Genomic DNA, 57,671 nt, shown 5'->3' on the forward strand with positions numbered 1-57,671 from the left:
CCTATCAAGGTCCTTCAGTTTCACAACTTCAAAAATTATTTTGGATCTTAGAAATAGCCCAACAATACAGCTGTAAAATTTAAAAAATAGACCTAATTCCTTTATCTTGCCGGCCTGTCAAAAATTAAAGCTATGAAAGAGAATAAAGTGCTGAATTATATTGAAAATGTCTTAGAAAATATGCCTACTGACTGGTTGAGGCTAACAACCCATCGATTGGACATTTATGATGAAAAGCTGGCAAAAACTCAATTTTTAGACCGGTTTGAATATTTGTATAGTTCCAATAATTCTGAAACATCAGCACTAAGTGAGTTACCAACCGCCTTTGATTATATCCGGTTGGGTCATCCGTTATCTTCAATTCTCGAATGGACAATTGCAGAATTAAATGGCCTAAAGCCGGAAAATGTCATTAGTATCTCATCAAGGACGGTTCCCGTTCTGGCGGTCCTTAGAAAGAACCTGTTGGAAAACAAGAATACCCAGATATGTTATACAGGAGAATTACCCGAATTTTTTGATCCTGAAGCCCTAAAGCGTGTTTACGGTTATAATTTTGAATTAAAGAAAGTTGAGAACCTGGAAGAAATATCGGGATATGACGGAAGTACTATTTACATCTCCCCGCAGGATGAAATAGGTAAAGTTGAGCTTAATTCACATGTCGACTTTTTTATTAGTGTCCACTCTCACCTGGGAAGCATTTTACTGGTAAATGGCGAGCAAAATGAGAGCTATATTTCAGAAATACAGCATGTAAGGAGAAGAGAAACTATTGCAATGACCCCTGCCGATTCATTTTCTGCCTTGCAGCAGTTAGTAGGAAAATCTACTGCTAACCGGCAGGAAAATACTATTGAGGCAAATAAGGTTAAGGTTATAGAGTCAATTAAAAAGATCACCGGCACCAACACAAAGGCTTTACTTGCTTCTAGTGGATTATCTATCCAGTATGCTATCATGATGGGCCTTATTGATGATGCACTTGAAAAGCATAAAGGCAAAGACATCAAATTTATTGTTCCCCCAAATTGTTACGGTGGAACGAACGACCAGGCAAGACGGGTTGCTGCATGTATTGATAATGTTGAAGTAGTGGACCTGCCTGTTGATGGTGACAATGATATGGTTCAAAGTATTGACACTGTATTGGACAGGATCGCTAAAGAAAATGCTGTCCCTTATATCATCGCCGAAATTCCAACAAATCCAAGAGTCGAAGTTCCAGATCTGGAAAAATTGAAAGATGTTTTAAGTAAAGCACGTAAAAGTGCAACAGGTGAAGTTGCCATTGATCCGGTTTTCATTTTAGATCAAACCTTTTGTCCCAACGTTCAATTTCTGGCTAAAGATGGAATACTCTCCAACATAAGAACAATTTCCTATGTTAGTGGATCAAAATTTCCAAGTGGAGGAAAATGTACTGCCGGTTATTGTGTAGTTAATGATAAGGCCGAAGCCTTATTGGAGAAGATCGAAAAGCACCTGGTACTTTGTGATAACGAGGCTACAGGGCTTCAGGTTCAATTATTAGCAGAGCAATTGCCTTCAATGAATCAAAGGATTAAAGATGCTTACAGAAATACCCGTGAATTTGTAAACTTCATCAGGGAGACCTTACCAACGGCGAAGATCAATTTTGTTTCGGAAGAATTGGCTCAGGCAGGATTTACTCCCTCTGTATTTTCATTGGATCTTCCAACAAAAGGAGAAACAGATGAAGAAAGAGAAGCTTATAAAAGGAAATTGAATCAAAAATTGATCGATATGATGATCAATGAAATCCCGAATGAGAGCAAGTATTGTGTGAGCTATGGACAGTTAAAAGGATGTTACTGGACTATTCCTGCGACATCAACACAGGGAACGACCAAAGAAGACGATAAAGATTATATCGCCAGGGTATCATTGTCTCCCAATTTGGATCTTGAACATCATAAAAAAGTCTTTAAAGATTTTGTTGAACAAATTTGATTAAGGACGAGGAAATTACGGGAGTAATTTAGATGCTAAAATTCAAAAAGACTCAGACCTTAAGCGAGATATTGTTTAGGTTACAAGGGGAAATAAATAGAAATTGACAAGCTCAATATAAACCAGATGCATACAAGACGATTAACAACGATCTTAGTCGGGCTAATCCTAATAATTTCCAATATTAGCTGTGATCAAATCACAAAAAAAGAAGTTCGGGAAAATATAAATCCTCACGAAAGAATTGAAGTAGTTAAGGATAATTTCATTTTAACAAAAGTTGAAAATACAGGGGCTGCATTAAGCTTCGGATCAAATTTTCATCCTACTGTCAAGCTATTCATTTTTCAGCTAATGCCAGTTCTCGTGTTGATTTACTTATGTTATTATTTGTACAAAAGTGAAAATATTTCAAAGCTTAATTTCGTTGCATTTACATTTTTCATTGGAGGAGGAATAGGGAATATTATTGATCGTGTCCTGTATAATTCGGTAACAGATTTTATGTTTCTAAAATTAGGACCTCTTCATACCGGTGTTTTTAATATGGCAGATGTTTCGGTTACAATTGCGGCCTTTCTGTTAATAATTGGTTCTTTTAAAAAGGAAAATAAAAAGGAATGCCTCAGCTTATAAGCGCCCGCACTTAGTGCTGTAAACTTTCTTTTCAGGAAAAATTTACTGCTATAGAAGAAGCTGATAATCCCATCCTTAAAAGATTTCCCGCTGCCGCCAATTTCCTTCAGAATTCACTACTTTTGAAGCAAATTTCTTTTGGTGAAGTACGTCCAGATCTTATGCCTTTTCGCAGTCCTTTTTACATTGGGACCAAATAGTTATGCCCAGGAGGGTAAGAAGATTAGGTACGAGAGTGAGCGCACCTTAAAGAATGAGGAAAAATATCCAGGGGCTTTTATCCTTAGCAAAGTGAACGAACAGGTGCATTTCATCCACCAGGGAATCGAGGTCTGGGCAGACCAGGCGATTCATTATGCCGAAGAGAACTTCTTTAAGGCCTATGGAAATGTACGTATGGAGCAGGGGGATACCATCACCATGACCAGCCAGTATGCAGAATACAACGGAAATACACGTTTTGCATTTGCCAGCGGAAATGTTTTCATGCGCAACCCGCAAACGAGCCTGGAAACAGATACGCTTTTCTTTGATCGGGAAAAACAACAGGCTTATTACCGCAGTGGAGGAACAATACGTGATACTGCCAGTGTTCTAAAAAGCCGAATTGGAAGGTACTATCTGGAAGATGAAAAATACACCTTCGCATCTGAAGTAGTAATCACCAATCCCGATTATGTGCTCACTTCAAACCACCTCGACTTTTATTCTGAAACCGGAGGTGCTTATTTCTATGGCCCCACTACCATCAAGAGTGACCAGTCCACAATTTATGCTGAAAGAGGTTACTATGACACCCGCGGGGACACAGGCTATTTTGTAAAGAATTCCAGAATTGACTATGAAAACCGCATTTTAGAGGGGGATAGCCTGTACTTTAACCGAAACACAAATTTTGCTTCGGCTACCAATAATATCAAAGTTACAGACACCATAAATGAAAGTGTAATTCGCGGACATTATGCCGAAGTTTTCCGGGAGAAAGATTCGGTATTCATAACCAAACGCGCCGTAGCCGTAAGCGCACAGGAACAGGATTCGATCTACATCCACGCCGATACTTTGATGGTCACAGGAAAAGCAGAGGACAGGGTGATACGGGGATTTTATGATGTTCGTATGTTTAAAAGCAACATGAGCGGCAAGAGTGATTCCATTCATGTGCGGGAAAGAACCGGGCTTACACAAATGCTAGGGCAACCGGTGATCTGGTCAGAGAACAACCAGCTCACGGGAGACACCATTCATTTGCTCACCAATGTAGAGACCGAAGAAATGGATTCGCTCAAGGTTTTCGACAATGCTTTTATGATTCAAAAGGACAGCATTAGTGGTTACAATCAGCTGAAGGGATTACAGATGTACGGCAAATTCAATGACAACAGTTTGGAGCAGGTGGATTTGGTCAAGAATACCGAGACGCTCTATTACATGAGGGATGATCCCGGAGAGTTGATTGGGATCAATAAAACCCTTTCCAGCTCGATTTCAGTTTTCCTTGAAGAGCAGCAGGTAACAGATGTTTTTTATTATAATCAAATCGATGGAATTCTCTACCCCGAAAGTGAATTGCCCGAGAGGGACCGCACCCTCAAAGGTTTTAACTGGCGGGGTGAAGAACGCCCCCTTTCTGTAGAGGATCTCTTCGCTGACGATCCCCATTATGAGGCGGTGAAAATTGAAGGAATTCCGCTGCCCGAAGAAGAAGAGAACTTTTTCGACAACGAACCCGAAAACGGGCCGCTGCTCAACGAGAAAAGTCGTTTAAAAGAAACAGATCTTCAGGAAAGACCTTCTGACACAATTTCCGGCACCAACAAAAAAGCTGCTCAACCAGAACCACTTTTAAGGCAGGAGGAAATCGACAGTCTTCCCGTTCAGGACACTGTGCAACCGGGTTCGGGCCAAATGCCACGCATGATAAAAAAGCAGGATACCATCTCCCCTGCCGCAGGAAAATTTCCCAAAAAAGAATAAAGATTTGAAACAGGATTTTTTGAAATATCAGGCGCAAACATCGCCTTTTCCGTTGGCGCTGGAGGTTTCCCATGCTTCCGGTTCTTACATTTATGATCCCGCTGGAAAAAGTTACCTGGACTTTGTGGCAGGCGTTTCAGCCTGCACTCTTGGTCACTGCCATCCCAGGGTTGTAAATGCAATAAAGCAGCAGGCAGAAAAATACCTTCACGTAATGGTGTATGGGGAATATGCACAAGGCCCGGCAGTTGACCTATGTAAGTTGCTGGCCTCTCAACTCCCTGCACCATTGGAAAAAACATACCTTACAAATTCGGGTACCGAAGCTATTGAAGGCGCCTTAAAACTGGCCCGCCGTTATACGGGAAGAACCGGAATAATTGCGGCAAAAAGCGCCTATCATGGAAATACCATGGGATCTTTAAGTCTAATGACCTTTGAGGAGCGCCAAAAACCATTTCGCCCGTTAATTGGAGACGTTTCGTGGATAGAGTTCAACAGTGAGGAAGACCTGCAGAATATCACAGAACATACCGCGGGAGTGATCCTGGAAAGTATTCAGGGTGGGGCGGGATTTATTCAGCCGCAAAATGATTACCTCAAAAAAGTAAAAGCCAGGTGTGAAGAAGTAGGCGCTCTGCTTATTCTGGATGAAATTCAGCCGGGTTTTGGCCGTACCGGCAAACTCTTTGGATTTGAGAATTTTGATATGGTGCCCGATATTGTTGTGATGGGAAAAGGTATGGGTGGCGGAATGCCGATAGGAGCCTTTACATCCTCTTCAGCAATAATGGATACTTTGAGTGACAATCCCAAAATGGGCCATATTACTACTTTTGGAGGGAACCCCGTTATAGCAGCAGCAGCATTGGCGACGCTTCAGGAATTGACAGAAAGTGATCTTATTGAACAAACCCTTCAAAAAGAGCAATTATTCAGGAAATTATTGGTGCACCCTTTGATTTCAGAAATTCGGGGTCGCGGATTAATGCTGGCACCAATCTTGACTTCAGAAGAAATAGTGAACGAATTGGTGATTAAGGCTCAGAATAAAGGCCTAATTTTGTTCTGGTTACTTTTCGAAGGAAGGGCCGTAAGGATCACTCCACCGCTAACAATCACAATGGAAGAGATAAAAAAAGGTTGCGGCATAATTATTGAAACATTAGACTCTTTATTGCAGTAAACCTGTGGTGTTAATTACTTTGTTAACAACAAATTTGTACTTTACCACAGTCGCTGTAGAACATTTATAACTTTAATACTGTAGAAATCAGTAAAAACTGCTTATGCTATTAAGCCATAACGAAGAAAACAATTTCTCCCTTACTCGTTTTGAATCGATGCTGAAGACAAATGATGTCTTATTTTTTGACTCCGAGGAGTTTGAAAGTATAATTCATTTCTATTTAGAGAATGGAAAAATTGCCCTTGCCAAGAAAGCTGTTAGACTGGGACTTTCACAACACCCTACCTCGGTAAACCTTAAATTACTCAGGGTAGAGATCCTTGTATTTGAAGACAAGCTTGACCAGGCCGAAGAAATACTGAATGAAATCTATGATCTGGAACCCTCCAACGAGGAAGTCTATATCCAAAAGGCCAATATACTATCCAAAAAGGACCAGCACCAGGAAGCTATTCACATGCTTGAGGTCGCTCTCGAAATGACGTATGATGAAGCCGATGTCTATTCCCTGCTGGGAATGGAGTACCTGTTCCTGGAAGATTTTGAAAATGCAAAACAGAACTTCATGAAGTGCCTGGAAGCCGATGAGGAAGATTACTCGGCCCTGTACAACATCATGTATTGTTTTGATTTTCTTGAACAGAAACAGGGAGCCATAGATTATCTTACCAACTTCCTGGACGGGAACCCATACTCTGAAGTGGGTTGGCACCAGCTGGGAAAACAATATTTCGATCTTAAAAATTATGTAAAGGCATTATCTGCCTATGAATTTGCGATCATTAGTGACGATACTTTTATAGGCGCATACCTTGAAAAAGGAAAGGTGCTGGAAAAACTGGGGAGGTATAATGAAGCCATTGAGAACTATACCATTACAATGGATCTCGATGACCCAACCTCCTTTGCTTATTTAAGGATTGGAAAATGCTACGAAAAACTGGGACTGGATGAATTGGCGTTAAAGAATTACCGCCAAACGGTTCATGAAGATCCCTTGTTGGATAAAGGATGGATTGCCATCACCGACTTCTTTTACAAAAAAGGAAACCATCGTAAAGCCCTTTACTATATCAATAAAGCTATCAACATTGACAGCGAAAATGTATTGTACTGGAAAAGGTATGCCCGCATCAATAACAAATTAGAGCAACTTGAGGAGGCCGAAAGAGGTTACCGCAGGACTCTTGAACTGGGAAACTACGAATTGGAAACCTGGGTCAAACGATGCGATGTTCTTATTAACCTTGGAGAGTTTGAAGCTGCAGTACAAAACCTGTTACAGGCTGTAGAATTCTATCCTGAAACAGCCGAGATAGAATACCGTCTTGCCGGCCTGTATTTTATGCTACACGAACCTGAAAAGGGTAATACACACCTCAATAATGCACTCAAGATGGATTCTGAATATTATATCATCATTGAGGAGCTTTTCCCTTCAATTTTCGCGAGAAAATCGGTGAAGGAGAAAATAAAAATGCACCTTAAATCTTGCAGTTAATTCTTTAACTTTGCGCACTTCAAAATTAGACAATGCGTAGAAGTTTTAAAGATTACCTTATTCTTACGGCAAAAGGAATGGCTATGGGAGCCGCAGATGTGGTTCCCGGAGTTTCCGGTGGTACCATAGCTTTTATTTCGGGCATATATGAAGAGCTCATTTCTACCATTAGCGGTGTAAAGATCGGGCTTTTGCAGACCTGGAAGAAGGACGGCTTCAAAGCCATGTGGACAGAGCTCAACGGGAACTTCATTGTAGCTCTGTTAGGCGGTATTCTGTTCAGCATCTTTACGGTGATGCGCCTTACCAATTATTTGCTTGAAGAACATCCAATCCTCATCTGGTCTTTCTTTTTTGGATTGGTCCTGGCAAGTGTGTACTATGTGGCCAAACAGATCAAGAAATGGACTTTTAATGTCTTTCTCTTTCTGGTCATTGGTGCCGGGGTGGCTCTTTACATTACTTCCCTGCCTCCGCTAACCGCAGCCGCAAGTGATCTCTATCTATTCTTTGCCGGGGCAATCGCAATTTGCGCCATGATACTGCCGGGAATTTCGGGAGCGTTTATTTTGGTGCTATTAGGCGCATATAAAACTGTTAGTGAAGCCGCTCACGAATTTGACCTGAAGATCCTGGGCATTGTAGGACTTGGAGCTATTTTTGGACTGCTTTCCTTTTCCCGACTGCTCAAATGGCTTTTCGCGAATTACAGCACCCTTACCCTCGCTACGTTGACAGGTTTTATTGCCGGTTCTTTAAACAAGATCTGGCCATGGAAGCTGCAACTGGAAACAGTAAGAATTGGGGATAAGATAATTACCCTTAGAGACGAATCTGTAATGCCGTGGAATTTTGAAGCAGAACCTCATACCCTACCGGCAATGGTTCTTATGCTTGCAGGGTTTGCCCTTATTCTTATCTTAGAGGGCCTCGCAGAAAAAAAGCCGGTGCAGGAAAATGCAGCAAACCCGAACGTATAGCGATAAAGTATTTCTGGTCATCAAAGGCATCTTGATGGGTGCCGCAAATAAAGTCCCCGGAGTTTCCGGAGGAATGGTCGCATTTGTTGGAGGTTTTTACGAGGAATTCATTTTTTCCCTGCGGCGCTTCAATATAAATTCCCTCAAACTTATTGTAAACGGAAGGTTTCGCAGCCTGTGGTATTACACAAACGGTCGCTTTCTTTCCCTGCTCATCCTGGGGATGGTGATAAGTTATTTTTCTGTATCCCTTTTGCTGGATTACTTAATCACACACTATGAACTCTACGTCTGGGCCTCCTTTTTTGGGATGATCCTGGGCTCGATCTACTACATAAGCAAGGATTTCGAGGAGTGGAACCAACGTAATATAGGTTTTATGCTACTCGGTATCATTGCCGGGGTGAGCATTAGTTTTCTTGAACCTGCCGCGCAAAATGACAACCTGTGGTTTGTATTTTTCTGCGGAATTGTCGGGGTCTCGGGGATGACGTTACCCGGTCTATCAGGTTCCTTTATTCTTATTCTTTTGGGCAATTACGTACTGCTCCTGGTAGATTCTGTAAACGCTCTTTACCTCACTTTATCTGAAATTTTTCAGCTGGATTTTTCGTTTCTCAATAATGAAGACAGGTTGCGCCTGCTTGAGGTGTTGCTCGTATTTACAGCCGGGTCAATTACGGGGCTCGTCTCTCTATCCCATATCTTAGGCTACCTGCTGAAGCACTATAAAAACGCCACATTTGCAGTTATCATTGGCTTTATCACGGGTTCCCTGGGAGTTGTGTGGCCCTGGAAAGAAGCTGAATTCCGTAGGGATACCGAAGGTGTTTTTCTACTTGACCAAAAAGGTAACAAGATCATAGATAATTACGACAGGTATATTCCGCAACTCGATGAGCTTAGTACCTGGATTGCAATTTTCTTTATAATAGCGGGAACTCTCCTGGTTCTTTGGCTGGCCATTGCCGAACTTAAAAACAGAAAATCTTATGCATAAATTTGGGCTGGTAGGTCGCAACATTTCTTATTCTTTCTCGCGGAAGTTTTTTTCTGAAAAATTTGATCGGGAAGGTATTGCCGCTGTTTATGAAAATTTCGATCTGCAGGACATCAAGGAATTTCCAGAAGTTGTTACCAACAACCCCGAACTCAAAGGCCTTAATGTAACCATTCCATACAAGGAGGTCATTTTCCCATTTTTGGATGCTCTGGACCCGGTGGCCCGGGAAATAGGTGCTGTAAACACTATTAAGATCAACGAAGATGGCAGGTTAACTGGCTACAACACCGATTATTTCGGCTTTACTGAAGCCCTTAAACCTCACCTGAAGCCACATCATCAAAATGCACTTATCCTCGGTACCGGCGGTGCTTCCAAAGCAATTGATTACGCCCTGAAGTCTTTGAACATAAACACAAGATTTGTTTCCCGGTCACCTTCCAAAAATGCCATTTCTTATGAAAATCTTTCTAAAGAAATTCTTGCAACATATACGGTGATCGTCAATACTACGCCACTGGGCACCCATCCAAAAATCGAAGAATTTCCGGCCCTTCCTGTGCAGCATATAGGTTCGCGGCACCTGCTTTTCGACCTAATCTACAACCCTTCAAAAACCGCATTGATGCAGCTGGCCGAATCTCGTGGGGCCACCGTGCTTAACGGGCAGAAAATGCTGGAACTTCAGGCTTTGAAAGCCTGGGAAATATGGAACAGGAGATAGCTGCTTCAGCTCATTTTTCCATTTATAAATAGCCGCAATCCCTTGTTAGGTACGCGGGGAGTTGTTATCTTTCACGTTTATTACTGAATAGTGAACCCTAACATTGAAAGATATGTCTGAGAAAGATAAACTGTTTAAACAGGAGCAGCCGGAGAAAGAGAATAATGACTTGAATTCGCAAGCCGAAAATCCTGTGAAAAAGACAGAAGAAACAGCTGAAAAACCTTCCGAAGAAAAGGAAGATAAAGACCACATTGCCGATGCTATGGTAGATGAAGGAAAATCTGCCGAAGAAAAGAGAAATGCCGAACCCGGCACCTCTGCAGAAGCGGCTATGGATAGTGATGATGAGGAGGAGGAAGGACAAACGGCTTCTCAGAAAAAAGAAACTACAGCATCTCCTTCAAAAAAACCTGTTTCGGAAGTGAAAACTTCAGACAAAACAAAAGATAAAGATTCTATTGAAGAAGCTATGGTAGATGAAGCACAGTCGACCGAAGATAAGAAATCGGCCGAACCTGCCACTTCTCCCGAAGCAGCTTTGGAGACAGATGATGAGGACGCAGAGAAAGCAGCTTCAGCTTCTAAGGAGAAAGAAAATGAGGAGAAGACATCGGGTGAAAAATCTGAGGCCAAAAATCCATTTTTTGACTCCTCCAGTCCGGGTACTTCAGACGAAAAGGTAGAGAAGGAATCTTCCGAAGAAAGTGAAGAGGAAGAAAGTCCTGCGCCAAAGAAAGCCCGCGATGCACAAAGCGAAATGGAAGAATCTGTAGCCGAAGAAAGGGAAGACGAGACTGCAGGAGAACGCCACGGGATCGAGAAGAAGGATTACCATGCGATGAGCAAGGAAGCCCTGGCCGATGAGCTGGAAAAACTTCTTAAGAATGAAAAGGTACAGGCTATCAAAGAGCACGTGGAAGAGATACGTGCCGAGTTCAATGCTAAGCTAGATGAGGAGATAGAAGAAAAAAAGGAAGAATTTCTTGCTGATGGCGGAAATATCATTGACTTCCACTACTCCACCCCTCTAAAAAAGAGATTTAATTCCCTGTATTTTGATTACAAGGAAAAACGAAATAAATATTACCAGCAACTCAAGCAGGACCTCAACAAGAACCTCGAGAGAAGACTGGAAATAATTGAGGAGTTAAAAGGCTTGATCGATGTGGAAGAGAACATCAATACTACCTACAAGCACTTCAAGGATTTGCAGGATCGCTGGAAAACGGCAGGTCCCATCCCAAGAGACAAGTACAACACTGTTTGGAATACTTATCACCATCACGTAGAGAATTTTTATGATTTTCTGCACCTCAACAGGGAGTTTCGGGATTTGGATTTCAAGCACAACCTGGAGCAGAAATTAAAGATCATTACCCGCGCAGAGGAACTTACACAGGAAGCCGATACTAACCGTGCTTTCCGGGAGTTACAAATGCTCCACAAGATGTGGAAGGAAGATCTGGGACCGGTAGAGAAAGAATACCGGGATGACATTTGGCAAAAGTTTAGTGATGCCACTAAACAGATCCATGACAAAAGGCAGGAATTTTTTGCGCAGATGGAAAAGGATTTTGAGAAAAATCTTGAAAAAAAGCAGCAGATCATTGAGCAAATAAAAGAAATAGCTTCAGAAAGTTATAAGTCTCACAGGCAGTGGCAACAAAAGATCACCGAAGTTGAAGCCTTACGGGAAGCCTTTTTCAATGCGGGAAAAGTGCCACGTCATGTGAATGACGAGACCTGGAAGAAATTCAAGGAGACCGTACGTAGCTTTAATCGCAATAAAAATGCTTTTTATAAGAACCAGAAAAAAGAGCAATACGAGAACCTGGAGAAAAAACAGGAACTCGTTAAGTTAGCCGAAGAGCATAAGGATAGCGACGATTTTAAGGCCACTACGCCGCTTATGAAAAAGATCCAGAACGACTGGAAAAACATTGGACATGTTCCCCGGAAGGACAGCGACAAGATCTGGAAAAAATTCAAGGCCGCCTGTAATCATTATTTCGACAGGCTTCATGCTTCGAGAAACGAAGAGAACCAGGAAGAAAATGAAGCCTTTGATCAAAAGAAGGAGCTCCTGGAAAAACTGAAAAATGTAGAACTATCCGGCGATCGTAAACAAGATCTTCCTACCATTAAGAACTTTATTGAAGAGTGGAAAAAACTTGGACGTGTCCCGCACACCAAGCGTTATATAGAAGGAAAGTTCAACAAAGCCCTTGATCAGGCTTTTGATAAGCTCGACCTGGATAAGAAACAAAGTGAGATGCTTAAGTACGAGAATAAAGTACAGGCTCTTGAAAATTCTGATGATTCCAGAAAACTGAATAATGAGCATTATTTCCTTACCAAAAAAATTGAGGAAACAAAGGCAGAAATAAGGCAGCTGGAGAACAACCTGCAGTTCTTCTCAAATGTAGATGACAAGAATCCACTGGTACAGGATGTTCACAAGAACATTCAAAACCAGAAGGATCAATTAAAGATCTGGAAAGAGAAGCTGGAAAAAGTAAAATCCCTTTACGATCAATAAGATCTAAACGGACATTAGTAAAAGAAAAACACCTCTTGAAAAATGACATTTTTGAGAGGTGTTTTTTTATGTTCGTTACTTAAACCTGCTTATCTCTGCTTGGCTTCTTCCCAGTAGACATCCATTTCGGCCAGGGTCATATCTTTAAGGCTCTTATTTTGCTCCTTAGCTTTACTTTCCAGGTACTGGAACCGTTTAATAAATTTCTTGTTCGTACGCTCCAGGGCATCTTCGGGATTTACTTTTAGGAATCGGGCGTAATTGATCATACTGAACATCACATCCCCAAACTCCTCCTCTATCTTTTGTTGATTTTCTGAGTTGATCTCATGTTGGAGTTCTTCCAGCTCCTCCTGTAGCTTTTCGAATACCTGTTGTGGCTCCTCCCAGTCAAATCCAACCCCTGCAACTTTATCCTGGATCCTGCTGGCTTTCACTAGGGCCGGCAAAGATGCAGGTACGCCTTCCAGGACACTCTTTTTGCCTTCTTTTAGTTTTAGCTGTTCCCAGTTTCTCTTCACATCTTCCTCATCGTTCACTTTTGTGTCGCTGTAGATGTGGGGATGGCGGCTAATTAATTTTTCAGAGATACTATTTGCAACGTCTGCGATATCAAAATCCTTAGTCTCGCTCCCAATTTTTGAATAGAAGACGATGTGCAGTAAAAGATCTCCCAGCTCCTTTTTCACCTCCTGCAAGTCATTGTCGAGAATGGCATCTCCCAATTCATAAGTTTCTTCGATGGTAAGGTGCCGCAGACTTTCCAGAGTTTGCTTGCGATCCCAGGGACATTGCTCCCGCAATTCATCCATTATTGTGAGTAGCCTGTCAAATGCTTTGAGCTGTTCTTGTCGTGAATTCATTTTCATGATCTTTAAGAAAGGAAAGGTAAGTTTTACTCAAATAAAAAACCAACTGAGAACAGTTGGTTTTTTATTTATAATTCCTGCAAGGCTATTATTCTTCGCCACCGGAGTCTTTTGTAGCTTTTTCGGTTTCGGCTGTTTCTTCCGAAGCTTTTTCATCTGGCTTACTAAAGTCGGTATAACCTTTACTCACCAAAAGATTGTACCACTGGATGATCTTTTTGATGTCGCTTACATATACACGATCCTCATCATAATCGGGCAGTACTTCACTAAAGTACTCCTCCAGTTTTGCCTTGGATTCCTTGTGGCTTATTGCCTCTCCCCCGTTCTCCTTATCATAGATCTTCTGGAAAACCTCACGCAACGGGATTTCTTCAGTATAGGTATATATGGCGATCTCACTCAACAAGCTTACATTGTGACGCATGTTTACAGAGATCTTTTTTCCGTCTAACATAGATTCAGCTACAAAACCTCCGCGGGTTTGTGCTTTAAGTTCATACAATCCCGGTTTGCCGGAAATTGACAACACTTTATCTAACTTCATATTTTTTATTTTTTGGAAGGCAAATATCTTACCTCCTGCCTAGAAAACAAAACTAATTAACGGCCTTTTTTAAGTTCGGGGAATTTCATGCGGTAATCAACCTGAATCTTTCCCTTAGAAATGTTGGAAAGTTTGCCTTTAATAAGTCTCTTTTTAAGACTACTTAGCTTATCTGTAAATAAAATACCTTCTATATGGTCGTATTCATGCTGGATCACACGCGCCGCGATGCCTTTATACTCCTCCACGTGTTTATTAAAATCTTCGTCAAAATATTCAATTTTGATCTCGGGTTTCCTAAAAACGTCTTCTCTCACTTCAGGAATGCTTAAACAGCCTTCATTAAAAGCCCATTCGTCCCCAGTCTCCTCCACAATTTTTGCATTGATAAACACCTTTTTTAAAGACGCCAATTCCTTTTGTTCTTCTTCAGAAAGCTCTACGTCTTCAGCAAAAGGAGAGGTGTCTACAAGAAATATTCTAATTGGCAGCCCTACCTGTGGAGCTGCGAGCCCAACTCCATATGCGCCATACATGGTCTCCCACATATTATCCAAAAGCTCTTTCAACTTGGGGTAATCCTCCGGAATATCTTTGGCTTTCTTTCTTAATACCGGATCTCCGTATGCTGTAATTGGTAATACCATTCTTTAATAAATATTGTATATTTTATATTGAATAATTTATAATCTATATTTTTTTAAAAACTACTTCAGGTTCTTCAGAGCCGTAATTCGGGAAGCAATAAAAATTGAAGTCAATTCTTTAGCTTCCTTTAGCGCCTCATTAAAATCAACATGTTTTGCCATACCCTCATCTCTCAAAAATTCAAGCCAGAAAATACACTCATCTGCTTCCTCAATTACTATTCCTAACTTGGAAATAAATGCTCTTTTTGACTGACCAAGACATGCTGCCCTGTAATTGGCCGCAACAGAGGTAGAACCTCCTAATTAATTGTCCTTCAATATGAATTCCCAGCTTATTCTTTGGCAACTCAACTGCCAGTTTAACACATTTGTGAGCAAAAAGATTTGATCTTTTCTTGATTTCTTCCTTCATCATCTTTTTATATTGAATTCAATATACCATATTCAATATAAAATCACTTATAAAGGTATGACTGCAGTATAATAGTTGCGCTTATCTCATCTACAAGGGCTTTATTTTGTCGCTGCTTTTTTTTGAGTCCGCTGTCGATCATGGACTGGAATGCCATTTTAGAGGTGAAACGTTCATCTACTCTTTCGAGTTTCATTTCGGGAAAATTTTCTATGAACTTCTTCAGGAATTCCTGAATGCTCACTTCACTGTGAGACGCAGTATTGTCCATTTGTTTAGGCTCTCCCAAGAGGACAAGTTCAACATTTTCATCAGAAAAATATTTTTTTAAAAAAGGCAGCAGTTCGGCCGTAGGAACTGTAGTTAATCCCGAAGCTATGATCTGTAGCTCATCGGTAACTGCAATTCCGGTGCGTTTTGTGCCGTAATCTATTGCCAGTATTCTGCCCATAATTCGGCGGCAAAGATACGGGTTAATTCGTGAACCTAAAAATGGGTTACATCCGCCGCGATACTCAAGCCTTCAGCTAATCTGAGTTAAATGTATTACCTTCGCACAACAGGCAGCCTGCATAAAAAACCTCTGTAAAAGGTCATTTTCAGCAGGTTTTTCTGCTTAAATTTCACTTCTTAAGTGGAAGGATATTTAATTAAAAGAAATAAAATTTTCAAAATGGAACATCTTAAAGGGATCATAGAAAAAGCGTGGGACGACAGGGATCTTCTCAATAAAACTGAAACTACAAATGCCATTAGGGAAGTAATTGATTTGCTCGACGAAGGAAAACTACGGGTTGCCGAACCTGTAACCGATGGCTGGCAGGTGAATGAATGGGTGAAAAAGGCTGTAGTACTATATTTCCCTATTCAGAAAATGGAAACCCTGGAAGCAGGAATTTTTGAGTATCATGATAAAATTCCACTAAAAAGAGGTTATAAAGAAAAAGGAATAAGAGTAGTTCCCAATGCAGTAGCAAGACATGGGGCTTATATTTCCAGCGGAGTCATTATGATGCCAAGTTACGTGAACATTGGAGCTTATGTTGATGAAGGTACGATGGTAGACACCTGGGCAACTGTTGGAAGCTGCGCCCAAATTGGCAAAAATGTGCATTTGAGCGGCGGCGTTGGTATTGGCGGCGTATTGGAACCCTTACAGGCGGCGCCGGTAATTATTGAAGATAATGCCTTTTTAGGATCCAGAAGTATCGTTGTTGAAGGTGTAAAAGTGGAAAAAGAAGCAGTTCTTGGAGCTAATGTAGTTCTAACTGCATCCACCAAGATTATAGACGTTACTGGAGATGAGCCGGTTGAGATGAAAGGAATTGTGCCTGCGCGTTCTGTAGTGATACCCGGAAGCTACACCAAGAAATTTCCGGCGGGAGAATACCAGGTGCCATGCGCTTTGATCATTGGAAAGCGAAAGGAGAGCACCAATAAGAAAACTTCTCTAAATGATGCTTTGAGAGAACACAATGTAGCAGTTTAGATTGTTGATACCTTATAATACAATAGAAAGACTGTTTGAAAGTGCGGTTTAATCTCAACCTGAAATTTTTCAGGCTCTAACCGGCTTAGGTAATAAGATTCTGAAATAAATTCAGAATTACGATTATTTAGATGCTCAAACAACCTCCAACAGGAGCTATGAAGATACTTGTGATTCAGCAGAAAATGATAGGGGATGTACTTACGTCCTCTATCCTGTTTGAAGCCCTTCGGAAGAAATATCCTGAAGCAGAACTGCATTATCTTATTCAGCCTCACACCCGGCCGGTCGTTCAAAATAATCCTTATATCAATAAACTGGTTATTTATGATCCAGCTCTTAATAAAAATCCGGTCAAGTTTCTGTTTTTTGGAAAGCAGATCAGGAAAGAAGGCTACACTCATGTGATCGATATCTACTCCAAAATAAGCACGGGAATCATATCGCTGTTTACAGGAGCCAGCTGTAGGCTGGGTTATCATAAGAAATACACAAGTTATTTCTACACTAAAACCTTTACACCTGTTAACGAGCCGGCTACATCTGCAGGATTGGCTATAGAAGACCGGATGCAGTTTCTACAGGGACTTCAAAAAGATTTTCCGAAACATTCGCGACCAAAGATATACCTGGACAACCTGCAGAAGCAAAAAGCCGCAGTAAAATTAAAAGCAGGAGGAATTTCTTTTGAAAAACCTTTGATCATGTGCGGCGTGCTTGGAAGCTCAAAAAATAAAAGTTACCCGTCTTCTTATATGGCCGCTTTATTAGATAAGGTGGTGGCGCAGGTAGAAAATTGTCAAATTTTATTCAATTACTCCCCCTGCCAGGAAAAAGATGCTCTTGAAATTTACAATCTTTGTAATCCTGTCACCAGATCCAGAATATTTTTAAAGCTTTATGCCCTGGAACTGCAGGATTTCATTGCCAATTGTGCCACCTGTGATCTTTTTATGGGGAACGAAGGCGGTGCAGCCAACATTGCCAAAGCCTTAAAGATTCCCTCGTTTTCCATACATTCTCCTTCTGTAAAAAAAAATTACTGGGGAATTTACGAAGATGGAGACAGGAATGTTTCGGTACATTTGAAAGACTTTCGAAAAGAAGCATTTAAAGGCTTGTCAACCAAGGAGATCACAAAAAATGCTGCAGGTTTTTATGAACTGCTGGAGCCAAACCTTATCTTCGCCAAACTGAATCCTTTTTTACAGAAGGTGATTTTGAAAAAATCTGAAGAAAAGTACTTATGAAAATTGTCATTTTAGCCGCAGGTATAGGTTCAAGATTAGGAAATCCTTTCCCGAAGCCCCTCACACCTTTAAAAGGAGGAAAAAGCATCATGGAAAAACAGGTTGAGAACTTTTCTGAATATTTCAATGAACATGATATTTCTGTTGTTGTAGGCTTTAAAAAAGACCTCATCATGGAACGTTTTCCCGACCTCACTTATATCTACAACCAGTTCTTCGATGCCACCAACACCTCAAAGAGCCTTTTAAAGGCACTTAAAAAGTATAGAAATGAAGATGTTCTTTGGATCAATGGAGATGTTATCTTTGATTCCGAACTCTTTTCTGTATTGAACAGGGAAATAGAAGCCAGCCATTCTTTTGTTGCTGTCAACACTTCTCGTGTTGCCGAGGAAGAAGTCAAATACACCCTGAAAAATGGCAAAATTGATGAACTTTCCAAGCAAGTAAAAAATGGTCTTGGGGAAGCTGTGGGTATTAATTTTGTAACAAAACAAGATATGCCGGTACTGCTGGAGCAACTTGAGAACTGCGATGACAACGACTATTTTGAGCGCGGAATTGAAAAGGCTATTGCAGAAAATAACATGCAGGTGAACGCCGTTGATATTTCAGATTTCCGGTGCATGGAAGTAGATTTTAAAGAAGATCTTGAAGCTGCAAATAACCTCTTTTAAAAATGAAAGTTGTCCTCTTTTGTCAATATCCTTACGCCTTTGGAATCCTTGAACCAATAATGAAGGTGCTTAAACAGAGGAATTGCGATTACCTCTGGTTTCTAACAGAAAATCTTAAAGAAAGCTTTCCCTTTAAAGATGAACCGCACACCTTTGATCTTGAAAAGTTGGTATCCTATGAAAGTGACGCCATCTTCTGTCCTGGAAATGAAGTGCCACATTACGTGCGGGGTGTAAAAACGCAAATCTTCCATGGGCTGGCAGGAGAAAAAAAAGGTCATTTTAAAATTCGCCATTATTTCGATCTTTACCTTACCCAAGGGCCATTCTTCACGCGCCGTTTTAATAGAATGAAGAGAAGGCACCGCAACTTTGAAGTAGTTGAAACAGGTTGGCCAAAACTTGATATTTACGGAAAGAAACATGATAAGTACAACTCTGATAAGGCCACTCTACTTGAAAAACATAAAGCGTCAAAAATGATACTTTATGCTCCAACCTTTTCCCCATCGCTCACCTCAGCTTCGTTTTTATTGAAGGAGCTTGAAAAACTGGCTCAAGAAAAAGACTACCTCATCCTGATAAAGTTCCACGATAAGATGGCCGCCGAATTGATACAGCAATTCCGGAAGCTGGCAGCCGACAATAAGAATATCATTTTTGAAGAGGAACCAAATATTGTGAAATTCCTGCTGATGGCAGATTTGCTTATAAGCGATACTTCGTCTGTAGTTTACGAATTTCTGTTACTCGACAAGCCAGTAGTCACCTTTAAGAATAACTCTGAAAACATTTTGTGGAGCGACATTAAAGATGCTTCCCAACTGCAGCAGGCAGTAGAAAAAAATCTGCAACAAGATCCTTATCGGGAAGAGCGAAAAGAGATCATTTCAAGCTATCATCCTTACAGTGATGGCAAATCTGCCGAAAGAATGGTTGATGCCGTGGAACAGTATATTGCCGAACATGGTGTACCGGAAAGACGTCGTCTCCCCTTCCTTAGAAGGAGGAAAATGAACAGGATGTTTAGAAGGAAATTATGATTTCTTTCTAAATTAAAATCTGAATACTTGGATTAAAATCATATCACATGACAGAACCTCTAGAAAATATTCAGGTTGATGCCGTTATAACCTGGGTGGATGGAAATGATAAAAACTGGCAGGAAAAAATAAATGTTTATTCTGAATCTAAAATAAATTTCTCTTCTGAAAATCATCTGAAACGGTACAATTCGATTGGAGAAATTGACATTGCAATTAAATCTATAATCAAGTTTGCTCCATTTATTAAAAATATTTTTTTAGTAACCGATGATCAATCGCCTGAATCTTTTGATTCCTTAAAATCATTAGCTCAAAAAAATGGTATAAACCTGGAACTGGTTGATCATAAAATTATTTTTAGCGGATTTGAGGAATATCTACCCTCCTTCAACTCGTGCTCTATTATATCGATGTTATTCAAAATACCCAACTTATCTGAGCATTTCATTATTTTTAATGATGATACTTTTATAATGAAAGAAGTATCGGTAAGTGATTTCTTCATTAATGGAGAACCAATTATACGAGGTAAATGGCAACATTTTAATGAAAATAAAACATTAAGAAAATCCTACCGTGAAGTTTTGTCTTTTTTAAATATTCCGCAAAAAAAAGATAAGATCAGTTTCAAGACATTACAACAAAACAGCGCCAAACTGGCTCAAATGAATAAATACGTTAGACGTTTCCACACGCCGGTTAGCGTGAGAAGGTCAACACTTACAAACTTCTTTAAAGAAGATACCCTACTTAGAAAGAATATACAATACAGGTTTAGAAATCAAGATCAATTTCTTTTATCTTCTTTATCTGAGCATTTGGAGATCAAAAATGGTACTTATCATTTTCGGAATTTTTCACAATTAACATACTTTCGATCGTATAAAAAGCTATGGCTAACCAAGTTAAAATTGAAGTGGTATAGAAAAAACCAGAGTAAACTCTTCATCACATTCCAAAGTTTGGATATGGCAAATGATAAAATATTGAATTATATTTTGAATTGGATAGAAGAACGACTAGATAAAAACTAAGATGTTCTTTTAAAATGTTATTTGCTACCTCTCGATTTTCAATGGTAGGAAACCCTGGTATTTAGGAAACCGGAATCTTTAGTTGAATTTATGGATTGGGTTTCGCATTTAAATGTTGCTGAAACAGACTTTGAAAAAAAGGCTTTTTCTAATTCTTCAGGTAAAACGGTGACTTTGATTTTTAGGCCCGGATTTAATTCTTTAAGCTCTTTATTCCTTTTTAAATTTTTTCTTTATCATTTCTTTTTTATCACGTTTTGTAAAAAAGCTTTGATTAAAATGCCACATTTGATCAAAAACTTCAGATGAAGATCGCTCTGATTGTTTGGCATATTCATCTGCCATAATCTCGTAAATCGCTCTTTCCCTTGTTAAACGTTTAAAATTCTGCATTCTTTCAGTGAAACTTAACCTTTTAAAATTCATCCTGTTGAGATCAACCAGGTAAAATTTAAAAGTATTTTCATGGATCTGGATTAAGGTATTTCCGGGGGAATGATCTAAGAATTCTATTCTTTTTTCATGCAGCTCAAATGTGAAACGGGTAAAAGCCCGCAGGATTTCTTCATGCCCTTTCTTTTCCAAATTTAAATCTCTGAAAGTAAGATCATAATCGAGTTGCTCACTTACATAAAAACTTTTTAGAAAGGCCACAGAAGTCACTTCTTCTGCATAAGCAACGGGAGCCGGGGTGTTGATTCCTCTCTTTAAAAGTTCCTGAGCATATATAAAAGATCTTTCTGCTTTTGATTTTCTGAAGAAACGATAGGCTATTTTATTTACAGCATTGGGAACTTTGAAAGCCTTGATATTCAGCTCCTTTTCATTTAGTGATATTGCCTTTACAATATTTCTTTTGCCCGGGCCAATTTTACGTCCCTCGTTGTCAAAATTGTCAAGAGCCTGAAAAATTTCTTCTTTATAAGAAGAATATGCTTCATCTATGATTACTTTCATATTATTTCCCGAACTTTTAAGCAAAGTTAGCTTTTTGAGTTTGCATTAACTTTAAACTTCAGAGAATATAGGCTTCTTTCTATCACTTTAAAATTTGAGGGTAATTATTTTTCGATACATCTTTATAACTAAAATATACACTTCCTAAAATAAAGATTGAGAATCAAAGCTTCATACCTGCCAAAAATAGCAACGTAACTACCTATTTTGCATCCATCTCTACTTGACTAGATTTATTTTACCTTCGCAATTATAGCCATTGAAAAGACGAGTACAGAAAAAGTTTTATGAGAATCCTTCATTTATCGGCAGTAAGAAATTGGGGCGGCGGTGAAAAACATATTGAAAACCTTTGCCTGGAGATGGCTGAAAACCATCCCGAAGTTTTCAATATTATTCTGTGCAGGAAAGGAAGCCTTTTTGAGCAGAGTCTTATAAAGCGAAATCTCAAGCATTATACCTCTCCTGTCTTTACAAATTTCGATTTTAGATATGCGTTAAAAATAATTTTTATCTGCAAGAAAGAGAATATTGATCTTATTCATATTCACGACCCCAAAGCTCTTGCATTGGCTGTGGCTATAGATAAATTTAAAGATCTCCCTCCTTTTATCTTCAGTAAAAAAACCTCTTTTCCAATCCGTTCCCGACGGCAAACCCTGTACAAATACAATTATCCGAAAATTAAAAAGATCCTTTGTGTTTCTCAAGCTACCAGGGAAATAAGTTTAGAGGTCCTTGACTGCCATGAACGCCTGGAGGTAATTTATCACGGGACCCGATTGAAAAACAAGGACAAAAATCCGCCTTTTTGGATAGCGAAAAAATATAATCTTCCCCATGATGCAGTTATAATTGGAAGCATCGCAAACCATATAGAAGCCAAAAACCTGGAAACTCTTGTAAGAACTGCCGACTACCTGGTTAACCAAAAGAAGCAGAAAAATCTATTTTTTTTCCAGGTGGGTAACTTCAGTCATAATACTATAGCACTTAAAAAATTGGTTCGGGATCTGGAATTGGAAGAGCATATATTTTTTACAGGATATGTTCCTGAAGCTTCAGCATTTATTCCACAGTTTGGCATGATGCTGCTCACTTCAGAAAGTGAAGGAATTCCGCAGGTGATCTATGAATCTTTTTATTACAATGTGCCGGTAGTGAGCACAAATGTTGGAGGAATACCAGAAGTCATTGAAAATAAAATTAATGGTCTTTTGAATGATCCATACGATCATAAAGGATTAGGTGAAAACCTGTTGTTTTTGCTTGAAAATCCACAGGTAATCCCGAACTTTGCAAAAATTTCCAGGGAAAAACTGTTTAAGCACTTTACCAGCCGCATCATGGCCGGAAAAACTCTGGAAGCCTATAAAAATGCTTTAAATGGTAGACTACACTGAAGAACTCAACAATGCCTTAGCCGTCCTTAAGAGAGGTGGAATCATTTTATATCCTACAGATACGGTTTGGGGGATAGGCTGTGATGCCACCAACGCAGACGCAATAGACAAAATTTTCGCCCTTAAGAAAAGAAGCGAGGAAAAAGCGTTGATTTGCCTGGTTTCAGATTTTAAAATGCTCAACCAGTTCGTGGAGGAAGTTCCTGAGGTAGCTTATGATATCCTCAAATATGCCGCTAAACCCACCACGATTATCTACGACAAACCCATTAGAGTTGCCGAAAATCTTGTTGGAAAAGATAACACCCTTGGGATAAGAGTAACCAAAGATGAATTTTGTCAAAAACTGATAAAAAAATTAAAACGACCATTGGTTTCTACTTCGGCAAACATTAGCGGTGATCCTACCCCTGAAGTGTTTGGACAGATTAATGCAGGAATTTTAAAAGGTGTGGACTATGTGGTAAATTTGCAACAGTCTATTAAGACCCCTAAACCTTCGGCTATAATTAAGCTTAGCAACGACGGAAAAGTTAAAGTGATTCGTAAATAAAGTAGTAAAAAAAGTCAAAAGGGCCACGAATACACGAATAATTAGTAGCTCTCACTGGGATGTGTAAAACTGAATCGTAAAATATATGGCCAATATTTTATATAAAGATGAGAGTTATGCTGTTGTAGGTGCGCTGTTCGAAATATACAACAATCTTGGGAGTGGTTTTTCGGAAATAGTTTACAAGGATGCTTTAGAGTATGAACTCAAAAACAGAAAAATTCATTTTACACGAGAAAAAGAGTTTTCCGTTTCTTATAAAGATATCATTCTCCCACATAAGTTCTATGCTGATTTTGTGGTGGACGAAAAAATAATATTAGAGATTAAAGCGGTGGAAACTTTGCATGATAAATTTTTTGCTCAGTGTATTAACTATCTGAAAGTTTCGAATTGCCGATTGGCAATTTTAGCCAATTTTCATAAAGATTTGCTTGACCATCGACGTATTATTTTATAGAAATTATTCGTGAATTCGTGGCCAAAAAAAGAAAAGAAAAGAAAAGAAAAAGAAAAGAAAAGAAAAAGAAAAGAGAAGTGAACAACTATAAACAGGCATTAACCAACAACATCTTTAAAGTAATTTCTCTGGCAGCAAAAGAACTGGAGCTTGAGAGCTATGTGATTGGCGGATTTGTAAGAGATTACATTCTGCAACGGGGAGAGCACAAGGATATAGATATTGTGACGGTTGGCAGTGGGATTGAACTTGCCCAAAAAGTCTCTTCACTTCTTCCGCATAAACCCAAGGTGCAGGTTTTTAAAACCTATGGGACGGCTATGCTTCGGGCTTATGATATGGAGATAGAATTTGTTGGGGCCCGTAAGGAAAGTTATAGTGAAGAAAGTAGAAATCCAAATGTGCAGCAAGGTACTCTTGAAGATGACCAGAACCGAAGGGATTTTACAATAAATGCTCTTGCATTAAGCCTTAATGAGGAAACCTACGGAAGTCTCCTTGACCCATTCAACGGATTGCAGGACCTCAATGCCGGCCTTATTCGCACTCCGCTGGATCCCGACATTACTTATTCTGATGATCCTTTGAGAATGCTGAGAGCTGTGCGATTTGCTTCTCAACTACAATTCAGGATTGAGAAGGATTCCCTGCAGGCTATTATTCGCAACAGGAGCCGACTGAAAATCATTTCCCGTGAAAGAATAGTAGAGGAAATAAACAAGATCTTATTATCGAAGAAACCTTCGGTAGGTTTTAGTCATCTTCATAAAACGGGCCTTTTGAGATTGATCCTGCCAGAGCTTACAGCGTTGGAAGGCATAGATGAAATTGAAGGTCAGCGGCACAAAGATAACTTTTGGCACACGCTGGAGGTGGTAGATAATATATCAGAAAATACAGACGACCTTTGGTTGCGTTGGGCTGCATTACTCCACGATATAGGAAAAGCTCCCACCAAGAAATTTGACGAAAAACTGGGATGGACCTTCCATGGCCATGAGTTTGTAGGCTCTAAAATGGTTTACAGGCTTTTCAAGAGACTAAGGATGCCATTGAATGAAAAGATGAAGTTCGTGCAGAAGATGGTGTATATGAGTTCACGGCCTATAGTTCTTTCACAGGATGTGACAGATTCGGCCGTTCGCAGGCTCATATTCGACGCAGGAGAAGACATTGAAGATCTAATGACACTGTGCGAAGCCGATATAACTACCAAGAATCCCCGTAGGTACCGCAAATATCACAACAACTTTAAAGTCGTTAGACAAAAGATAAAAGAAGTTGAGGAACGCGACCACGTTCGAAATTTTCAACCCCCGGTATCGGGAGAAGAGATCATGGAAACTTTTGATCTTAAACCTTCCCGGGAAATTGGAATAATAAAAGATGCCATCAAAGAAGCTATTTTAGAGGGGGTGATCCCTAATGAATATGATGCTGCCAAAGAATATATGCTTCAAAAAGGCAAAGAAATAGGTTTATCTCCCAATTAGTTTATGCTATACTTTCACATGCACCCCTATGAAAGACAATAAAAAGGTAGTTTACTGGCTGTTTACCGGCTGTTTCTTGATTTTTGTAATGGTTGTAGTTGGAGGGATCACACGTCTTACCAACTCCGGACTTTCCATTTCGGATTATAAATTGATCACTGGCACTATTCCTCCCCTCACAGAGGAGCAATGGGTCGCCGAATTTGAATTTTACAAGCAGTTCCCCGAATATCAAAAACTGCATTACCACTTTACCCTTGAGGATTTTAAGGGCATTTACTTCTGGGAATGGTTACACAGGCTCATTGGTCGTCTTATTGGCCTGGTTTTTATTATTCCATTTCTTTATTTTCTCTTCACAAAACAGCTTACTAAGCCTACGATCTACAAATCTTTAGTGCTATTATTTTTGGGAGGTTTCCAGGGATTTCTGGGTTGGTATATGGTAAAAAGCGGCCTGGTAGATATGCCTTCTGTTAGTCACTATAGACTAGCAGCACATTTGACCACTGCCTTTGTCACTTTTGCATACTGCTTCTGGGTGGCTATGGACCTGATCTATCCAAAGAAAAAACAAATTAACACGAGCTTCAGGAACCTCGTATGGGTGGGAATGATCATTTTACTACTTCAAATAATATGGGGAGCTTTTGTAGCCGGTTTAGATGCCGGTTGGATCCATAATTTCTGGCCCTGGATGACCGGCGGGGAATGGGTACATGAAACAGTTTATATAGAACAGAATCCTCTCTGGAGGAATTTTATTGAAGGAAAAAGTGGCGTGCAGTTCGTACACCGTTACCTGGCGTATGTTGTGGTTGCAATAATCCTTTATATCTGGTACAGATCGCGAAATTTGCAACTCACCCTTCCGCAGCAAAGAGGAGTGCAATGGCTTGTGGGACTGGTCTTTCTACAGTTCCTTCTCGGCGTGCTCACGCTCATTTATGCTGTTCCTTTGTGGCTTGGAGTCGCTCACCAGGTAGGAGCTTTTTTCCTGCTCACTGCAATGACTTTTACCCTGCATAGATTTAGTCGTTAGCTAAAATTTCTCATCTAAAAATGTATCTTTGCAATCCAATTTTTTTGACTTATGCTGTATAGATTTAGAATTATCCTTGATGCCGAAGAAGATGTATTCCGTGACATAGAAATTATGTCGGAAAACACCCTCGAAGATTTACACAATACCATACTGCAATCCTTTGGATTTGACGGCACCGAGATGGCTTCTTTCTACATAAGTGATGACGAATGGAACCAGGGGGAAGAAATTTCACAGTTCGATGTGACCGAAGGCACAGGCTCTGTAAGGTTAATGAACGAAACGACCCTTGACAGCGTGGTTTCTGAAACCCAAACTAAGCTTATTTACGTATACGATTTCTTTAGCATGTGGACTTTCCTTGTGGAACTTGCAGAGATCGCAGAACCCGATCCTCAAATGGATTACCCAAACCTGCTGTTTGTCCATGGGCAGCTACCTACCGCCGCTCCAGAGAAAGAATTCCAGGCCGAAGAAGACGATCTTAGTCTTGACTATGATGATGATTTTGATGTAGACGATTACGACGATCTTTCTTTCGACGAGAATTGGAACTAGCTTAAATTTTTCTATTTTTCCGCCTTTATTAATCCGGTAACTTAACCGCACCTTTTCAATATGATCAATTTATATAACGCTCACATTGACTCTCTTTCTATTCACAGAGTTGGCAACAAAAGCCGGAACGAGAACATTTTCCTTTCCGCACAACCCTTTCACCTTAATGATGAGATCACTCCCCTTGTAAAAGAGTATTTTCTCAAGCCGTTTCGTGATAAAGAGGAGAATTATTTTCAGTTTTCTAATGACGTGGATGTGGAATTCAACCCATTGTTCGAGATTGCCGGAAAGATATTTGATAACCCGCAGGCAATCCACGAACAGTCAAAAAAGATCACAACACTGCTTTTTGAACAGTCGGCCCACCCGCACATCAAAAGCGGCGAGGTGTATGTTGTATTTTTCGACAACATGATGCTCGACAATGAAAAAACTACTGCAATTGGGATTTTTAAATCTGAATTAAAGCATGATTTCCTTCAGTTCCAGGAAAAAGAGAGCATACTGGAAATGATCATTCAGCAGGGGATCAACCTGAACAAGCTGGATAAAGGAGCTCTTATCTTCAACAAAAACCGTGAAGAAGGTTTTAAAATTCTTTCGGTCGATTCCAACAGGTATGATACCAAATACTGGCTGGAGAATTTCCTCGGAGTTGATGTCATGGCCGATGATAATTTTCACACCAAAAAATACCTGAAATTCTGCCAGAATTTTGCCAAAGATGTAGTTCTTCCCGCCGAAGATAAAAAGGAAGAAGTGATGTTCATGAACCGAAGTGTGGATTATTTCGCAAAAAATGATGACTTTGAAGAAACTGCATTTCTGAATTCAGTTATTGACAACCCTGCCCTTTTGCCCGAATTTCAGAATTATAAGACCGAAAAAGCACCAAAATACAAGATCGAGGATCTTACCAGTTTTCCTATTTCAAACACGGCGGTAACTTCTGCCCGTAAGTCGATCAAGAACGTCATCAACCTCGACACAAACATCCAGATCAAAATGGACTTCATCAATCCTGAGTCGGCTGAAAAGTTCGTGGAAAAAGGCTGGGACGAGGAAAGGCAGATGTATTACTACCTGGTTTACTTTAATAAGGAACAGAAAAGCTAGAAAAAGAGCCAAGAGCCAAGACTAAAAAAGGAAGGGTCTCAAAAATGTCATTTTTGAGACCCTTCCTTTTTTATTATTCCTTAATAATTAAACCTTAATCATTTAAATAAGTCTTTTCATATTCACATCTTCATAATTCCTTTTTACGAAATCAAGAGCTGTTCTTATGATTTGCCCCATGGAGCGTGCCCTTTTGAATTTCATATCGCTGGAGAAATCATAGAGCTCTTTGCGCAGTTGTTTCACGTTGGACTCATTTGATATCTGGTCGTTAAGGATACAGCGCATTAATTCTTTGTAACGGGATTGTGCGTTGATGATCCTTTTGGCCAGCAGAGAACGTTCTTCCCTCCTATATTGCTCTATAGAGGATTCCTGCAGCTTCTCCTGCACCAGTTGTACCATCTTTAAGTTTTCCTTAAAGAATTGCGGCCTGTATACTTTTAAACTTCCTTCAAAGCATTGCTGATCAAAATCGATAGCTCTTATTTGATACTCCACGTGATCAAAATCGTGGGTGGGAATGATCACGTAATTGTAGGATCGCATATCTCCCAAAAGCCGGATCGTACAGCGCTCATTGAATTTCACGAATTGTTTCGCAATTTGCGTTTTCGCCCGGTCATCACACATTGGCAGTTCATCTTCAATAAAGACATCGCCCGGGATCCCTGCAATATGCTCCTCAATTAAGGTATCCCGGTACACCAGGAAATTAATCCTGTGCGGGGAAAGTATATGCTCAAATTCAAGTCCGTAAATACGAGAGGCATCTGCTTTTTTAACGTAAAAATAGGTGAAACTGTCGTTGAGAATATTTCTGATCTTTACACGAAAAGGTTTTGAATTTCCAAAGGTGCAGTAGTCAATTGCATCCACATTAAGAAATTCGAGCGAATCGTCACTCCCATCGGAATGCAGGATGGTATATACCTGTTTGAGGCTGTTGTCAATATCATCCCTTTCATAATCGGGATAATAGCAACGCACCCAAAAGGTATCTTCATCATGTTGATCATAAACTACAATCGAACCCGAAAACCTCAGCAGATCATCGTAAAAGACGGGAATTTTAGTATTTCGGTTATATTTTGCGAGGTATTTATGGAACCGGTCATTTACCGGAAAGGATGGTTTTTTCTTTGACATTAATTTTTCCTGCATACCCTGAATTTCCTCAAAAATAAGACTTCTTTTTCTTTCGGCCTGTAACAAAACGTTAACTTAGGCGTCAAATGTTAAAACCGGTTTATTTTGAGTACAATTCTTCGTCTTAACAATCTCACCAAAAGATTTGGTCCCGTTACTGCGGTCAAGGATCTTTCTTTCTCCATTGAAAAAGGTAACGTTTATGGCATCCTTGGTCCTAACGGAAGTGGAAAATCTACTACCCTTGGTATCGTTTTAAACGTAGTGAATAAAACCAGCGGCGACTTCCAGTGGTTCGATGGCACACAAAGCACCCACCAGGCCCTTAAGAAGGTAGGAGCTATCATTGAACGTCCTAATTTTTATCCTTACATGACGGCCGCCCAAAACCTGGAGCTCGTATGTAAGATCAAAAATGTGGCTCCAAATAATATTGATGAAAAACTTGAATTAGTTGGCCTATTAGACAGAAGGTACAGCAAATTTCGCACTTTTTCTTTGGGTATGAAACAACGGCTCGCCATTGCCTCTGCTCTACTCAATGATCCCGAAATTCTTATTCTGGATGAACCCACCAACGGCCTCGATCCCCAGGGAATACATCAAATAAGGGAGATCATAACCAGGATCGCATCTACAGGAACTACCATTTTACTTGCCTCTCACTTGCTGGACGAGGTAGAAAAAGTTTGTACTCATGTAGTGATCATTCGCAAAGGTGAGAAATTGTACAGCGGACCTGTAGACCAAATGAATGCAAGTTTTGGCTTTTTCGAACTAAAGGCATCAAATGAAGAGAAACTACTGGCACTTCTAGATTCCCATCCCGCATTTGGGAAGGTGATCCAAAAAGGAGAGCTTATCACTGCCTTCCTGGAAGAACCTTTAGAACCTGAAGCTCTCAACACCTACCTTTTTGAAAACGGATTAATCCTTTCACAACTCGTGAAACGTAAGGAAAGCCTCGAGGAACAATTCCTACTGTTAACTAACCAAATTTCTGCCTAATGCTACGATTACTTAACATAGAATATCACAAACTACGCTATAGTAAATCTTCGCGGGTTTTGGTCACTACCTACTTTATCCTTATTACTTTTATTGCGCTCATAGCATCTATAGAATTTAACTTTGGAAATGTCAACTTCAGGCTGGCAGACCAGGGAATCTTTAATTTCCCTTACATATGGCATTTCAACAGCTATATTGCTGCTACTCTTAAGTTATTCCTGGCCATTGTGATCGTTTCTATGATGTCCAACGAATACAGTAACCGTACAATAAAGCAAAATCTTATCGACGGCTTAAGTAAAAAGGAGTTCATCCTTTCAAAATTCCTTACTGTTGTTTCTTTCGCACTGTTATCGACTCTTTTCCTGTTCATAGTTTCTTTGATACTTGGCCTGTCTTTTTCAGATTATACAGAGATGAACATCATCTTTTCTGATATGGAATACCTGCTGGCCTATTTTATTAAGCTAACAGGGTTCTTTGCTTTTTGTATGTTCCTGGGAATTTTCGTGAAAAGATCGGCTTTTGCGCTGGGCTTCCTGTTCATTTGGTGGATCCTTGAGAGCATCTTAAGGGGAGTTATGGAGTATAAGATCTTCAGGGATTCTAATATTGCCGAAAATATTGCACAATTTTTTCCGCTGGAATCTATGGCTTTGCTTGTTAAGGAGCCTTTTACCAGGCTTAACGCAGTACAGTCTGCAGCCACTCAATTGGGATCGGAGATCACGAAGGACTATTCCATTCACTGGTATCAACTTTTAATTGTGATCCTGTGGATAGTTATCATCGTTTACCTCTCTTATTTACTGCTGAAGAAGAGGGATCTTTAACCGGCCTGATATTAAACTTCTTAGGAGCAGGCAATATTTGTTGGTAGCTTTAAAATTGGTTATTTTTGCAAGTCAGCAAAAAATCCTATGAAATTTAAAGTAAAGTCAGATTTTAAGCCCACGGGAGATCAGCCGCAGGCTATAAAGCAACTGGTTAGCGGAATTGAAAACAATGAACGATACCAGACACTTCTTGGAGTAACAGGATCGGGGAAAACCTTTACAGTCGCCAACGTAATCGAAGAGGTTCAAAAACCTACTCTTGTACTTGCACATAACAAGACCCTGGCCGCCCAGCTTTATTCTGAATTTAAGCAGTTCTTCCCTGATAATGCGGTAGAATATTTCGTAAGTTACTACGACTACTATCAGCCGGAAGCTTTTATACCCTCCTCGGGAACTTATATTGAAAAGGATCTTTCGATAAACGAAGAAATTGAGAAAATGCGTCTCAGCACCACCTCTTCCCTCCTCTCCGGAAGGAGAGATGTGATAGTGGTAGCTTCGGTTTCCTGTCTTTACGGTATTGGGAACCCGGTTGAGTTCAAGAAGAACGTTGTTTCCATTGAAAAAGATATGGTGATCTCACGAACACAGCTGCTTCATAAGCTTGTGCAAAGTCTTTATTCAAGGACCGAAGCTGAATTCAACCACGGGAACTTCCGAATTAAAGGAGATACTGTAGATGTCTATCCAAGTTATGCAGATAATGCCTTCAGAATTCACTTTTTTGGAGATGAGATAGAAGAGATTGAAGCTTTTGACCCGGCTACAAACGAGGTTATAGAGAAATATGAACGTCTTAATATCTATCCTGCGAACATGTTCGTGACTTCGCCCGATGTACTCCAGGGAGCTATACGGCAGATCCAGGATGATTTGGTAAAACAAGTAGATTACTTCCAGGACATAGGAAAACATTTGGAGGCAAAACGTCTTGACGAGCGCACAAATTTCGATCTTGAAATGATAAGGGAATTGGGCTACTGTTCTGGAATTGAGAACTACTCGAGGTACCTGGATGGTCGTCTACCGGGCACAAGACCTTTCTGTTTACTGGATTATTTCCCCGACGATTTCCTTATGGTAGTGGATGAAAGTCACGTTACTATCCCGCAGGTACATGCGATGTACGGAGGGGACAGATCCAGAAAAGAAACTCTGGTCGATTACGGTTTCCGGCTTCCGGCAGCAATGGATAACCGTCCGCTTAAATTTGAGGAGTTTGAAATACTTCAGAATCAGGTGATTTACGTAAGTGCTACTCCGGCAGATTATGAACTTCAGAAGACAGAGGGAATGTATATTGAACAGGTAATTAGACCTACCGGTTTACTGGATCCTGTAATTGAAGTGCGACCCAGTCTCAACCAGATAGACGATCTCATTGAGGAAATGCAGGTGAGGATCGACAAAGACCAGAGGATTTTAGTTACGACCCTTACAAAACGAATGGCCGAAGAGCTAACGAAATACCTTACCAGAATTGATATTCGCTGTCGCTACATACATAGCGATGTCGATACATTAGAGCGGGTGGAAATTATGCAGGACCTTCGAAAAGGGCTTTTTGACGTGCTGGTTGGAGTAAACTTGTTACGGGAAGGACTTGACCTTCCGGAAGTTTCCCTGGTGGCAATTCTCGATGCCGATAAAGAAGGTTTCTTAAGGAGCAACCGTTCCCTTACGCAGACAATTGGCCGGGCTGCACGCCACCTGGAAGGAAAAGCCATTTTGTATGCTGATAAAATTACAGATAGTATGCAAAAGACTATTGACCAGACGGAGTACAGGCGTGAGAAACAGCTGAAGTACAACGAAGTCAACAACATCACTCCCACCGCGCTTAAAAAGTCTTTTGAGAATATGCTGGTGCGTAAAAAACCAGAGCCCTATGTGTATGAGGTTGCTCCCGATCTAAAAGCCGCAGAGGCTGAAACAGAATTCTTTAGTAAACCACAACTTGAAAAAAGGATCAGGGAAAAAAGAAAGGCCATGGAATCGGCGGCTAAAGAGCTGGATTTTATGACAGCGGCAAAATTGCGTGATGAAATCAAGATGCTGCAGGAAAAAGTACAGGAAACCTCTTAATGTGTTAAAATTTTTATAGAGTGCTGTAAAACAGGAAGATATTTAAGTATATTGATTTTTATTGGTGTCTCCCCGAGAAAAAAAATGCACTCGTGTACAAACTTTTGTTATTGGGGATCGTACTCCTCTTGATTTCTTTTAAAACAAATGCGCAGGTAGGGATCAATACCCATGACCCAAAAGCCCAACTGGATATAAGCATTGAAGATCCGGCTTCGCCGGAAAATACAGATGGCATTCTTATCCCGCGAATGTCAAATTTTCCAGCCACTAATCCAACGGAAGCTCAACACGGGATGCTGATCTTCCTCACCTCTCAAAAATTGGAATTCCCAACAGGATTTTATTGGTGGAATTCCTCCCTGGTAGCCTGGGAAAGTGTGGGAAGAAAAGCTACATCAGATTTTTACAAAATTGGAACAACATCTCCCTCCACCAGTCCAGAGGATGCGGTCTTTAGAAAAGGTAATGTTAGCATTGGCGGCTCTTCCCAAAATGTTAAACTGAAGGTGATAATTGATGATAAGGAAGATCATTTAATACGTACCGGCCTTGAAGTTGACAACGCAAGTTCGACAGCAAAAAATGTTACTTACGGCATTGTAACCAGTAATAATACTGCAACAGCCGATAAAAAGTATGGAATAAAAAGCTCTGTTAGTGCCAATGGAATTGGTATTCACTACGGCATTTTTAATGAGGTGAATCAGAATACAAATGAAGAGATCTACGGGATCTATAATGATGTAGGTAAGACATTTGGGTCCACAAAAAACCACTATGGAATCTACAACGAAATTGGAACAGTACAGGGGAATGGCTTTGTCTATGGCATATACAGCACGGCCTATGGGAATGATCCAAAAAAGGTATATGCAGGCTACTTTTCGGGGAGAGTAGGCATAGGAACAACAGGAAATGATTACGTGTTGCCGGATGTGAGAGGTTCCCATGACCAGGTTTTAATGACAGATGCAAGTGGCATTGTGAGCTGGAAATATCCATACTCCGGCACCTATTCCTCCACTGCCTCTAATACCGGAGCTTTTATAATTCCCGAAGAAACTTACTCCCTTCGCATCAATAACCAGGTGAGCAGCGTTGTAATTCCCGACGCCGCTACTAATAAAGGCCGACTAATTTACCTTATCAACTGGCCCGGAAACTCAAAAAAGATTCTGGATTTTATAGGCAGTAACGACCTGTTTGATATTACCACAAATTCAACAGTGACTAGTATTGATCCGGGAACAAAGTACCTCATTCAGAGTGCCGGCAACCGGTGGATCCTTTTGGATAAATAGATTAAAGAAAAGGATTGGGCTAAAGCCCTAATGACATTTTAATTCTAAATCCTCCGGATAAATTCGGAGGCAATTCATGGATAGACCAGGATTTCTTGTGAATGGATGAGAGCCTGTAGACATGAATTACCTCCCCTTCAAAAAGAGGCATAAAAAGTTCTCTTCAATAGCCTTTAAACAAAAAAAGGACACCAAAAAATGGCATTTTTGAGAGGTGTGGGGCTAAAGCCCTTTTTGATACAGGATCCTCTTACCTTCAGATAAATCCGGAGGAAATCATGGACAGACCAGGAGTTCTTGTGAATGGATGAGAGCCTGTAGATATGAATTACCTCCGCCTTCAGGCGGAAGCTCAAGGTGTAATCAATCCTGGGCTTTAGCCCAATAAAAAACTCAAAAATGGAGGGTTATTATAATTTTGATACATCAGCTTATGCGATCTCATTTATTTGATTAGGCTGTAGCTTCTTAACCGATCTTTCTAAACGAATTCTTACATCCACAGCAGTTAAATCATTCTGAGTAGCCATAAGAGGATTGAGGTCCAATTCTGCAATTTCGGGCACAAGAGTCAGGAGATCTGAAATTTTTACAATGGTGTCAGCAAACAATTTGATGTTGATACCGGCCTGACCTCTAATTCCTTTTAAAATGGGTGCTGCTTTTAGATCTGTTATCATTTGTAAAGCCTCTTCGTCTGAAACAGGAGTCATTGCAGCACTAATATCCTTTAAAACCTCAACAAAGATGCCTCCCAATCCGCATAAAATGACATGAGGATAATTTGTTTCTTTTTTCGCTCCTATGAACAATTCCATTCCCTTGATCATAGGCTGGATCATGACAGAAGTTGCTCCTTCGATTTGCATCAACTTGTGGAAATTATCATGTAATTCGACTTCGTTTGAAACATTCAGGATAACTCCGCCAACATCAGATTTATGCAACGGCCCTTCAACTTTTAGAACTACTGGGTAAGTAACAGAATTTGAAATATTGTTTAGCTCTGCTTGATTCCTTGCCTGAAGTGGAACGGCAAATTTCACTCCTGCAGTTTCCAACAAACTAATTGCAACTTCTGTAGGCAAGTACCCGTCAGGAAGTGCATTTATTAACTTTCGGATTTTTGTAGAAAATTGTAGGACAGGATTTTTAGTTTTTTTACGCACCGGTGTTTGATTATAAACTTTGGATAAGGCCTGTCCAAATAATACCTCATCATGGAATGCGATATTTCCTTTTTTAATAAATTCCCTGATCTCATTCTTCACATTCACTACTGAAGGCAATACGGCGTAAATCGGCTTTTTAGAAGTGTTGATTTTTTTATCCAGTACTGCATATACATCATCCACAGCGGTTAAACCGGGACTCCCGAAGATCACAGTTATCGCATCAATTTGGGTCGAGTTCTCACAGTACTCAATAATGGCATCTAACTGCCCAGCATTACCGGTCGCTAGAAAATCAATAGGATTGGATACAGTTGATCCATCAAATAATTTATCCAATAAGGCTTTGCTTTCTTTACCTTCTAAATGTGGGATCTTTAATCCATTCTTTGATAATACATCTGTCAGCATTACAGCAGGCCCGCCGGCATGGGTAATAATGGCTATATTCTTTCCTTCAGATTCCTTTTGCTGAAGTATTCCGGCAACAGTAATGAGTTCGTTCCTGCCGTAGCAACGTAAAATACCGGCTTTTTTAAACAATGTATCTACAAAAACATCTGAATTGGCTATAGCTCCTGTATGTGAAGAAGCCGCCCTGTTTCCTTCCTCCGAACTTCCGGCCTTAATTGCCGCAATTTTACAACCCTTACCTATAAGGGAGGCTGTATGTTCCAGGAATTTAAGCGGGTTCTTGATGCTTTCAATGTAAAGCAGTTTTACTCTTGAACTTGTTTCTTTGTCAAAAGAGCGGTCCAAATATTCCAGAATCTCCTCCACTCCTATTTGAGCACTGTTTCCAACGGTATACAAGCTAGAAAATGTTAGCCCCATGCTCTTTGCTGCTTCAATAATAAAAACTGCCGTCGCACCGGAACCTGATATAAAGTCAACACCATTCTCATCCAGTTTTGGGATGGGCGTTGTAAAAACTCCTGTGTAATGCTTGTTTATTAATCCAATATTGTTAGGACCCAATAAACTCCCGCCCGCTTCATTGATCAACCCGACAATTTCCCTTTCCAGCTTTGCACCGGCTTCATCTTTTTCACTGAAGCCTGCCGAGAAGATAATAAAGCCCTTTGTGTTCTTCTTTTGAGTAAGAACTTTAACGGCTTCAACAACATATTTTGCAGCAATGGCGATTATCGCCAAATCTACTTCAGGCAAATCATTGATGTCATTATAAGATCTCACCCCCTGCACCACGTCCTGTTTGGGATTGACCACAAATAAGTTCCCTTCGAATTGATGGTCGAGCAGGTTTTTCAAAACTCGGCCACCAGGACTATGAATATTATCAGACCCCCCAACAACAACGATGCTTTTAGGATGAATTAATTTGGGATGAAGCATAAAAAAAATAATATAATATTAGTAAAGAAAGAGAATTGAAAGAAGATTTTAACTGATATTCATCAGCATCTGTTTGATTAGATATTAGTTAATTTGATAGAACAGTCAAAACTTTTTAGGCTATGTATGCATTTTCGAAAGCAGTCAATTCCATGCATTCAGAGGACGTTAAACAATTGATGAAACAAGCTTCCGGCAAAAACCTGATCTCCTTTGCAGGTGGTATGCCCAACAATGATCTTTTTCCGGTAAAGCAAATTGATGAGATCTATAATTCTTTACCTGAGGATGTCAAAAAGTTGTGTTTTCAATATGGTCCCACTTCCGGTTATCCTCCTTTGATCAGGTCCCTGGAAAGCTATTTAAAAAACAAGGGATTGGCAGTTGATGATAATAAAATTTTGATCACTACAGGTTCCCTGCAAGCGATATCGATAATCACTCAGGAATTTGTCAATGAAGGAGATATTATACTTACAGAAAATCCTTGTTTCGTTGGAGCTTTAACGGTCTTTGAAACTTTTGGAGCCGAGATACACAGCATACCTATCGACGTGAATGGCATCAACATCGAAGCCTTAAAAAGTAAGATCGAATCCTTGGACCGGAAGCCGAAGTTCCTATATGTAACACCCAATTATCATAACCCGGCAGGCATTATTTACACACCTGAAAAGAAAAGAGAACTCCTGGAAGTTTTATCGGGTACAGGAATTATTCTTGTTGAAGACGATGCTTACAGTGATCTCTATTTCAACGGGGAAGAGAAATCTCTGACTAGAGCCATGAAATCTTATGGCGTTAAAGATGTAGAAATCATCTATACGGGATCATTTTCAAAAATACTGGGTCCGGGTTTTAGGTTGGGTTACATGCTTTCTTCTGAAGAGATCTTCGAAAAAGCTGAAACGGTTAAACAGGCTCTAGATGCCTGTACTTCCAGTTTTATGCAGATACTGGCCAATGAATTTCTAGCACAAAATAAACTGGAACCTTATTTGACATTTTTGAGGAGTGAGTATCTGGAACGAAAGAATATGCTTCAAAAATATTTAAAAACTTACATGCCTGAAGAAGTCACCTGGAATGAACCCAAAGGTGGTTTTTACGTCTGGCTAAAATTACCCCCACACATTAGATCAACAGACATATTTAAAGAAAGTGTTGCCAAAGGAGTAGTATTTGTAACCGGAAGAACCTTTGATCCTGCCAGTCAAAAGGATGACAGGTTGCGACTTTCCTTTTCTAATATGCCCAAAGATCAAATTGAAAAAGGAGTCATTATCTTATCCAAAGCAATAAAAAAAGTGCTCCAGAATTCTAAAATGCAAATCTCCTGATCGTTTTTTTAGGTGCTAAGCGAAAAAAGTATCGGGAATAAAACCAAGCCTTTTTCCCGATACTTTTTTTATAAAGAACTATTATATCTACTCTAAGAATTAGCCAGATTGGTTATTCCTTCAGCTACTTTTTTTCCTTCAGCAAAAGCTTCAAGGTTTAGCTTGATGATCTTTTCACTTTTATTCTGAAACAACTTTTTAATGGCTTCGATCATGCTGTTTTCTGATAATGGAATTATCGCTGATGCAGCTCCCAATAAAACGATATTGGCCACTTTTGAATTACCAATGGCTTTGGCAATTTCTGTAGCGTTTATAATGACGTGATTGGGATGCTTCTTTATCTGGTCAAAAAGATCTTTTTTTTCAGGGTAATTGGAAGTATTAATAAAAGCCTCCGAATCTGTAACCAGCCAGCCATCCTTCTTCAAAAAAGGCATATATCTCAAAGCTTCCATGGGTTCTACCGATAAGATCAAATCAGCTTTTCCTTCAGGAATGAGATCAGAAAATATTTGCTTGTCCGATATTCTTACATGGGATTGTACAGCACCGCCACGTTGGCTCATCCCGTGAACTTCAGATTGTTTAATGAACAAGTTCTCGCTTAAAGCAGCAGTATCCAAAACCGCAGCGATGGTAAGGATCCCCTGACCACCAACACCCGATAATATTATATTTGTTTTCATCTGTTTAATTTGTTCTAAGTGAGATACTTTAGTTGAGTGACGCAATTCTGGCCTTAATTTGCTCTTTTTGATCCCTTGATAATCTAACGCAGGGCCTTTCAGAAATAATGACCGAAACACCTTTGTATTTTAATTCCTTTCGCAAGACTTCCACGTTTTCTTCGTGGTTCTTTTTTAAGGGTACTATAGTTTTAAGATGATCGGGATGAACCCCAATACCTAAACAAATTTTGTGCAATCGGCCTACTGCAGAAGATTCCTGAGCTCCTGTCATAGCAACAGCCGAGTTATCTGAAATGATGATCGTAACTGGTGTATTTTCATAAACCGCATCCAGAAGTCCCGTCATGCCCGAATGTGTGAAGGTGGAATCTCCTATAACTGCAAGAGCATTCTCCAAACCCGCATCTGCGGCGCCTTTTGCCATTGTAATAGAGGCTCCCATATCTATAAGTGTGTTTATAGTACCTAAAGGCGGTAAAGCTCCCAATGCATAACATCCAATGTCTCCAAAAACGTTTTTATTCCCTATTTCTGGTATTAATTCATTAATAGCGTTAAAGAGGTCTGTATGACCACAACCTTCACAAAGTTGTGGAGGTCTTGGAGTTACCACCGAAGGGATAGGGGCTATCTCGTTTTGAAAAAGCCCCAGGGATTTCCCCACTAGCTTAGGGTTCAGTTCTCCCGTTCGCGGCAGATCGCCCGATAATTTTCCTTTTATTTTATCGTTATCATCAAAATAGTTGTGAAGCAATTCTTCCACTATGGGGTATCCGTCTTCCACAACCAGGATTTTTTCACAGTGGTTGTATAATGCTTTTACTTTTTCTTTGGGTAAAGGGTATTGCGTGACTTTTAAAATAGAATAATCTGAGTCATCATCTCCCAGATTTTCCATCACATAATTATAAGCTATTCCACAAGCTATAATTCCTACTCCCCTGCTTTTACCTTTTTTCAGGCTGTTAAGGTCAGATTTTTCTGAATATTCAATAAGAGTTTCCTGTTTATTGACCAACAGATCAAACTGCTTTCTGGCATTCATGGGAAGCAGAGCAAACCGCGAGGTATCTGATGGTAAATTGATATCATTTGGATCACGTCTTTCCTTTACTTCAATACCTGCACGGGAATGCGATAAGCGGGTAACCAACCTTAACAATACAGGTAATTTCAATTCTTCCGAGAGATCAAAGGCATAAAACATCATATTATAGGCTTCCTGCTGATTTGATGGTTCAAGGATTGGAATCATTGCAAATTTTCCATAGAACCGGGAATCCTGTTCATTCTGCGAAGAATGCATAGAAGGATCATCGGCCACTACGACAACAAGTCCACCATTGATTCCGGAAACAGCCATATTCATAAAAACATCTGAAGCTACATTCAAACCTACATGTTTCATAACCACCATGGATCTCTTGCCAACATAGGACATTCCCAAAGCTGCTTCCATGGCCGTTTTTTCGTTAACAGACCAGGTGGTGTGTATCTTTAATTCTTTAGCAAGTTTGGACTTTTGAATGTATTCGGTTATTTCAGTTGAAGGGGTGCCGGGATATGCATAAACACCGGATAGACCTGCGTCGATACTACCCTGAGCAAGTGCTTCATTACCTAAAAGTAAACTTTTCATCTGTTTAAATTTGATATTGCGTAGTGGAATGACCCGATCTTTATCGTCATCCCCCAAAACGATATAGTTGTGCAACTAATTTAGAAGATTCAATGTAATTAGAGTATGATCTTCATCATGCCCTGGTACTATAAACAATACAGAATTGCTCAAATGAAATATCTCAAAAAACGCCTTTTTTGGCAATAATTAAGCTGAAGTCCTTCCAAAATCCAAAAAAATACCTACCAGGTTAGAATGCTTATTAAATTACCTCCACATTTAGGTCGAGGTATATAACCTACCCTTCCTTACTGCTTAGTCCAAACAAAAAAAAACGCTCCCGTAAAGGAACGTTTTTTACACTTTGCAAAACCTTACATTATTTGATATCAATCATTCGTTTGGCCTGTACCTTAGCATCTTCACGTTTTGGAAGCTCAATTTTTAATACTCCCTCTTTGTACTGTGCAGAGATCTTTTCGGGATCTACTGTTTCAGGAAGACTGAAAGCACGTTTAAAGCTACTGTAGCTAAATTCCCGACGGGTAAATCTTCCACCATTCTCCTTTTTCTCATCTTCTTTTTTTACTTCAGAAGAAATGGTAAGAACTCCATTATCCAACTCCAGGTTAAAATCTTTTTTAGTCATACCGGGAGCGGCAAGTTCGAGATGAAAAGTATCATCGTCTTCAGAAATGTTTACAGCAGGTACGCTGGTTCCAATGCGGTTCATTCCAGAGTTTCCATTGTCCATCCAGTCGGTTTTGAACATGTCGTCAAAAATAGATGGAAGCCAGTTGTCTGTGTTTCGTTTTACAAGGTTCATAGCTAAATATTTTTAAGTTATACAATTTTATTTTTCAAATTTTACCAGTCAAATTAAATACCAGTTCATAAAATACGTCATTTTGTCGGCGTTAAACCCTTTTAAACTGTCATTATGTCTTTATTGATAAGGTTTTTACAGAAACGCTTTTACTTTGCTTTTGAAACTTCCTTAATTCATTAGGCTTATGTATTTTTACAGCTTAAAACTCACCTATGCCTCTATCTAATAATGACATCTTCAAGAAACTGAGAGTTGCTTTAAAACTACGGGATGAGGATATTGTTCATATTTGCTCTCTCGTGGATTTCAAAGTCACCAAAAGTGAGATTGGAGCTATTTTTCGAAGTGAAGACCATCCAAAATATATGGAATGTGGGGATCAATTTCTACGGAATTTCCTCAATGGTTTAGTGATCTACAAACGTGGACCTATGCCCAAAAAAGAAGAAAAAAAGTAGCCCATGGAAGTAATTGCCGAGAAGAGAATCGTCACGGCTTCTGAAGTTGCCTCGCTCAATAAAAAATACCGGAATCTTAACCTACATGAGAGAATAGAAGAACTCTACAAGGATTTTAGTCTTACCGAAATAATGCTTACCAGCTCCTTTGCTGCTACCTCTGCTTTTCTTTTAAAACTATTTTCGGAGGTTAACCGCGATCAACTTATATATTTTATTGATACCGGCTACCATTTTGAAGAAACCCTTAAGTACAGGAAAAAGTTGTCTGAGCTTTACGGTCTTCGGGTGAAATCTATTAGTGCTATAAAAGAGGAACACGACTTTACAAGAACTGATGAGACATGGAAAAAAAACCCCGATTTCTGTTGTCACATAAACAAGGTGAAGCCCCTGGATTTAATCAAGGCAAAATATACTGTTTGGGTAAGCGGCTTGATGGAATGGCAAAGCGACCACCGTTCCACACTTGACATTTTCGAAAACCGGGGAGAAATCCTCAAGTTCTACCCGCTGCTGGACGTCACAAAGAAAGAGCGGGATGATTTTATTGCAAAACATGAACTCCCTTTCCACCCTCTGGTTTCCAAAGGTTACAGTTCGATTGGCTGCTCTCCCTGTACTGCACCGGGAGAAGAAAGAAGCGGCCGCTGGAACAACAGCCCTAAAACCGAATGTGGTTTACATCTATAAACAAAAAACCCGGAGTGATTACTTCCGGGTTGTTTTTTAAGGTCAGCTTAACCTAACTCACTTTCTTTACAACAGTGAGTTCATAAATTCTGCCTTTCATCCAGGATTCGGCAGGAAGCAATCTGTTGGACAATTGCTTCTGAATGTACTCATTCACTTCCCCGTGAGGAGAAGAAACCGATAAGCTCTGGATCTTTTGATCTTCAGAAACTGAAAAGAAAACTGTTACTTCAAGTGGTTCACACTCGTTGGCTAATTTCACATTTTCAAGAATTTTTTCAATTTCAACAGATACTGAATCTGGATTTGCAAGACTTTTAATCTCCCTGGCTGATACAGTTGAAGAAATGATCATTGCAAATACTACTAACAACAGTTTTAAATTTTTCATGACGTTCGTTTTTAAATTAATAGATGCGATTTGATTATTGATGATTTACTATAAAGACTTCATAAAGAGGTAATTGTTACAACACACAGAAAACTTTAACAGTAATTTTTAATTTTAAATTGTAAGGTCATAAAAAAACCCGGTGATTAGCCGGGTTTTTTACCAATGTGCTGTAGCTTACCTGCTTGTCTGCACTTTTACCGGTAATTCATAGATCTTCTCAGAACGCCAGGTGTTACCGTAAAGCTTTTGGTTCTCCAATCTTTTTTTAAGGAAAGAATTTACTTCCTCGTTTGGAGAATCAATCAAACTGATCTCAATTTTTCTATCTTCATTTACTTTAAAGATAACCCGCACTGTAAATTCTTCTTCAATGACTAAACCGGAATCTAAAAGCATTTGTTCTATTTGATCGCTAATTGATCTGTTTCTTTCTTCAAAATCGAAATTGGTGTTTGCAAGAGTTGCAGTTGATACAGTTAATGCAAAAGCAGCTAATAAAAGTCTAAAGCGTTTCATAATCGTTCGTTTTAAAAATTAATATTAATTGATTGATGTTATACCATAAAGACTGTAAGCAATTTCCGATTGTTACAGTCGGCTTTTTGCTTAACTTAACTTTAACAGTTTCTCGAAACCTGAATTATCGAATGGCCTTTACCCTTACCGGTAATTCATACACCTTGTTAGAGTCCCAATTCGCACCTTTCAATTGTTGACCACTTAGACGTGCTCTCAAAAATTTATTTGCTCTTTCATTTGATGAGGAAATGGATCTTATTTCAATTTCCTTACTGTCATTAAGGATGAACCACACCTTAATTGTAAAATCTTTCTCAATAATAAGGGATGAACGGGAAAGCATCCTGGAAATTTCTTCGCTAAAAGGATCTTTTCCAGCCGTCATACTTAAAGAAGTCGCCGCAATACTTGAAAAGGAGATAAACATGATTAGTGTAAACAGGAAAGATTTAATTGTTTTCATAACTCTGGTTTTTAGTTTTTGATTTCGGGGTAAAATTATCTCAAACCAGTTGTCCTGAGAAAAAAACGAGGTTATCAAAATGTTGAGGAATGTTTATCTAATTCGCAAAAATTGAGGTGGAATTTAAGACCAGGTTACGAATATGTCAACAGGGTAATGACACAGGTATTCAACAATAGGTATTAGGGAGCTTCCAATCTTCTACTCTACTGCCATAAATAGAAAAACCCCGGAGCTTTCCGGGGTTTTTCTATTTTATGTTTTAAAGAGTATTAAGCCAATACTTCCTGCACTTTATCTGCTGCTTCCTGGAATTCAACAGCACTGTACACATCAAGTCCGCTGTTATCAATTAGTTCCTTGGCAATATCTGCGTTAGTTCCCTGGAGACGAACAATAATAGGTACATTAATAGTATCCCCAAGGTTTTTGTAAGCATCAACAATTCCCTGTGCAACACGGTCACATCTTACAATTCCTCCAAATATGTTTACCAATATAGCTTTTACTTTATCATCTTTCAAGATAAGACGGAATGCTTCTTCAACTCTCTTTGCATCGGCAGTACCTCCAACATCAAGGAAGTTCGCAGGTTCCCCACCGGCCTGTTTAATAAGGTCCATGGTAGCCATTGCAAGTCCGGCACCATTTACCATACATCCAACATTCCCATCAAGGTCAACGTAGTTAAGACCTACTGCACGGGCTTCTACTTCTACCGGGCTCTCCTCACGCTCATCACGCATTTCGGCGTAATCTTTATGACGAAAAAGCGCATTATCATCAAGAGTAACTTTAGCATCAACAGCCATGATCTTATCATCGCTGGTTTTAAGGACCGGATTGATCTCGAAAAGAGAAGAATCAGATTTTGTGAAGGCCTCATAAAGAGACATCACGAATTTGGTCATTTCTTTAAAAGCATTTCCGCTTAATCCAAGGTTGAAGGCAATTCTTCTCGCCTGGAATGGCAGCAATCCTACTGCAGGATCCACCTCTTCATTGAATATCAAATGTGGTGTTTCTTCGGCAACAGTTTCTATGTCCATACCACCTTCTGTAGAATACATGATCATATTCTTACCTGTAGCACGGTTAAGAAGAACAGACATATAATATTCTTCGGGCTCATTGTCCCCAGGATAATAAACATCCTCGGCCACCAATACCTGATGTACTTTTTTACCTTCAGCAGAAGTTTGTGGCGTTACCAGGTTCATCCCGATTATTTGCCCTGCAATTTCTTCAACTTCCTGGAGATTTTTGGCAAGTTTAACTCCGCCACCTTTTCCACGTCCACCTGCATGTACCTGGGCCTTAATAACATGCCATCCTGTACCGGTTTGTTCTGTAAGTTTTTTTGCAGCTTCAACTGCCTCTTTTGCATCCTGAGCAACAATCCCACGTTGTATGCGGACCCCAAAACTGCTTAAAATTTCTTTTCCCTGATATTCGTGTATGTTCATAATAAGGTGTTTCTTCAGTATTCGTTAAGGTTCACAAAAGTAGCAAATGTTAGAGGATTCTGCCAATCTTTTTAATGCTGGCACATAAAACAAAGATTTTCCTCACTTTTTAGTTCTTAACCTGAATTCTGTGAAATCAAGCGGGTCATAATTTCTGAAATGACCGTTAAGTTCAATGACTTGTTTGGTGCGGTTCATCTCCTGAACAATTGGAATAGTAATAAGAAGGTGATTGATCAAATATTCCTGCCTGGCTTTTTCTGAAGTTAGCTTTAGCAAAGAATATTCCTGCTCCAGGGAAAGACCAATTTTATGAGCGAGGGTGTAACTCGTAAAACCGGAGATGTCTATTATAGGACGGGGCACTTCCAGGTGTTCATACAGTTCATAAATGAGATCCAGTAATTGCTGTTTTAAAGCCCCGGTAGATTCCCCACGATCTTTTAAAAATTCAACATCTCCTCCTGCATATAATTTACCGGCTTCTTTATAATCAAATTTCTTTAACCTGAAGACCCGAAGACCTATACATATAATATCTTTGGCACCAGTATCATAGCGCTTCATAACTTTTGTAAGCTGCATCTCTGTTCCATATTCCAAATGGTCATTAAAATATATGGGAATACCAAAGTGCATCCCGGTACTTTCACAATCTTCAATTAACTGTACATAGCGTTTTTCAAAAATGTGCAAAGGCAATTTTTCACCCGGAAATACGACACTTTGTAATGGAAATAATGCAAGCCGTGAGACCATAAATAATTGGTTTACAACCTGTAAATTACAAAAATTCTTCCTCACTGGACAAGTGAGGTCACCAAAATTTTCTTTCAATATCCCCTGAAAAATAACATTTAGTTAGAATTGGTTAATTTTCAATATGCAGTGCAGGAATACCGAAAAACCCTTTTACTTTTGCGCCTTTAATAAATAAAAATGAACAACCAGGACCTTTTAAATATTGCGGAAGAATTCGGTAGCCCTGTATATGTATATGATTCCGAAAAGATCATTTCACAGTACAATCGCCTTACCTCTGCTTTCAATAAGATAGAAAACCTTCGGATTCACTACGCCGTTAAAGCCCTTTCCAATATTTCAATCCTCGGTTTGTTTAAAGAATTAGGTGCCGGACTTGATACTGTGTCTATCCAGGAAGTGAAATTAGGACTGGAAGCCGGTGTGGAACCTTCCAAGATTATCTATACCCCCAACGGAGTTTCCCTTGAGGAAATTGAGAAAGTATCGGCAATGGGGGTACAGATCAATATTGACAATCTCTCCATCCTTGAGCAGTTTGGAACAAAACATCCCTCGGTACCGGTTTGTATAAGAATCAATCCTCATGTGATGGCAGGTGGCAACACCAATATTTCTGTGGGCCATATAGATTCCAAATTCGGAATTTCAATACATCAGATCCCGCACCTCCTGCGCATTGTAGAGAATACGGGGATGCACATCAATGGGATCCACATGCATACCGGAAGTGATATTTTAGATATCGAAGTATTCTTATATGCTTCAGAAATTCTTTTTGACACAGCCCGTCATTTTAAAGATCTTGAGTTCATTGATTTTGGAAGTGGATTTAAAGTGCCTTATAAAGAAGGGGATATTGAAACCAATATTGAAGAACTCGGCGAAAAACTCACTTCCAGGTTCAAATCCTTTTGTAAAGAATATGGTCGTGACCTTACCCTTGCTTTCGAACCGGGGAAATTTTTAGTGAGTGAGGCAGGAAAATTCCTGGCGCGGGTAAATGTGATTAAACAAACTACCTCAACTGTTTTTGCAGGAGTGGATAGTGGCTTTAACCATTTAATTCGCCCCATGTTCTATGGCTCCCGCCACGAAATTCATAACATTTCCAATCCCGGTGGGAAAGAAAGATTTTACTCTGTGGTTGGCTACATTTGTGAAACCGACACTTTCGCCAATAACCGCAGAATTTCAGAAATTAAAGAAGGAGATATTCTGGCCTTTGATAATGCAGGAGCCTACTGTTATTCCATGTCAAGCAATTTTAACTCCCGATATCGCCCCCCTGAAGTATTGTGGTACAATGGCGCAGCCCACTTAATTAGAAAAAGGGAAGATTTCGAAGATCTTACCCGGGGACAAGTGAAGCTTGATCTCTCTGCTTTAATAGAAAAAGAATAAATTTTCAAAAAAGGAGTTTTTTGTGTCATTTTTAATCCAAAAGTGGGAACTTTCTCCATTTTGAGTTGAAAAAAGCCAACTTCTTTGCCTTTTTGGATCATTACCTTTAGGTTTGTAAAAAACCTAAATTAAACGATATGATCTTAAGTAAGATGAAAATGTTCGGCTTATTATTTCTCATGATAATTGGCAGTTCCAGCTTAATGGCTCAAACCAATGTGTCAGACGAGGAAATAGGTCAATTTGCCGTAACCTTTCAAAAGATGCGCATGATAAATCAGGAAGCTCAGAAGCAATTGAGTGAAGCGATCGCAGAAGAAGGCATGGAGGTTACCAGATTTAATACTATTCACCAGGCTCAAATGGATCCTGCGGCTGAAGTTGAACTCACCAAGGAAGAAGAGAAAAAATACAACACTATCATAAAGGATCTAAACGAAATGCAGGCAGAATTCCGCAAGGAGATCGAAGATATGATCAAAGATGGCGGACTTTCGGTAGAGCGTTATGAACAAATTGGAAATCAGTTACAAAATGACGCCGAACTTCAGGAGAGACTTCGGGAAGAATTGACCAACTAGACACTTCCCTAAGAACAAAGCTCAGAGCCTGCCTGGAAATACTTTCTAAGCAGGCTTTTTTTCAATTCTGGAGTACAGACTTTTCTTTTCTTTTTACAGCTACTTTGCTTTTCAATAAATAAAATGGGGAAATAATCAGAATAACTATGGCCATAATTTCAAGCCGTCCCAACCACATCAATAAAGAAAGAAGATATTTCGCATTTTCGGGCATTCCTGCCCCGGTTAATCCTGTACTCAATCCTACATTGCTCAAAGCTGAAGCAGTATCAAAAAGGATCTGGTAGAATGTATAATCATCCCCCACTGATAAAGAGAGAAAGAAGGTTCCAAAGGTAAGGGTGATCACCCATAGAAAAAGAACATTTGCAGCCTGTTGAATGTTATTCCTCATCTCCCTGGGTTCTTTCATTTCTCCATCAAAGGTGACTTTGGCTTCCTTTTCTTCAGGAAACCATACCTGCTTAATGCTCCGCCAGATACCTTTGGCAAACCATGCGAATCTTACTGTTTTAATACCACCACCTGTTGATCCGGCATTAGCACCCAGCAACATTAATATTACTAGCACAAAAGCCGGAGCCATTGGCCATAGTCCAAGTTCTACGGTGTTCAATCCACAAGTGGCAAGTGCAGAAGTTGCCTGAAATAGTAAATCAATAATACTTAGCTCTGGATAGATCCACAAAAGGAGACAAAATGCTGCCACCAGAAAGAAAAAAAAGTAGTGAAGCTGAGTTTGTTTTAGAAATCTTTTTAGATCAAATTGAAAAACCAGTAAGTAATGAATTTTAAAAGCAATCGCTCCCATGACCATTATTAGGATGGTCAAGGCTTTTATCTGTGTAGTATAATCTGTAAAACTGTTGGAGGTGACAGAGAAGCCACCTGTTCCAAGAGCTGTCATTCCGTGATTTAAAGCTTCCCAAAAAGGCATTCCGGAGAAATAATAAAGTAGAATTGAAACCAGAGTATATCCGATATATATCCACCAGATTTTCTGAATGGTAGCCGTTACGGGGGCATCCTTAATTTCCCAATGCCTGGTTTCCGCGTGGTATAGTCGTTCATCATCATGATTAAGCTTAAGAAGAAGGGAAGCCAGCATTATCACTCCAATTCCCCCTATCCATTCAGAAAAGCTACGCCACCACTGCAGGCTATAGGGAATTTCGGAAGGATCATCTAACATCGTTAGGCCGGTCCCGGTGAACCCGGAGACTGATTCAAACATACTGTTTACCAGCACTTCAAAAACAGGCAGCTGAGCGTAAACTCCCGGAGGTGCTGTCAAGGCGATACCATAGAAGGGAATTATTCCAAACAAAGAAATGAGCAACCAGGCCAAGGCCACAAGTATGACCGAAAGACCTTTACTGGTTTCCTTCTCGGCTTTAAAAAGATAGAAAAACAGTTGTCCTGTTCCCACACTTACTAACGCCATTCCCGCGAAAGGCCCTAAGGCAAACCATTCGGAGTAAGAGATTATTACGGGTAAAGACAAAATGGCCAGACCTGCAGGAATGTGAAGAAGTTTTCCAATATCTCTTAAAAAAGTACTTAAGGAAGGTTCCAAATATTCAATTGTATTTTATAGCAGTATAAAAAATAATAATACAAAAGAGCAATTTAGCTAATCCTCTTCAAGTCCAAGTTATTAATACTGCAATTATAGATCTATAATATATTCTTAAAGTAGAAGAAAAAGATATAAAAGGATTTATTCTTGGGAAACTGTTTTTAACCGGTAAACTTCTTTCCAGTTCCATCCCGCGTATTTTAAACTGGAAGTAAATTGCCGGTCCATTTCCAGGTGATTCTCAAAGTAATACCCATATTTCATCCAGTGACTCCTGTAAGTTTTTAATTCCTCCTCACTGTGAGTGGCGGCATCTGGATCCTCCAGTCCCAGTTCCAGGTATTTTTCTATTCCATTTAGTAAGGCAGTTATTTTTTTGTGCTGTACAGAATCTTTTTTCCAATCCAGTTTAATGATCATAAGAACTTCATATAGCCTCGCAAGCTGTACGACCAGAGCAGATTCATGTTGTTTGGATAAAAAATAATTTACCATTGGAAAAGCCAGGTAACTACTTGCATTCTGCAAAATTTGCTGTCTTAGACCACTTGCATTGGAAACCAGGTTCTCAAGGTCCTCTTGCTGCTTATAAAATTGAAAGATCTCTTCCACATCCTTTCCCATGGTAGAAATAAGGAAAGCCAGCTGCTTTTTAGACAGCACAGCATTGATCACACTTAGAAGATAAGTCAATCCAGTGGTGATCAAAATAAATCCCGAAAAGGACAAAATACCGGTAAGGATCCTGCTTGTATCATTCCCGGGAACGAAGTCTCCAATTCCCAACGTCGAAAGGACATACCCGGTATAATAAAATCTTTCTGGATGTGTGGCCGGTAAGCCTGTGGTACCATTCACTACCATTTCCTCTCCGGCGCTAAATACCGTATAAGTTCCAATAAACAATAACAACATCCACAGGAAAGTTGTCATTAAAAGATGTGTTATACCCGAAAACTTAAAAATGGTACGGGTGCGGTTTTGAATCATAATCCGGTTGAGGATCTGATTTACAATTCTTGAAAAAATACCAAAACCATTACCGGAAAGTGTGGTGTGAAAAAAGTCAAGATAGGTGAAAAGGATAATAGATAAACCAATTACAATTTGAGCTGTCTGCATACACTCTAAATTAATTAAAAGGTCCTTAAAAAAAACTAATATCAACTTAAACTTTTCTAAAGCCTCTGCTCATTATCTAATTTTTAGTCATTGAATTTCGTACATTATAATATCTTAAAATGATCTATCATGAATCTGGAAAATGAAAAAGGAAAGGAGTATATCAAACCTCTTGAAAATGCAAAGGATCTTGATCCCCTGCTGGACAAAATTGGAGATTCTAAATATGTGCTGTTGGGCGAGGCCACTCACGGCACTCATGAATATTATACATGGAGGGCAGAAATTTCAAAAAGGCTCATTAAGGAGAAAGGATTTTCCTTTGTCGCCGTTGAGGGAGACTGGCCCGATTGTTTTGAGATCAATCGATGGATCAAAAATTTCCCCGATACTCCTTCTCAAATTTCTAAAGTCCTTAATAACTTTAAGCGCTGGCCAACCTGGATGTGGGCAAACTGGGAAATTGCCGCTTTCGCGGAATGGCTGAGGAACCACAATAAAAATCTTGACCCAAAGAAAAAAATTGGCTTTTACGGGCTGGACGTATATAGCCTTTGGGAATCCATGGAAATCATCGTCAACTACCTGGAAAAGGAAGATCCCGAAGTTGCTGCCCTGGCCAGACTTACAGCCGACTGTTTTGAGCCTTACAGGCAAAATGATTCTTACGTGACAGCTTACCGGGGGTTAAATCAAAAGTGCCGCAGTGAAGTGGTTCAACTGCTTAAGGAGGTTCGTCAAAAAAAATCACAATATGAAAACGAACCCGAAGCAGGGCTCAATGCAGAGCTCAATTCCCTGGTCCTTAAAAATGCTGAAAAATACTATGAAGCCATGGCAAAATTTGACCATTCTTCCTGGAATGTTAGGGATAGTCACATGGTAGAAACCCTTAATACTCTGGTAAATTATCATGGAGAAGACGCCAAAGTAATTGTTTGGGAGCACAACACCCATATTGGAGATGCCCGCGCCACAAATATGGCCGCATCGGGATTGCACAATGTGGGCCAATTGGTGCGACAGCAACACAAAAAAGACGGGGTGGTCCTAGTAGGTTTCGGCTCGTATGAAGGATCTGTAATAGCAGGTGAATTCTGGGGGGCTCCCATAAAGAACATGGATCTGCCAAAAGCTATTGATGGCAGTATAGAAAAAATGTTACACACTTTGGGCGCAGAGAATAAGTTACTGCTCTTTGAGGAAGGAAGCGACCTCTCCAAAAAGCTGAAGGATAAAATAGGCCATCGTGCCGTGGGGGTGGTGTACGATCCTCACCAGGAGCGCGGCAATTATGTCCCCTCAAAAATGTCAAAAAGATATGATGCTTTTCTGTACATCGACAGGACGCAGGGAGTCCATCCCCTTCACCTTAAACCCGAAGGCAGCAAGATCCCCGATACTTTTCCCTTCGGAATTTAAAGTTTACTTATGAAGATCAAGATCCTGGGCACCCGCGGAAAAATTGAACCCAAAGCTGAAAATCATGTAAATCACACAGGTTTCCTGCTCGACGACAAGATCCTTATAGATGTTGGCGAACCAGATTATATGGAATACAAACCTGAAGCCATAGTCTTTACGCATTTTCACCCGGACCATGCCTTCTTTGTTCCTAATAAAGAAAAATTCGATCCTAATATTCCCCTTTTTGGGCCCGAAGCTCATGAACTCATTCCAAAGCTACAGGTGATTTCCGAAAAATTTGAACTGGAAGGTTACAGCTTCACTCCTATTCCGGTAATTCACGCTTTAAGACTGAAGTCTCTCGGATACATCATCCAAAAAGGGCAAAAAAGGATCTTCATTACAGGCGACGTCGCCTGGATAGAAAAAGCTAACCTTAAAGATTTGCCTCCACTGGACCTTGTGATCACTGAAGCTACTTTCATCCATAAAAGCGGCAGAATAAACCGGAAGAAAGATCGAATTTTTGGTCACACAGGAGTACCCGATCTTATTCGACTGCTAAGTCCGCATACAAAAAAGATTGCCTTTTGCCACTACGGTGAATGGTTCTTTGAAACTTCTCCTGAAGAAAGCAAGAAGCAGATAAAATCACTTGAAGAGGGTGTGGAGCTTATTCCCACGCAGGATGGAATGGAGCTGAAAGTTTAATCCTCCAACATCTTCAGAAGTTGTTTGGCATTTTCGGGGGCATTGGCGTGGATGTCATTATTAAAATAAATATAGATCTCCTTTAAACCCGAATTCCTTATCATGTGCGCCCATTCCTGTAATTCATCTTCAGAATAATAGTAATCATACCATTTTTTACCTTTTCCGTGGAAGCGCAGGTAACCAGTTTCTGAAGTTGTGATCATTTCTTCAGGAAAACGGGGGCTGGAAATAGCACAGAAAATCACATTTTGCTTTCTCAACAAAGCATAAACCTCTTCATCATACCAGCTCTCGTGTCGAAATTCAATGACATTATTTACGCTTTTATCGAAAAGCTTAATAAAATCCAGCAGCCTTTCATCATTGCGGTGTACGCTGGGTGGCAACTGCCACAGTAAATTTCCAAGCTTATGGCCCATAATGCCTGAAGTAGTATTAAAGTTCCCCACACTTTCCTCTACGTCATTCAGCTTTTTCATGTGGGTAATATAGCGACTGCCTTTGAGCGTAAACTTAAAATCTTCGGGCACAGTATCCCGCCACTTTTCAACAGTTTTGTCCTGCGGAAATCTATAAAAAGTGCTGTTTATTTCGACAGTATTAAATTCTCCTGAATAATGGTCCAGCCAATTCTTTTGAGCGAGTTTTTCAGGATAGAATTTTCCTCTCCAGTCCCTGTAATTCCATCCGGAACACCCTATATATAACTTCATTTTTCCTCTTTTTGACAGGATGGGCAAAAATAAGTACTCCTTCCCGAAACTTTTATTTGTTTTATCTTTCCTTTACAAGCCGGGCAATCCTTGCCTCCTTTCCTATGCTTAATAAGGTAAGAGTTCGGGAAATCCTCCCGCACCCCTTCTTTCTCTATAGCTTTTTCCAGCACTTTTTTCATCTGCTTAAAAAGCTGTTTTTTATCCTTTTCTGAAATCGCATTTGTCTTTGTCTTTGGATGTATTTTAGACTGGTACAGCATTTCGTCTGAATATAAGTTCCCAATTCCGGCGAGAACATGCTGGTCTGTAAGGACTCCTTTAATGCTTCCGGTTTTATCTTCCAGCAACTCAAGAAATTCTTTTTCGGTTAATTCCAATGCATCCTTTCCAAGTTCCTGACTCTCCCTGAAATCTTCCAGACCTTCAGCAATAAAAAGCTTCCCTAATTTCCTCTGGGATAAATAAGCCAGGTGATCATTATCTTCAAATGAAAAAACTACGCGGGAATATTTAGGAGGATCCTGGTTCTTGTAGTACTCAATTTTTCCTGTCATTCCAAAATGCATCACCAGGGCCTTATCGCCGGTAGTTTCAATGAGTAAGTACTTTCCCAGCCTAATACCATTTTTAAATTTCTTCCCTTTAAATGCCTTAATGAATTCTTCTTTTGGGGATTGCAGGCTACCCGTGTGTAGAAATTCAATAGCTGTGATCTTTTTATTAAGCGAAGTGGCGTTGAGATAATCTTTGAAAAGAGAAATTTCGGGTAGTTCTGGCATAGTCGTTGTTTTTTATGGCTTCCTCAAATTACTTAAAATCAACCTAACACCCCATTTTTTATGAAAAGTTTCAAAGAATTCAATTTGAGAATTTCTAATTTATGGAAGCAGGTACAAATAAGAAATATGCACAGATCATTGAGAACAAAATTAGCTTTATTTATCATGCTGCCTTTGCTGGCAGGGAACTGGAGCTGTGCTGCAAAAAAAGATATGGAAGAAGAAAAGATCATTTACCAGGGCAACAAAATCATTCCTGAAAGTATACTGGACGAGGCAAAAATTGCTCTTTCCTACTACCCCGAACTTAAAGATGTTGAAATCGAATTCAAGTACAAAGACAACATAAAAAAATCTTTTATGCAGGCCCAACCAAAGGTTGCGAATCTTTTCAAGGGGAAAAAAGATCGCAGCTATCACATCTTTATTAGCAGTAGATTCTTAATCGAAAAAGAAGAATTTTCCATGGCCGATGTTCCCCCTGATGTTCTTATTGGCTGGCTTGGACACGAACTTGGGCATATAATGGACTACCGGGATAAATCGGCTATGGGATTGGTCATTTTCGGAATGAGGTATATAACTTCAGACAACTATATAAAGGAAGCAGAACGTACTGCCGACACCTATGCCGTAAACAGCGGAATGGGAGATTATATCCTGGCAACAAAGGATTTTATTTTAAATCACTCTCATCTTTCAGATTCCTACAAGGAAAGGATCGCCCGCCTGTATCTCTCTCCTGAAGAGATCCTGGTCCTGGTGAACAAACTGGAAGAAGAGCTGGAAGAAGCTGAAAAAGAGGAAAGCTAATCTATTGTAGATTATATATCGCGTTTATTATTTGTAGTTCCTGACGAACTCTTCCCACTCAGCAAATTTCTCTTCTTTCATTACTTTTTCCATTTTTACCTGTCCGCCTTTCTTTTTATTGGCGGCGCTCCATTCAGTGAATACCTTTGGTGGAACCTTTACCACTTCCACCCCTTTTAAGGCTTTACTTCGGGCAACACCATAATTCTTATTAGCATCCTGCAGGGCTTTGTCGAGTGATTCTGCCAGTTTCTTTTCATCAATTTCTGCTTCAGTTCCCAGGTACCATTTATGAATGTATTCACCGTTCTTTTTTACGGCTGCCACTGTAAATTCGGGAATTGTAATATTGAATTTCTCCTCCATCTCTTTTACTGCCTCATTCATCTTATTGACAGATAATTGAGATCCCACCACATTCAAAAAGAATTTAGTCCTACCTGTTATTCGTATCTCCAGGCGCTCAACATCTGTGAATTTCACGGTGTCGCCAATAACGTAACGCCAGGCGCCCGAAACCGTGCTTATCAAGAGTACGTAATCTTTTTCGGGTTCTACTTTATCCAAAGGCACTACCGGCGCTTCAGGTTTTACAGATCCATCTTCAGTTATATATTCAGGTTTAAAAGGAACAAATTCAAAATAGATCCCATTGTCGACCACCAGCTGCATAGAATGCGTTTCGGGACGCGCCTGGAAAGCCAAAAAACCTTCAGAAGCCAGGTAAGTATCTATCACCACCAACGGGGAGGCAACCAGTTTTTCAAAAGCCTTTTCATAAGGTTCAAAAGCTACTCCTCCAGTGGTATATACCAGCAGGTTTGGCCAAATCTCATGAATGTTCCTGGCATTGTGGAATTCCAGTATCTTCTTGATCATCAATTCGGTCCATGAGGGAATACCCGACATGGCACCTATATCCCAGTTCTTAGCCTCTTTAGCGATCTCTAAAACCCGCTTATCCCAATCTTCAATCTCAGAAATTTCAACTCCTGGCTTATAGAAATTCCTGAACCAAAAAGGAATATTACTCGCGCTAATTCCGCTTATTTCCCCTTCCTCATGATCCTCAACCTTATTAAGATCTGTAGAACTGCCCAGCATCAAGATCTCTTTCTGAAAAAAATCTGAGGGTAGATCATAATTCGCGAGGGAACCTACCTGTTTTATCCCCGTTTGGCGAATTGCTTCTACCATATCTTCGGTAACGGGAATCCTTTTGCTCGACTTTCCGGTCGTACCCGAGCTCAAGGCAAAATAGGGAGGTTTCCCGGGCCACGTAATATTTTCTTCCCCTTCATGCATCCTGCTCCACCATTCTTCATTGATCTTATTATAATCAAAAATGGGAATTCGGCTCGAAAATTCTGCCTTTATGTTATCAGATTCAAGGATCTCATCAAATTTATAATGCTTACCAAAGGCCGTGTTTTCTGCCTTTTTAAGCAGGCTTCTTAGCACCTCAACCTGGGCTTCATCGGGTTTTGGTTGAGAAGTCACGGCATCCCGTGCCTGTATAAGTCCTTTTATGATCGATCCTATTACTGCCATTGTTTGAAGTTTGGCTGAAATTACTGAAAAGGTCTTTAACCACCCGAAATGCAGGTTTGAATTATCAAGATTTTAACCTTTTTATTCCTGAAGTTTTTACCTGAAAAACTTCGGAAAAAAACTTTCTTATGTTGACATTTTTGAGACCTTAGCCACATGGATCCCAAACCCGATTATAAAGCTCTGTTAGACCTCGCCCATGCAAAGATGCATTTTGGAAAATACAAGGGCCGTTACCTTTCAGAACTACCTGAATTTTACCTGGTTTGGTTCAGGCAGCAGGGATTTCCCAAAGGAAAAACTGGAGATCAACTTCAACAGGTGCTGGATATAAAAGTCAACGGGATGGAAGACATTCTTAGGACAATTAGAAGGAAATATCCCAGGTAAGTGATTTTGAGGCCTTTTTGAACGCTTCTAAACCCTTAAAGTTTTGCTAACATATTCTCCAGCAAATGGTTTCTTTTTCTTTTCTTCTTTGTAATTTAGCGCCCTGAATAAAAAGACGCATAAACACCTCTCAAAATGGCTGAAACCAAGTATATTTTTGTCACCGGCGGCGTTTCCTCTTCGCTTGGAAAAGGCATTATTGCTGCTTCCCTGGCAAAATTACTGCAAGCGCGCGGGTACAAAACCACTATTCAGAAACTGGATCCCTACATCAATGTTGACCCCGGAACTTTAAACCCTTACGAACACGGCGAGTGCTATGTGACCGAAGATGGTGCCGAGACAGATCTTGACCTGGGGCATTATGAAAG

55 protein-coding genes and 1 pseudogene (1 of these 56 only partly in view) are annotated in these 57,671 nt (G+C 39.9%); 35 read left to right on the top strand and 21 right to left on the bottom strand.

Annotated elements, in window-relative coordinates; all coding sequences use genetic code 11:
* Window positions 1-132: 132 nt before the first annotated feature.
* The 9 genes from OU683_RS09285 to OU683_RS09325 all read left to right on the top strand — a co-directional run bounded on the left by OU683_RS09285 (window position 133) and on the right by OU683_RS09325 (window position 12,529).
* Window positions 133-1,977 (top strand): PLP-dependent transferase, encoded by a 1,845-nt coding sequence (locus OU683_RS09285; protein ID WP_268137502.1) that lies wholly within the window; start codon window positions 133-135, stop codon window positions 1,975-1,977.
* 126 nt (window positions 1,978-2,103) lie between these two features.
* Complete coding sequence (gene lspA, locus OU683_RS09290; protein WP_268137504.1) at window positions 2,104-2,613, top strand: signal peptidase II; 510 nt, start codon at window positions 2,104-2,106, stop codon at window positions 2,611-2,613.
* Window positions 2,614-2,754: 141 nt separating this feature from the next.
* Window positions 2,755-4,590, top strand: coding sequence for an OstA-like protein (locus OU683_RS09295; RefSeq protein WP_268137506.1), 1,836 nt, complete (start codon window positions 2,755-2,757; stop codon window positions 4,588-4,590).
* A gap of 4 nt (window positions 4,591-4,594) precedes the next feature.
* Window positions 4,595-5,776 carry an aspartate aminotransferase family protein gene (locus OU683_RS09300; protein ID WP_268137508.1) on the top strand — a complete coding sequence of 394 codons (1,182 nt, stop codon included), beginning with the start codon at window positions 4,595-4,597 and terminating at the stop codon, window positions 5,774-5,776.
* 103 nt (window positions 5,777-5,879) lie between these two features.
* Window positions 5,880-7,280, top strand: coding sequence for a tetratricopeptide repeat protein (locus OU683_RS09305; protein WP_268137510.1), 1,401 nt, complete (start codon window positions 5,880-5,882; stop codon window positions 7,278-7,280).
* A 32-nt stretch (window positions 7,281-7,312) separates the two neighbouring features.
* Window positions 7,313-8,260, top strand: a complete 948-nt coding sequence (locus tag OU683_RS09310) for a DUF368 domain-containing protein (RefSeq protein ID WP_268137512.1) — start codon at window positions 7,313-7,315, stop codon at window positions 8,258-8,260.
* Window positions 8,238-9,260: a DUF368 domain-containing protein gene (locus OU683_RS09315; protein ID WP_268137514.1), complete on the top strand. Its 1,023-nt coding sequence runs from the start codon at window positions 8,238-8,240 to the stop codon at window positions 9,258-9,260. Before OU683_RS09310 ends, OU683_RS09315 begins: the two co-directional genes overlap by 23 nt.
* Window positions 9,253-9,987, top strand: coding sequence for a shikimate dehydrogenase family protein (locus tag OU683_RS09320; protein WP_268137516.1), 735 nt, complete (start codon window positions 9,253-9,255; stop codon window positions 9,985-9,987). The genes OU683_RS09315 and OU683_RS09320 overlap by 8 nt, the downstream gene beginning before the upstream one ends.
* 112 nt (window positions 9,988-10,099) lie before the next feature.
* Window positions 10,100-12,529 (top strand): DUF349 domain-containing protein, encoded by a 2,430-nt coding sequence (locus OU683_RS09325; protein ID WP_268137518.1) that lies wholly within the window; start codon window positions 10,100-10,102, stop codon window positions 12,527-12,529.
* 89 nt (window positions 12,530-12,618) lie between these two features.
* Here OU683_RS09325 and mazG read toward each other — a convergent pair whose 3' ends face one another.
* The 5 genes and pseudogenes from mazG to ruvX all read right to left on the bottom strand — a co-directional run bounded on the left by mazG (window position 12,619) and on the right by ruvX (window position 15,458).
* A complete protein-coding gene (gene mazG, locus OU683_RS09330; protein WP_268137520.1) occupies window positions 12,619-13,392 on the bottom strand; it encodes a nucleoside triphosphate pyrophosphohydrolase in 774 nt (257 codons plus the stop codon).
* 94 nt (window positions 13,393-13,486) lie between these two features.
* Window positions 13,487-13,945 carry a DUF5606 family protein gene (locus tag OU683_RS09335; RefSeq protein ID WP_268137522.1) on the bottom strand — a complete coding sequence of 153 codons (459 nt, stop codon included), beginning with the start codon at window positions 13,943-13,945 and terminating at the stop codon, window positions 13,487-13,489.
* Window positions 13,946-14,001: 56 nt separating this feature from the next.
* Window positions 14,002-14,592 carry a peptide deformylase gene (def, locus tag OU683_RS09340; RefSeq protein ID WP_268137524.1) on the bottom strand — a complete coding sequence of 197 codons (591 nt, stop codon included), beginning with the start codon at window positions 14,590-14,592 and terminating at the stop codon, window positions 14,002-14,004.
* A 60-nt stretch (window positions 14,593-14,652) separates the two neighbouring features.
* Window positions 14,653-14,877, bottom strand: a pseudogene (locus tag OU683_RS09345) (four helix bundle protein); the annotation flags it as partial.
* Between the two features lie 173 nt (window positions 14,878-15,050).
* Entirely contained in the window at window positions 15,051-15,458 is a 408-nt protein-coding gene (ruvX, locus tag OU683_RS09350) for a Holliday junction resolvase RuvX (RefSeq protein ID WP_268137526.1), read from the bottom strand.
* Between the two features lie 222 nt (window positions 15,459-15,680).
* Here ruvX and OU683_RS09355 point away from each other — a divergent pair, with 222 nt between their 5' ends.
* The 5 genes from OU683_RS09355 (at window position 15,681) to OU683_RS09375 (ending at window position 20,503) form a co-directional block, all read left to right on the top strand.
* Window positions 15,681-16,496, top strand: coding sequence for a 2,3,4,5-tetrahydropyridine-2,6-dicarboxylate N-succinyltransferase (locus OU683_RS09355; RefSeq protein WP_268137528.1), 816 nt, complete (start codon window positions 15,681-15,683; stop codon window positions 16,494-16,496).
* A gap of 158 nt (window positions 16,497-16,654) precedes the next feature.
* Window positions 16,655-17,746: a glycosyltransferase family 9 protein gene (locus OU683_RS09360; RefSeq protein WP_268137530.1), complete on the top strand. Its 1,092-nt coding sequence runs from the start codon at window positions 16,655-16,657 to the stop codon at window positions 17,744-17,746.
* Window positions 17,743-18,423, top strand: a complete 681-nt coding sequence (locus OU683_RS09365) for a phosphocholine cytidylyltransferase family protein (protein WP_268137532.1) — start codon at window positions 17,743-17,745, stop codon at window positions 18,421-18,423. Before OU683_RS09360 ends, OU683_RS09365 begins: the two co-directional genes overlap by 4 nt.
* A 2-nt stretch (window positions 18,424-18,425) precedes the next feature.
* Window positions 18,426-19,466 (top strand): CDP-glycerol glycerophosphotransferase family protein, encoded by a 1,041-nt coding sequence (locus tag OU683_RS09370; RefSeq protein ID WP_268137534.1) that lies wholly within the window; start codon window positions 18,426-18,428, stop codon window positions 19,464-19,466.
* A 47-nt stretch (window positions 19,467-19,513) separates the two neighbouring features.
* On the top strand, window positions 19,514-20,503 hold the full coding sequence (locus OU683_RS09375; protein WP_268137536.1) for a Stealth CR1 domain-containing protein: 990 nt from the start codon (window positions 19,514-19,516) through the stop codon (window positions 20,501-20,503).
* A gap of 210 nt (window positions 20,504-20,713) precedes the next feature.
* Here OU683_RS09375 and OU683_RS09380 read toward each other — a convergent pair whose 3' ends face one another.
* Window positions 20,714-21,460, bottom strand: coding sequence for a lipopolysaccharide kinase InaA family protein (locus tag OU683_RS09380; RefSeq protein ID WP_268137538.1), 747 nt, complete (start codon window positions 21,458-21,460; stop codon window positions 20,714-20,716).
* 287 nt (window positions 21,461-21,747) lie between these two features.
* Between OU683_RS09380 and OU683_RS09385 the strand changes: the two genes are divergently transcribed.
* From OU683_RS09385 to OU683_RS09415, 7 genes are all read left to right on the top strand, one after another.
* Window positions 21,748-22,863 carry a glycosyltransferase family 4 protein gene (locus tag OU683_RS09385; RefSeq protein WP_268137540.1) on the top strand — a complete coding sequence of 372 codons (1,116 nt, stop codon included), beginning with the start codon at window positions 21,748-21,750 and terminating at the stop codon, window positions 22,861-22,863.
* Entirely contained in the window at window positions 22,847-23,416 is a 570-nt protein-coding gene (locus tag OU683_RS09390; protein WP_268137542.1) for an L-threonylcarbamoyladenylate synthase, read from the top strand. The genes OU683_RS09385 and OU683_RS09390 overlap by 17 nt, the downstream gene beginning before the upstream one ends.
* An 85-nt stretch (window positions 23,417-23,501) precedes the next feature.
* A complete protein-coding gene (locus OU683_RS09395; RefSeq protein ID WP_268137544.1) occupies window positions 23,502-23,876 on the top strand; it encodes a GxxExxY protein in 375 nt (124 codons plus the stop codon).
* A 77-nt stretch (window positions 23,877-23,953) separates the two neighbouring features.
* Window positions 23,954-25,369, top strand: coding sequence for a CCA tRNA nucleotidyltransferase (locus tag OU683_RS09400; protein WP_268137546.1), 1,416 nt, complete (start codon window positions 23,954-23,956; stop codon window positions 25,367-25,369).
* A gap of 28 nt (window positions 25,370-25,397) precedes the next feature.
* Window positions 25,398-26,411: a COX15/CtaA family protein gene (locus OU683_RS09405; protein WP_268137548.1), complete on the top strand. Its 1,014-nt coding sequence runs from the start codon at window positions 25,398-25,400 to the stop codon at window positions 26,409-26,411.
* Window positions 26,412-26,462: 51 nt separating this feature from the next.
* Window positions 26,463-26,972 (top strand): IS1096 element passenger TnpR family protein, encoded by a 510-nt coding sequence (locus OU683_RS09410; RefSeq protein ID WP_268137550.1) that lies wholly within the window; start codon window positions 26,463-26,465, stop codon window positions 26,970-26,972.
* A gap of 60 nt (window positions 26,973-27,032) precedes the next feature.
* Complete coding sequence (locus OU683_RS09415) at window positions 27,033-28,091, top strand: nucleoid-associated protein (protein ID WP_228916905.1); 1,059 nt, start codon at window positions 27,033-27,035, stop codon at window positions 28,089-28,091.
* Window positions 28,092-28,193: 102 nt separating this feature from the next.
* On the opposite strand, the gene OU683_RS09420 is transcribed toward OU683_RS09415, so the two are convergent.
* Complete coding sequence (locus OU683_RS09420) at window positions 28,194-29,255, bottom strand: hypothetical protein (RefSeq protein WP_268137552.1); 1,062 nt, start codon at window positions 29,253-29,255, stop codon at window positions 28,194-28,196.
* Window positions 29,256-29,345: 90 nt separating this feature from the next.
* On the opposite strand from OU683_RS09420, the gene OU683_RS09425 reads away from it, so the two are divergent.
* The 4 genes from OU683_RS09425 to OU683_RS09440 all read left to right on the top strand — a co-directional run bounded on the left by OU683_RS09425 (window position 29,346) and on the right by OU683_RS09440 (window position 34,479).
* The gene (locus OU683_RS09425) at window positions 29,346-30,248 is read left to right on the top strand and encodes an ABC transporter ATP-binding protein (protein ID WP_268137554.1); all 903 of its coding nucleotides are present in this window, start codon (window positions 29,346-29,348) and stop codon (window positions 30,246-30,248) included.
* A complete protein-coding gene (locus tag OU683_RS09430) occupies window positions 30,248-31,084 on the top strand; it encodes an ABC transporter permease (RefSeq protein ID WP_268137555.1) in 837 nt (278 codons plus the stop codon). The genes OU683_RS09425 and OU683_RS09430 overlap by 1 nt, the downstream gene beginning before the upstream one ends.
* 87 nt (window positions 31,085-31,171) lie before the next feature.
* Complete coding sequence (gene uvrB / locus OU683_RS09435; protein WP_268137556.1) at window positions 31,172-33,175, top strand: excinuclease ABC subunit UvrB; 2,004 nt, start codon at window positions 31,172-31,174, stop codon at window positions 33,173-33,175.
* A 92-nt stretch (window positions 33,176-33,267) separates the two neighbouring features.
* On the top strand, window positions 33,268-34,479 hold the full coding sequence (locus OU683_RS09440) for a phage tail-like protein (protein ID WP_268137558.1): 1,212 nt from the start codon (window positions 33,268-33,270) through the stop codon (window positions 34,477-34,479).
* A gap of 431 nt (window positions 34,480-34,910) precedes the next feature.
* Here the strand turns inward: OU683_RS09440 and OU683_RS09445 are convergent, their stop codons facing one another.
* Window positions 34,911-37,007: an acetate--CoA ligase family protein gene (locus OU683_RS09445; protein WP_268137560.1), complete on the bottom strand. Its 2,097-nt coding sequence runs from the start codon at window positions 37,005-37,007 to the stop codon at window positions 34,911-34,913.
* Window positions 37,008-37,129: 122 nt separating this feature from the next.
* On the opposite strand from OU683_RS09445, the gene OU683_RS09450 reads away from it, so the two are divergent.
* Complete coding sequence (locus OU683_RS09450; protein ID WP_268137562.1) at window positions 37,130-38,347, top strand: aminotransferase-like domain-containing protein; 1,218 nt, start codon at window positions 37,130-37,132, stop codon at window positions 38,345-38,347.
* 92 nt (window positions 38,348-38,439) lie between these two features.
* Here the strand turns inward: OU683_RS09450 and OU683_RS09455 are convergent, their stop codons facing one another.
* The 3 genes from OU683_RS09455 to OU683_RS09465 all read right to left on the bottom strand — a co-directional run bounded on the left by OU683_RS09455 (window position 38,440) and on the right by OU683_RS09465 (window position 41,486).
* Window positions 38,440-39,036 carry an indolepyruvate oxidoreductase subunit beta gene (locus OU683_RS09455; protein WP_268137564.1) on the bottom strand — a complete coding sequence of 199 codons (597 nt, stop codon included), beginning with the start codon at window positions 39,034-39,036 and terminating at the stop codon, window positions 38,440-38,442.
* A 28-nt stretch (window positions 39,037-39,064) separates the two neighbouring features.
* Window positions 39,065-40,678, bottom strand: a complete 1,614-nt coding sequence (locus OU683_RS09460; protein ID WP_268137566.1) for a thiamine pyrophosphate-dependent enzyme — start codon at window positions 40,676-40,678, stop codon at window positions 39,065-39,067.
* Between the two features lie 361 nt (window positions 40,679-41,039).
* The gene (locus tag OU683_RS09465; protein WP_268137568.1) at window positions 41,040-41,486 is read right to left on the bottom strand and encodes an Hsp20/alpha crystallin family protein; all 447 of its coding nucleotides are present in this window, start codon (window positions 41,484-41,486) and stop codon (window positions 41,040-41,042) included.
* A gap of 215 nt (window positions 41,487-41,701) precedes the next feature.
* Here OU683_RS09465 and OU683_RS09470 point away from each other — a divergent pair, with 215 nt between their 5' ends.
* On the top strand, window positions 41,702-41,947 hold the full coding sequence (locus OU683_RS09470) for a DUF1456 family protein (RefSeq protein WP_029037838.1): 246 nt from the start codon (window positions 41,702-41,704) through the stop codon (window positions 41,945-41,947).
* Between the two features lie 3 nt (window positions 41,948-41,950).
* Entirely contained in the window at window positions 41,951-42,640 is a 690-nt protein-coding gene (locus tag OU683_RS09475) for a phosphoadenylyl-sulfate reductase (protein ID WP_268137571.1), read from the top strand.
* A gap of 52 nt (window positions 42,641-42,692) precedes the next feature.
* Here OU683_RS09475 and OU683_RS09480 read toward each other — a convergent pair whose 3' ends face one another.
* The 5 genes from OU683_RS09480 to OU683_RS09500 form a co-directional block, all read right to left on the bottom strand.
* Window positions 42,693-43,031, bottom strand: a complete 339-nt coding sequence (locus tag OU683_RS09480) for a hypothetical protein (RefSeq protein ID WP_268137573.1) — start codon at window positions 43,029-43,031, stop codon at window positions 42,693-42,695.
* A gap of 177 nt (window positions 43,032-43,208) precedes the next feature.
* A complete protein-coding gene (locus OU683_RS09485; protein ID WP_268137575.1) occupies window positions 43,209-43,550 on the bottom strand; it encodes a hypothetical protein in 342 nt (113 codons plus the stop codon).
* A gap of 124 nt (window positions 43,551-43,674) precedes the next feature.
* Window positions 43,675-44,016, bottom strand: coding sequence for a hypothetical protein (locus OU683_RS09490; RefSeq protein WP_268137577.1), 342 nt, complete (start codon window positions 44,014-44,016; stop codon window positions 43,675-43,677).
* A gap of 272 nt (window positions 44,017-44,288) precedes the next feature.
* Window positions 44,289-45,482, bottom strand: coding sequence for an ADP-forming succinate--CoA ligase subunit beta (sucC, locus tag OU683_RS09495; RefSeq protein ID WP_268137579.1), 1,194 nt, complete (start codon window positions 45,480-45,482; stop codon window positions 44,289-44,291).
* Between the two features lie 102 nt (window positions 45,483-45,584).
* Window positions 45,585-46,241, bottom strand: a complete 657-nt coding sequence (locus OU683_RS09500; RefSeq protein WP_268137581.1) for an LON peptidase substrate-binding domain-containing protein — start codon at window positions 46,239-46,241, stop codon at window positions 45,585-45,587.
* A gap of 180 nt (window positions 46,242-46,421) precedes the next feature.
* Here OU683_RS09500 and lysA point away from each other — a divergent pair, with 180 nt between their 5' ends.
* Window positions 46,422-47,648, top strand: coding sequence for a diaminopimelate decarboxylase (lysA, locus tag OU683_RS09505; protein ID WP_268137583.1), 1,227 nt, complete (start codon window positions 46,422-46,424; stop codon window positions 47,646-47,648).
* Window positions 47,649-47,785: 137 nt separating this feature from the next.
* Window positions 47,786-48,229 carry a DUF4168 domain-containing protein gene (locus OU683_RS09510; protein WP_268137585.1) on the top strand — a complete coding sequence of 148 codons (444 nt, stop codon included), beginning with the start codon at window positions 47,786-47,788 and terminating at the stop codon, window positions 48,227-48,229.
* 61 nt (window positions 48,230-48,290) lie between these two features.
* Here the strand turns inward: OU683_RS09510 and OU683_RS09515 are convergent, their stop codons facing one another.
* Window positions 48,291-49,805 (bottom strand): TrkH family potassium uptake protein, encoded by a 1,515-nt coding sequence (locus OU683_RS09515; RefSeq protein WP_268137587.1) that lies wholly within the window; start codon window positions 49,803-49,805, stop codon window positions 48,291-48,293.
* 144 nt (window positions 49,806-49,949) lie between these two features.
* Complete coding sequence (locus tag OU683_RS09520; RefSeq protein WP_268137589.1) at window positions 49,950-50,930, bottom strand: potassium channel family protein; 981 nt, start codon at window positions 50,928-50,930, stop codon at window positions 49,950-49,952.
* A gap of 129 nt (window positions 50,931-51,059) precedes the next feature.
* Between OU683_RS09520 and OU683_RS09525 the strand changes: the two genes are divergently transcribed.
* Together OU683_RS09525 and OU683_RS09530 are read left to right on the top strand one after the other, a co-directional pair.
* Window positions 51,060-52,352: an erythromycin esterase family protein gene (locus tag OU683_RS09525; RefSeq protein ID WP_268137591.1), complete on the top strand. Its 1,293-nt coding sequence runs from the start codon at window positions 51,060-51,062 to the stop codon at window positions 52,350-52,352.
* 9 nt (window positions 52,353-52,361) lie between these two features.
* The gene (locus OU683_RS09530; RefSeq protein WP_268137593.1) at window positions 52,362-53,048 is read left to right on the top strand and encodes an MBL fold metallo-hydrolase; all 687 of its coding nucleotides are present in this window, start codon (window positions 52,362-52,364) and stop codon (window positions 53,046-53,048) included.
* Here the strand turns inward: OU683_RS09530 and OU683_RS09535 are convergent.
* Window positions 53,045-53,764, bottom strand: a complete 720-nt coding sequence (locus OU683_RS09535) for a DUF72 domain-containing protein (protein ID WP_268137595.1) — start codon at window positions 53,762-53,764, stop codon at window positions 53,045-53,047. The genes OU683_RS09530 and OU683_RS09535 overlap by 4 nt on opposite strands.
* On the bottom strand, window positions 53,761-54,546 hold the full coding sequence (locus OU683_RS09540) for an Fpg/Nei family DNA glycosylase (RefSeq protein ID WP_268137598.1): 786 nt from the start codon (window positions 54,544-54,546) through the stop codon (window positions 53,761-53,763). The genes OU683_RS09535 and OU683_RS09540 overlap by 4 nt, the downstream gene beginning before the upstream one ends.
* 126 nt (window positions 54,547-54,672) lie before the next feature.
* Here OU683_RS09540 and OU683_RS09545 point away from each other — a divergent pair, with 126 nt between their 5' ends.
* Window positions 54,673-55,359, top strand: coding sequence for a hypothetical protein (locus tag OU683_RS09545; protein ID WP_442800850.1), 687 nt, complete (start codon window positions 54,673-54,675; stop codon window positions 55,357-55,359).
* Window positions 55,360-55,386: 27 nt separating this feature from the next.
* On the opposite strand, the gene OU683_RS09550 is transcribed toward OU683_RS09545, so the two are convergent.
* A complete protein-coding gene (locus OU683_RS09550; protein WP_268137600.1) occupies window positions 55,387-56,910 on the bottom strand; it encodes a GH3 family acyl-acid amido synthetase in 1,524 nt (507 codons plus the stop codon).
* A gap of 156 nt (window positions 56,911-57,066) precedes the next feature.
* Between OU683_RS09550 and OU683_RS09555 the strand changes: the two genes are divergently transcribed.
* On the top strand, window positions 57,067-57,300 hold the full coding sequence (locus OU683_RS09555; RefSeq protein WP_228914990.1) for a DUF3820 family protein: 234 nt from the start codon (window positions 57,067-57,069) through the stop codon (window positions 57,298-57,300).
* Between the two features lie 135 nt (window positions 57,301-57,435).
* Window positions 57,436-57,671, top strand: partial view of a CTP synthase gene (gene pyrG, locus OU683_RS09560; RefSeq protein WP_268137605.1) — the 5' portion only. The gene runs 1,402 nt beyond the window's last position; only the first 236 of its 1,638 coding nucleotides appear in the window; it begins with the start codon at window positions 57,436-57,438; the stop codon falls past the right edge of the window.

Source organism: Salinimicrobium sp. TH3 (genome assembly GCF_026676115.1).
Taxonomy (GTDB): Bacteria; Bacteroidota; Bacteroidia; order Flavobacteriales; family Flavobacteriaceae; genus Salinimicrobium.

Excerpts from the sequence above, each read along its gene's own strand:
- OU683_RS09530 (WP_268137593.1), top strand. The coding sequence starts at position 52,362 with ATGAAGATCAAGATCCTGGGCACCCGCGGAAAAATTGAACCCAAAGCT.
- OU683_RS09550 (WP_268137600.1), bottom strand. The coding sequence starts at position 56,910 with ATGGCAGTAATAGGATCGATCATAAAAGGACTTATACAGGCACGGGAT.
- OU683_RS09465 (WP_268137568.1), bottom strand. The coding sequence starts at position 41,486 with ATGAACCTTGTAAAACGAAACACAGACAACTGGCTTCCATCTATTTTT.
- OU683_RS09375 (WP_268137536.1), top strand. The coding sequence starts at position 19,514 with ATGACAGAACCTCTAGAAAATATTCAGGTTGATGCCGTTATAACCTGG.
- OU683_RS09410 (WP_268137550.1), top strand. The coding sequence starts at position 26,463 with ATGCTGTATAGATTTAGAATTATCCTTGATGCCGAAGAAGATGTATTC.
- OU683_RS09305 (WP_268137510.1), top strand. The coding sequence starts at position 5,880 with ATGCTATTAAGCCATAACGAAGAAAACAATTTCTCCCTTACTCGTTTT.
- OU683_RS09535 (WP_268137595.1), bottom strand. The coding sequence starts at position 53,764 with ATGAAGTTATATATAGGGTGTTCCGGATGGAATTACAGGGACTGGAGA.
- OU683_RS09395 (WP_268137544.1), top strand. The coding sequence starts at position 23,502 with ATGGCCAATATTTTATATAAAGATGAGAGTTATGCTGTTGTAGGTGCG.
- OU683_RS09405 (WP_268137548.1), top strand. The coding sequence starts at position 25,398 with ATGAAAGACAATAAAAAGGTAGTTTACTGGCTGTTTACCGGCTGTTTC.
- OU683_RS09325 (WP_268137518.1), top strand. The coding sequence starts at position 10,100 with ATGTCTGAGAAAGATAAACTGTTTAAACAGGAGCAGCCGGAGAAAGAG.
- OU683_RS09335 (WP_268137522.1), bottom strand. The coding sequence starts at position 13,945 with ATGAAGTTAGATAAAGTGTTGTCAATTTCCGGCAAACCGGGATTGTAT.
- OU683_RS09310 (WP_268137512.1), top strand. The coding sequence starts at position 7,313 with ATGCGTAGAAGTTTTAAAGATTACCTTATTCTTACGGCAAAAGGAATG.
- OU683_RS09540 (WP_268137598.1), bottom strand. The coding sequence starts at position 54,546 with ATGCCAGAACTACCCGAAATTTCTCTTTTCAAAGATTATCTCAACGCC.
- OU683_RS09455 (WP_268137564.1), bottom strand. The coding sequence starts at position 39,036 with ATGAAAACAAATATAATATTATCGGGTGTTGGTGGTCAGGGGATCCTT.
- def (WP_268137524.1), bottom strand. The coding sequence starts at position 14,592 with ATGGTATTACCAATTACAGCATACGGAGATCCGGTATTAAGAAAGAAA.
- OU683_RS09320 (WP_268137516.1), top strand. The coding sequence starts at position 9,253 with ATGCATAAATTTGGGCTGGTAGGTCGCAACATTTCTTATTCTTTCTCG.
- OU683_RS09500 (WP_268137581.1), bottom strand. The coding sequence starts at position 46,241 with ATGGTCTCACGGCTTGCATTATTTCCATTACAAAGTGTCGTATTTCCG.
- OU683_RS09510 (WP_268137585.1), top strand. The coding sequence starts at position 47,786 with ATGATCTTAAGTAAGATGAAAATGTTCGGCTTATTATTTCTCATGATA.
- OU683_RS09485 (WP_268137575.1), bottom strand. The coding sequence starts at position 43,550 with ATGAAACGCTTTAGACTTTTATTAGCTGCTTTTGCATTAACTGTATCA.
- OU683_RS09470 (WP_029037838.1), top strand. The coding sequence starts at position 41,702 with ATGCCTCTATCTAATAATGACATCTTCAAGAAACTGAGAGTTGCTTTA.
- OU683_RS09450 (WP_268137562.1), top strand. The coding sequence starts at position 37,130 with ATGTATGCATTTTCGAAAGCAGTCAATTCCATGCATTCAGAGGACGTT.
- OU683_RS09385 (WP_268137540.1), top strand. The coding sequence starts at position 21,748 with ATGAGAATCCTTCATTTATCGGCAGTAAGAAATTGGGGCGGCGGTGAA.
- uvrB (WP_268137556.1), top strand. The coding sequence starts at position 31,172 with ATGAAATTTAAAGTAAAGTCAGATTTTAAGCCCACGGGAGATCAGCCG.
- OU683_RS09490 (WP_268137577.1), bottom strand. The coding sequence starts at position 44,016 with ATGAAAACAATTAAATCTTTCCTGTTTACACTAATCATGTTTATCTCC.
- OU683_RS09390 (WP_268137542.1), top strand. The coding sequence starts at position 22,847 with ATGGTAGACTACACTGAAGAACTCAACAATGCCTTAGCCGTCCTTAAG.
- sucC (WP_268137579.1), bottom strand. The coding sequence starts at position 45,482 with ATGAACATACACGAATATCAGGGAAAAGAAATTTTAAGCAGTTTTGGG.
- mazG (WP_268137520.1), bottom strand. The coding sequence starts at position 13,392 with ATGAATTCACGACAAGAACAGCTCAAAGCATTTGACAGGCTACTCACA.
- OU683_RS09460 (WP_268137566.1), bottom strand. The coding sequence starts at position 40,678 with ATGAAAAGTTTACTTTTAGGTAATGAAGCACTTGCTCAGGGTAGTATC.
- OU683_RS09415 (WP_228916905.1), top strand. The coding sequence starts at position 27,033 with ATGATCAATTTATATAACGCTCACATTGACTCTCTTTCTATTCACAGA.
- OU683_RS09445 (WP_268137560.1), bottom strand. The coding sequence starts at position 37,007 with ATGCTTCATCCCAAATTAATTCATCCTAAAAGCATCGTTGTTGTTGGG.
- OU683_RS09360 (WP_268137530.1), top strand. The coding sequence starts at position 16,655 with ATGAAGATACTTGTGATTCAGCAGAAAATGATAGGGGATGTACTTACG.
- lysA (WP_268137583.1), top strand. The coding sequence starts at position 46,422 with ATGAACAACCAGGACCTTTTAAATATTGCGGAAGAATTCGGTAGCCCT.
- OU683_RS09430 (WP_268137555.1), top strand. The coding sequence starts at position 30,248 with ATGCTACGATTACTTAACATAGAATATCACAAACTACGCTATAGTAAA.
- OU683_RS09355 (WP_268137528.1), top strand. The coding sequence starts at position 15,681 with ATGGAACATCTTAAAGGGATCATAGAAAAAGCGTGGGACGACAGGGAT.
- OU683_RS09475 (WP_268137571.1), top strand. The coding sequence starts at position 41,951 with ATGGAAGTAATTGCCGAGAAGAGAATCGTCACGGCTTCTGAAGTTGCC.
- OU683_RS09365 (WP_268137532.1), top strand. The coding sequence starts at position 17,743 with ATGAAAATTGTCATTTTAGCCGCAGGTATAGGTTCAAGATTAGGAAAT.
- OU683_RS09555 (WP_228914990.1), top strand. The coding sequence starts at position 57,067 with ATGGATCCCAAACCCGATTATAAAGCTCTGTTAGACCTCGCCCATGCA.
- OU683_RS09285 (WP_268137502.1), top strand. The coding sequence starts at position 133 with ATGAAAGAGAATAAAGTGCTGAATTATATTGAAAATGTCTTAGAAAAT.
- OU683_RS09370 (WP_268137534.1), top strand. The coding sequence starts at position 18,426 with ATGAAAGTTGTCCTCTTTTGTCAATATCCTTACGCCTTTGGAATCCTT.
- OU683_RS09545 (WP_442800850.1), top strand. The coding sequence starts at position 54,673 with ATGCACAGATCATTGAGAACAAAATTAGCTTTATTTATCATGCTGCCT.
- OU683_RS09315 (WP_268137514.1), top strand. The coding sequence starts at position 8,238 with ATGCAGCAAACCCGAACGTATAGCGATAAAGTATTTCTGGTCATCAAA.
- OU683_RS09520 (WP_268137589.1), bottom strand. The coding sequence starts at position 50,930 with ATGCAGACAGCTCAAATTGTAATTGGTTTATCTATTATCCTTTTCACC.
- OU683_RS09420 (WP_268137552.1), bottom strand. The coding sequence starts at position 29,255 with ATGCAGGAAAAATTAATGTCAAAGAAAAAACCATCCTTTCCGGTAAAT.
- OU683_RS09525 (WP_268137591.1), top strand. The coding sequence starts at position 51,060 with ATGAATCTGGAAAATGAAAAAGGAAAGGAGTATATCAAACCTCTTGAA.
- OU683_RS09480 (WP_268137573.1), bottom strand. The coding sequence starts at position 43,031 with ATGAAAAATTTAAAACTGTTGTTAGTAGTATTTGCAATGATCATTTCT.
- ruvX (WP_268137526.1), bottom strand. The coding sequence starts at position 15,458 with ATGGGCAGAATACTGGCAATAGATTACGGCACAAAACGCACCGGAATT.
- lspA (WP_268137504.1), top strand. The coding sequence starts at position 2,104 with ATGCATACAAGACGATTAACAACGATCTTAGTCGGGCTAATCCTAATA.
- OU683_RS09380 (WP_268137538.1), bottom strand. The coding sequence starts at position 21,460 with ATGAAAGTAATCATAGATGAAGCATATTCTTCTTATAAAGAAGAAATT.